Genomic DNA, 57219 nt, shown 5'->3' with positions numbered 1-57219 from the left:
CCTCCGCCGTGGTGGTGCTGGTGGTGATCACCCCGACAGTGATGCAGCAGCGCTTCGGCATGAGTGCCGGGCACACTTTTGCCTTGAGCAGCGTGGGTATCGTCTTTCTCAACATCGGCTGCGTGCTGGCAGGGCTGTTGGTCGACCGCGTAGGCGCCTGGCGGGCGCTGATGCTCTACAGCCTGTTGCTGCCGGTGGGCATCGGTGCGTTGTATGCCAGCCTGGTGGGGCAGTGGGGCATGACCTGGCTGGCCTATGCGCTGGCGGGGTTGAGCTGCGGTGTGGTGGGGGTGGTGCCGTCAGTGATGGTCGGGTTGTTCCCGGCCGAGATTCGCGTGTCGGGCATTTCCTTCACCTACAACGTGGCCTACGCACTTTGGGCCAGCACCACACCGCTGGCGCTGATTGCGCTGATGCCGTGGAGCCCTTGGGTGTGTGTCGGCTTTTGTCTGGTCATGGGCACCGTGGGGCTGCTTACCGCCTGGTATTTCGGGCGTGGTGAATCGCTCGCAATGACTGAGCCAGACCTCCAGCTCACGCGGTCCTTGTAGGAGCGGCCTTGTGTCGCGATAGGGCTGCGCAGCAGCCCCGGCAGTTTGTGCTGGTGCAGAGATCCTGGGGCCGCTGCGCGCCCCATCGCGACACAAGGCCGCTCCTACACGGGCCAATACAGCCAGAACAGGTAAAACAAAAAGCCCCCGGCTCGTGAGAACCGGGGGCTTTTTATTACAAGGGCAGGGCCTTACATGTTCGGGTAGTTCGGCCCGCCAGCGCCTTCAGGGGTGACCCAGGTGATGTTCTGGGCCGGGTCCTTGATGTCGCAGGTCTTGCAGTGCACGCAGTTCTGCGCGTTGATCTGGAAGCGCTTGTTGCCGTCTTCCTGGGTGACCACTTCGTACACGCCCGCCGGGCAGTAGCGCTGGGCCGGCTCGTCGTACAGCGGCAGGTTGCTGGCGATCGGCACGTTCGGGTCGGCAAGCTTCAGGTGGCAGGGTTGTTCCTCTTCGTGGTTGGTGCTGGAGAGGAATACCGAGCTGAGCTTGTCGAAGCTGAGCTTGCCGTCCGGTTTCGGGTAATCGATCTTCTGCGACTCGGCCGCCAGCTTGAGGCAGGCGTAGTCCGGCTTGGTGTCGTGCAGGGTGAACGGCAGCTTGCCGCCGAACCAGTTCTGGTCCACATAGTTGAACGCTGCGCCCAGCAGTGGGCCGAACTTGTGCATGGCCGGGCCGAAGTTGCGGCTGGCGAACAGTTCTTCGTACAGCCAGCTGGCCTTGAAGGCGCTGACGTAGCCGTTCAGCTGGTCGCCGCCTTCGCTGCCGGCGAGCAGAGCGTCGGCCACCGCTTCGGCGGCCAGCATGCCGGACTTCATCGCGGTGTGGCTGCCCTTGATCTTGGCGAAGTTAAGGGTGCCCAGGTCACAGCCGATCAGCGCGCCGCCGTTGAAGACCATCTTCGGCAGCGAGTTGAAGCCGCCCTTGCAGATGGCACGGGCACCATAGCTGATGCGCTTGCCACCTTCGAGGTATTGCGCCATCACCGGGTGGTGCTTCAGGCGCTGGAACTCGTCGAACGGCGACAGGTACGGGTTGGCGTAGGACAGGTCGACGATCAGGCCGACCACCACCTGGTTGTTTTCCAGGTGATAGAGGAACGAACCACCGGTGTTGTCCTTGGCCATCACATCCAGCGGCCAGCCGGCGGTGTGCACCACCAGGCCCTGCTCGTGCTTGGCCGGGTCGATTTCCCAGATTTCCTTCAGGCCGATGCCGTAGTGCTGGACGTCGGATTCGCTATCCAGGTTGAAGCGCTTGATCAGCTGCTTGCCGATGTGGCCACGGCAACCTTCGGCAAACAGGGTGTACTTGCCACGCAGCTCCATGCCAGGGGTGTACATGCCATCTTTCGGGTTGCCTTCACGGTCGACGCCCATGTCACCGGTGACAATGCCGCGCACCACGCCGTTTTCATCGAACAGCGCTTCCTGGGCGGCGAAGCCCGGGTAGACTTCCACGCCCAGGTTCTCGGCCTGCTGGGCCAGCCAGCGGCACAGGTTGCCCAGCGAGATGATGTAGTTGCCCTGGTTGTGCATGGTCTTGGGCACGAACAGGTCAGGCACCTTGGTCGAACTGCCGGCATCCTTGAGCACGTAGATGTCGTCACGCTTCACTTCAGTGTTCAGCGGCGCGCCGAGCTCTTTCCAGTCTGGGAACAGCTCGTTCAGGGCGCGAGGTTCGAACACTGCGCCGGAGAGGATGTGGGCGCCGACTTCAGAGCCTTTTTCCACCACGCAGACGCTGATTTCGCTACCGGCTTCGGCGGCCTTCTGCTTCAGGCGGCAGGCGGCGGACAGGCCCGCCGGGCCTGCGCCGACGATGACCACGTCGAATTCCATGTATTCGCGTTCCACTGGTTCTCTCCTACTCATCAAGGCTCGTGCTGTTGCTTTGTCTTATGGGTGCGCGGGGCATTCGCAGCGGTTCTACGCAACGGCGGAACTGTAGCTGGGCAAATGACGGACTACACCGTTTTGTCTTGGCCGCGCATTATATCTACACCACTTGGCGGGTCCAATACAAACGTTTGTTTGAATTTGCCGCAGGCCAGTAAAATCACAGGAACGCGGCTGGAGGGTGACCGATTTGCCGTATTGACCGGATTGGGTGTTACGGTCAAGATACGAGCGGTTTTACGTTCGCCGTAGGCTTGCAGCCGGGCGCAGGTACACCTCTAAAGACCAGGTGTGGAGCAGGGTTTTGCGGCCTTGGGCCGGTTTGTAGTGGAGTTTACACGCCACGACAGGAAATGACCCGTAAGTATTCGTCGCAAGAGTCCGGACAAGACTGTTCGGTCACTGTGAAGTTACCGCCTCCCGGTACGTTTTTAGAGGTGCCCTTGTACCCACGCGCATCGCCGGGCCTGGCCCCAGGCGACTATCTATTCACCGGAGAGTAACGAGGAATCCATGAAGGTTCTTGTAGCTGTCAAACGAGTGGTCGACTACAACGTCAAGGTTCGCGTCAAGGCGGACAACTCCGGCGTCGACCTTGCTAACGTCAAGATGTCCATGAACCCCTTCTGCGAAATCGCCGTGGAAGAAGCCGTACGCCTGAAGGAAAAGGGCGTCGCCACCGAGATCGTCGTTGTTTCCGTCGGCCCGACCACTGCCCAGGAGCAGCTGCGTACCGCCCTGGCCCTGGGTGCCGACCGTGCCATCCTGGTCGAAGCCGCTGACGAACTGAATTCCCTGGCCGTGGCCAAGGCGCTGAAAGCCGTTGTCGACAAAGAGCAGCCGCAGCTGGTCATCCTCGGCAAGCAGGCCATCGACAGCGACAACAACCAGACCGGCCAGATGCTGGCTGCGCTGACCGGCTTCGCCCAGGGCACCTTCGCCTCCAAGGTCGAAGTGGCTGGCGACAAGCTGAACGTCACCCGTGAAATCGACGGCGGCCTGCAGACCGTTGCACTGAACCTGCCGGCCATCGTCACCACCGACTTGCGCCTGAACGAGCCACGCTACGCGTCGCTGCCGAACATCATGAAGGCCAAGAAGAAGCCGCTGGAGACCGTCACTCCAGACGCGCTGGGTGTTTCCCTCGCCTCCACCAACAAGACCCTGAAGGTTGAAGCCCCGGCTGCCCGCAGCGCTGGCATCAAGGTCAAATCGGTGGCCGAACTGGTCGAGAAGCTGAAGAACGAAGCGAAGGTAATCTAAATGACTATCCTGGTTGTCGCTGAATACGAAAACGGTGCCGTAGCCCCGGCCACCCTGAACACTGTTGCTGCTGCCGCCAAGATCGGTGGTGATGTGCACGTGCTGGTTGCTGGCCAGAACGTGGGCGGCGTTGCCGAATCCGCAGCCAAGATCGCTGGCGTGGCCAAGGTACTGGTTGCCGATAACGCCGCCTACGCTCACGCCCTGCCAGAAAACGTCGCGCCGCTGATCGTCGAGCTGGCCAAGGGTTACAGCCACGTGCTGGCCCCGGCCACCACCAACGGCAAGAACATCCTGCCGCGCGTTGCCGCGCTGCTGGACGTGGACCAGATCTCCGAGATCATCTCGGTCGAGTCCGCCGACACCTTCAAGCGCCCGATCTATGCCGGTAACGCCATTGCCACCGTGCAATCGAGCGCCGCCATCAAGGTCATCACCGTGCGTACCACCGGCTTCGACGCCGTGGCCGCCGAAGGTGGTTCGGCTGCCATCGAAGCCGTCGGCGCCGCGCACAACGCCGGCATCTCGGCCTTCGTTGGTGAAGAGCTGGCCAAGTCCGACCGCCCAGAGCTGACTGCTGCCAAGATCGTCGTTTCCGGCGGCCGTGGCATGGGCAACGGTGACAACTTCAAGCACCTGTACAGCCTGGCCGACAAGCTCGGCGCTGCCGTCGGTGCTTCGCGCGCCGCGGTCGACGCAGGCTTCGTGCCGAACGACATGCAGGTCGGCCAGACCGGCAAGATCGTAGCGCCACAGCTGTACATCGCCGTCGGTATCTCCGGCGCGATCCAGCACCTGGCCGGCATGAAGGACTCCAAGGTGATCGTGGCGATCAACAAGGACGAAGAAGCGCCGATCTTCCAGGTAGCCGACTACGGCCTGGTCGCTGACCTGTTCGAAGCGGTTCCGGAGCTGGAAAAGCTGGTCTGATCCGCCTGCTTCACTTATAAAGAACCCGGCCCTTGTACAGGGGGCCGGGTTTTTTTATGACCTGTCCTGGCCCCTGTAGGAGCAGCCTTGTGCTGCGAAGAGGCAGTCACAGCCATAGATATTTGTTGTTCATGCAGGCCCTTTCGCAGCACAAGGCTGCTCCTACAGGGGCGGCGTGTGCCGCTAGGGTGCGAAGCAATACAAGGAGTGAGGGATGACGTTGCGCGGAACGGGCTGGGCGCTGGCATGTGTGGCGCTGTTGATGTCGCCACTGGCCATGGCCGCAGGTAAATGCGAACGCCTGGTAGCAACCGGCAGCCCTGATGCGCCGCCCTATTCATGGCAGGACCCGAACGACCCGAAACACCTGATCGGCGCCAACGTCGACCTGCTGCGCCAGGTGGCTGGCGAGCTGGGCGTGAAAGTGGAGGTGCTGAGCGCCGGCCGTCGTGACCAGGCGCTGGAAGAGGTACGCAGCGGGCGCATGGACCTGCTGCTCGACACCCCCATGCAGGTGGAGCAACTGACTGCGCTGGACTATATCCACCCACCCTTGCAGCTCAACGAATACCTGGTGTGGACGCGCCACGACGCCACACTGGCCTTCGAAGGCCCGGCGGACCTGGCGCAGTACCAGGGCAGTTTGTCCGAGCGCGCGCGGCTGACCCCGGCCTTTACCGCTTTCGCCAAGGCCCAGCTGAAGCTGGTGCCGGCACAGAACCTGACCCAGGCGTTCCAGAAGCTGGTGCTCGGCCAGGTAGATTATGTGCTCGCTGGCCGCTATTCGGGCATGGCCATGGCCCAGAGCCTGGGCATGAGCAATGACCTGATCGCCCGCGGCCTGCCGGTGGATCGGCCGGGTCTGTACTTGGCCCTGTCCCACAATTCGGCTTGCAATGACAGCTGGTTGCGTGGGCAACTGGCGAAAAAACTGACAGAATTGCCGATCTCCGGTGCGTCCGAAGCCGTGCTGCAACGTAATGTCGAGCGCTGGAAAGCGCAGCTGCAGGTGCCGTCGGACGCCCCCAAACATTAGGAAGATTGCGTGAGAACCCAACCATTAATCCTTGCCCTGGCCGTGCTTGGCCTGGCTGGCTGCGCCAACGATCCGGCCCCTGACGAGCAGATGCGCATCTCCGAACAGGCACTGGCGCAGGCCAGGGCCGTCGGTGCCACCGAGCAGGTCGATGCGCTCAAGCTGGCTGAAGACAAGCTGGCCCGGGCCAAGACCAACATGCTCACCGAAGACTACCGCGATGCGCGCATGCGTGCCGAGCAGGCCGAACTGGATGCACGCCTGGCCGAGGCCCAGGTGTTGAACCAGAAGAGCGAAGAGCAGCTGCAATTGCTGCAGTCGCGGGTGCAGCGCCTGCGCAAGCAGTTGGAGGTGCAGCCATGATCCGTCGTGTGCCATTGGCCGCGCTGGCCGTGCTGGCGCTGGCCGCAGGTTTGCAAGGTTGCGCCAGCCAGCGCAGCAGCGCAGCACTGGATGACGCTGCCGCGGCCTTCCAGAAGGTCAAGGATGATTCCAATGTGCTGCGCAGTGCGCCGCGTGACGTGATTCGCGCCGGCGAGTCGCTGGCCCGCGCCGAGCGCCTGTCCAGCTACATCGGCACCGGTGCCGACGTGCGCCATTACGCCTACCTGAGCCAGCGCTACAGCGAAATTGCCAGCGAGCATGCCAAGCTGGCGCTGAACCAGGAGCGCCAGGCCAAGCTCGACCTGGAGCGCCAGCGCCTGCAGCTGGCCCTGCGTGAGGCCAAACTGGCCAGTGTTCAGCAGCAGGGCAAGTGGGTCGAGTCGCAGATCGCTGCGCTGGCCTCCGAGCAGGCCGACCGTGGTCTGGTAATGACCCTGGGGGACGTGCTGTTCGACACCGGCCGCGCCGACCTGAAGAACTCGGCAAGCCGTACCGTGCTCAAGCTGGTGCAGTTCCTTCAGCTCAATCCGCGCCGGGTGGTGCGGATCGAGGGCTACACCGACAGTACCGGGCCGGCCGAAGAAAACCTGAAGCTGTCCCGCGACCGGGCGCAGGCCGTGGCCGACATGCTGGTGGACCTGGGCATTGACGAGAAGCGTCTGCAGGTCGAGGGGTACGGCGACCAGTACCCGATCGAGGCCAATGCCTCGGAGCGGGGCAGGGCGCAGAACCGCCGCGTGGAGATCGTGTTCTCCGATGACAAGGGCAAGCTGGCGCCAGCGCGCTGACCGCTTGGCGGTGCGGTGGATGGCACCGGCTTTGCCGGTGTTCGCGGCTAAAGCCGCTCCCACAGGTACAGTGTTAACTTCAAGGTATGCACGGTTCCTGTAGGAGCGGCCTCGTGTCGCGAAAGGGGCGCAAAGCGCTCCCGGCTTTTCGTCGGCATACCCAGACTTGATCGTTTCCATCGCTGTCACGCAACTGTATTGTTGACTATCCTGCCATCTGTCCCAGTACACTTTGCAACTGTTACGGTATCCTCTACCGTCAGTGAGCGACACAAGAACAACGAGCCCGTCCGCGCGTCGAGAGCCAGCCATGACCAACCTGCTGCTGTACCAGCGTATCGCCCAGCAACTGGCCGATGACATCCGTCGCGGTGTCTACCAGCCAGGCGAGCGGGTACCCTCCGTGCGCAAGATGAGCGCCCAGCTCAACGTCAGCCATGCCACGGTGCTGCAGGCCTATGCCAATCTCGAGGACCAGGGGCTGATCCGTGCGCGGCCGCAGTCCGGCTACTATGTGCACCAGACCCCGGCCCTGACTGCGCAGACGCCGGACATCGCTCGGGTAGAGCGCCCCGGCCTGGTCACCCGCGCCAGTATCATCCAGCAGGTACTGACCGAGGCTCGCCGTGATGGCGTGTTCCCGTTCGGCGCCGCGGTGCCGCACGTCGACTATCTGCCGGTCCGTGCCTTGCACCAGCAGATTGCCAAGGTGACGCGCTTCCACAGTCCGCGTGCCTTCAGCTACATGTTCAGCCCCGGTTTCGAGCCGCTGCGCCGGCAGATCGCCATTCGCATGCGTGATGCCGGTGTGCTGGTCGACCCGCGTGAAGTGATCGTGACCCATGGCTGTGTCGATGCGCTGCAGATGTCGCTGCGCGTGCTGACTCGTCCGGGCGACCTGATTGCCGCCGAATCGCCTACCTATTACGGGCTGTTGCAACTGGCTGACCTGCTGGGCCTGAAGGTGATCGAGATCCCCAGCGACCCCTCCACCGGCATCAGCCTCGAGGCCCTGCAGCTGGCGGCCAACCAATGGTCTATCAAGGCCCTGGTCCTGACCGCGCGCCTTAGCAACCCGCTGGGTGGCACTGTCCCGGAAGAGCGGCAGAAGCAGTTGCTGCGCCTGGCGTCGGACTTCGATATCCAGATTGTCGAGGATGACATCTATGGCGAATTGATGTTCGAGCAGGGCAAGACCAAGGCGCTGAAGGCGTTCGACCGGCTGGACCGAGTGATCTACTGCTCGAGTTTTTCCAAGACCCTGTCCCCCGGGGTGCGGGTCGGCTGGATGGTCGCCGGTCGCTATCAGGATGAAATCCAGCGCCTGCAAACCTTCACCACCCACTCGGCCTGCAGCGTGACGCAGATGGGTGTGGCGGCCTACCTGGAAAATGGCGGCTACGACCGGCACCTGCGTTACATTCGCCAGGAGTACCGCAAGAACCTCAGTGCCTACCAGCTGGCGGTGCAGCAGCACTTCCCCGAGGGTACCCAGATGACCCGGCCGACGGGCGGTTTCATTCTGTGGGTGAGCCTGCCGGGGCGGGTCAATACCCAGGAGCTGCATGTGCGCGCGCTGGAGCAGGGCATCAGTATTGCGCCGGGGCTGATCTTCAGTAATACCGAGCAGTTCAACCACTGCATACGCCTTAATTGCGGCATACCCTGGAACAAAGAGGCCGAGCGCGCGGTGATCACGCTCGGTTTGCTGGCCCAGCAATTGTGCCGGGAGCCAGCGGCAGCCCTTTTGTAGGCTTGCCACGCGCCCGTGGAACAGGGAGCATACGCACTTTTCCTGCCAGCCTGTCCATTTGCCATGAATGCTTTGCGCCGTTTTGCCCTGATTCTGTGTCTTGTACCGCTGTGCAGCCTGGCTGGTGTTGCCCAGGCTGCGCAGCCGGCAGGCCAGGCGCAGGCGGCCAAGCCGGTGCAGAAAGCCAAGCCGGCGCAGAAGGCTGCAGCCAGGCCTGCGCACAAGCAGGCGGCAAAAAAAACCGGTAGCAGCAAGGCCAGGGCGGCACGCAAGCCGGTGAGCAAGGAGATTGCCCAGCCGCTACCCAAGGCGAAGCTTGACCTCAGCCTGCCGGCCGACATGGTCGATAACCTTGAGCCGAATGTGGGCAGCCCTTCGCCGATACAGCGACGCAAACCTTTGCTGCCGCCCATGTTCACTGAAAAGCCGGAGACCAGTGACAGCCCGTTCCAGCTCAATGGCCGGTTGATCAGCAACGAAATGCAGCTGCAGCTGCGCAATGACAGCCGTCGCGACGTGGAAGGGGCGGCCATCGATTTCGAGTACCGCCAGTAGCCGGTGAACTGACTGCCGGGTCACGGCAGATTTCATCATGCCAGCAATTTCAAACGCCTGTTTGAGCGGTTACTATCCAGGGACGTTCGTCCCGTTTTGTTCCAGGGAGTCCTGATTTGGTGAATAGCCATGAATTGCCGTGAGGGTTGTGGTGCCTGCTGCATCGCCCCGTCCATCACCTCTGCGATGCCGCGCATGCCCAATGGCAAGCCGGCTGGCGAGCGCTGCCTGCACCTGACCGTCGACAACCTCTGCGACCTGTTCGGCAAGCCCGAGCGGCCGGCAGTGTGTGGCGGTTTCAAGGCGGATGTCGAGGTGTGCGGCAGTGACCGTGACGAGGCCATCAGGATTCTCGGTTGGTGGGAGCAGATGACGGCGGCGTGACAGCTGGATCTTCGACAACAAGGATAAACATGATGAGATCGTTCAAGCGTATTGCACTGCTGTGTGGCATGGGTGTTCTGCTGTCGCCTGCGGCCTGGGCCGAAAACTGGCAGGTGGCCAAGGACGAGGAGGGGATCAAGGTTTCCCTCAGCGAAGTGGCCGGTTCCAAGTACAAGGCCTATCAAGGCGTCACCTTGATCAAGGCGCCGCTGGCCAAGGTGCAGGCGTTGCAGGAGGACGTGGCCGGGGCTTGTGCCTGGATTCACGAATGCAAGTCGCAGAAGCTGCTCAAGCACGAAGGTGATCAGAGCTGGACCTACACCCAGTTCAATACGCCATGGCCGGTGACGCCGCGGGACTCGGTGTTGCATGTGACCACGGTCAAGGGGGCTGATGGCAGCCTGGTGCGCAACCTGAAGGAAGAGCCGACCTATATCCCGGAAGAGAAGGGCTTTGTGCGGGTCGCGAAGGTCGAAGGCTTCTGGAAACTGGTGCCCAAGGGTGACAGCACGGAAGTGACCTATCAGGTACACACCGAGCCGGGCGGTAGCGTGCCGGCGATGGTGGCCAACAAGTTCGTGGTGGATGCGCCGTTCAATACCCTGAAAGGGTTGCGGGAGCGGGCTGAGAAAAACTGAGGCATTGTACTGTCTGTACTGGCCTCTTCGCGGGTAAACCCGCTCCCACAGGATCTCCACAGATCTGCGGGCCTGTGGGGGCCCTGTGGGAGCGGGTTTACCCGCGAAGAGGCCGGCACAGGAAAGCAGAAATAAGAAAGGCTGCCCGAGGGCAGCCTTCTTGCGTTCGGCGATCAACGCTTACTTGCGATCCTGCAGTGCAACGATGTCGCGCTTCTGCTCGCCGGTGTACAGCTGGCGCGGGCGGCCGATCTTGTACGGGCTGGAGAGCATTTCTTTCCAGTGCGAGATCCAGCCCACGGTACGTGCCAGGGCGAAGATAACGGTGAACATGCTGGTCGGAATGCCGATCGCCTTGAGGATGATCCCCGAGTAGAAGTCGACGTTCGGGTACAGCGAGCGCTCGATGAAGTACGGATCGGTCAGGGCGATCTCTTCCAGGCGCATGGCCAGTTCCAGCTGCGGGTCGTTCTTGATGCCCAGTTCGCGCAGGACTTCGTCGCAGGTCTGCTTCATCACGGTGGCGCGCGGGTCGCGGTTCTTGTACACGCGATGACCGAAGCCCATGAGCTTGAACGGGTCGTTCTTGTCCTTGGCCTTGGCGATGAACTTGTCGATGTTGGAGACATCGCCGATTTCATCGAGCATGGTCAGTACCGCTTCGTTCGCACCGCCGTGGGCCGGGCCCCACAGTGCGGCGATGCCGGCGGCGATACAGGCGAACGGGTTGGCACCCGACGAACCGGCCAGACGAACGGTAGAAGTGGAGGCGTTCTGCTCGTGGTCGGCGTGGAGGATGAAGATCCGGTCCATCGCCTTGGCCAGCACCGGGCTGATCGGTTTGATCTCGCACGGGGTGTTGAACATCATGTGCAGGAAGTTTTCCGCGTACGACAGGTCGTTGCGCGGGTACATCATCGGCTGGCCCATGGAGTACTTGTAAACCATCGCGGCCAGGGTCGGCATCTTGGCGACCAGGCGCACCGCGGAAATTTCGCGGTGTTGCGGGTTATTGATGTCCAGGGAGTCGTGATAGAACGCCGACAGGGCGCCGACCACGCCGCACATCACCGCCATCGGGTGGGCGTCGCGGCGGAAGCCGTTGAAGAAGGACTTCAGCTGCTCGTGAACCATCGTGTGGTTCTTCACGGTGCTGACGAACTGGGCCTTCTGCTCGGCATTCGGCAGTTCGCCGTTGAGCAGCAGGTAGCAGGTTTCGAGGTAGTCGGACTGTTCGGCGAGTTGCTCGATCGGGTAGCCGCGGTGCAGCAGGATACCTTTGTCGCCGTCAATGTAGGTGATCTTCGACTCGCACGAGGCAGTCGCCATGAAACCAGGGTCGAAGGTGAAGTGACCAGTGGCCCCCAACCCGCGGACGTCGATTACATCAGGACCAACGGTGCCGGTTAAAATGGGCAGCTCGACGGGGGCAGCGCCCTCGATGACCAACTGCGCTTTTTTGTCAGCCATGTGGCCTCCTATTAATGCTTGAAATCATCAGACAGACCCCCCACGCAGGGCCCGCACCACTATAGAGGGATAAATTCAGATGTCAATTTGCCTAAAGGCTTGTTGAAACAGGCATTGAGGCCTGATTTTTCGCGAAATTCTCGCCCATTTACGCCTTTTGCAAGCTAAAGGCAATGCGCTATTTGGGCTACCCCGTCACGTTGTCATAAGCAGCCTAACTGTCTATACTCGCAACCCGACCGCCAGGGGCTTGCAAGCCCGAACTGCTGGGGGTCGCCGTTCCCTGGGTGGTGGGTACCTGACCAGTACACTTACCAACAACTTTGCCCTGATTCGCTAGGGGCTCTTCAGTGTGAAAAAAGCCGTGAAAAGCCAACGACCTGTAAACCTAGACCTAAGGACCATCAAGCTCCCCGTCACTGCGTACACGTCCATCCTGCATCGTATCTCCGGCGTCATCCTGTTCCTCGGCCTTGCCATCATGCTTTATGCACTGGGCAAGTCGCTGGGTTCCGAGGAAGGCTTCGGTGAGGTGAAGGCGTGTCTGACCAGCCCGCTGGCCAAATTCGTGACCTGGGGCCTGCTGTCCGCCCTGCTTTATCACCTCGTGGCAGGTGTACGTCACCTGATCATGGACATGGGCATCGGTGAGACGCTGGAAGGCGGCAAGCTGGGCTCGAAAATCGTGATCGTCATCTCCGTGGTGCTGATCGTTCTGGTGGGAGTTTGGGTATGGTAACCAATGTCACGAACCTGTCGCGTTCGGGCCTCTATGACTGGATGGCGCAGCGCGTTTCTGCGGTCGTTCTCGCGGCTTACTTCCTCTTCCTGATCGGCTACGTGGTCGCCCACCCAGGCATCGACTACACCCAGTGGCATGGTCTGTTCTCCAACAACGCGATGCGGATCTTCAGTCTGCTGGCCCTCGTTGCCCTGGGCGCTCACGCCTGGGTCGGCATGTGGACCATTGCGACCGACTACCTGACGCCAATGTCGTTCGGCAAGTCGGCAACTGCGATTCGTTTCCTGTTCCAGGCGGTATGCGGCGTTGCGATGTTCGCTTACTTCGTCTGGGGTGTGCAGATTCTCTGGGGTATCTGATCCATGGCTAGCATTCCAACCATTTCCTTCGACGCCATCATCATCGGTGGCGGCGGCGCCGGCATGCGCGCTGCGCTGCAGCTGGCTCAAGGCGGCCACAAGACTGCCGTGGTCACCAAGGTCTTCCCGACCCGTTCGCACACTGTATCCGCCCAGGGCGGCATCACCTGCGCCATCGCTTCGGCCGACCCGAACGACGACTGGCGCTGGCACATGTACGATACCGTCAAGGGCTCCGACTACATCGGTGACCAGGACGCTATCGAATACATGTGTCAGGAAGGCCCGGCTGCGGTCTTCGAGCTGGACCACATGGGCCTGCCGTTCTCGCGTACCGAAACCGGTCGTATCTACCAGCGTCCGTTCGGTGGTCAGTCCAAGGACTTCGGCAAGGGTGGCCAGGCTGCCCGTACCTGCGCCGCTTCCGACCGTACCGGTCACGCGCTGCTGCACACCCTGTACCAGGGCAACCTGAAAGCCGGCACCACTTTCCTCAACGAGTACTACGCAGTTGACCTGGTGAAGAACCAGGACGGCGCATTCGTTGGCGTGATCGCGATCTGCATCGAAACCGGCGAGACCCTGTACATCAAGTCCAAGGCCACCGTGCTGGCCACTGGCGGTGCCGGCCGTATCTACGCCTCCACCACCAACGCCCTGATCAACACCGGTGACGGCGTGGGCATGGCCCTGCGTGCCGGCGTGCCGGTGCAGGACATCGAAATGTGGCAGTTCCACCCGACCGGCATCGCCGGCGCCGGTGTACTGGTCACCGAAGGTTGCCGCGGTGAGGGTGGCTACCTGATCAACGCCCACGGCGAGCGCTTCATGGAGCGTTATGCGCCGAACGCGAAAGACCTGGCCGGCCGCGACGTGGTCGCCCGTTCCATGGTCAAGGAAATCATCGCCGGCAACGGCGTGGGCCCGAACAAGGACCACGTACTGCTGAAGCTGGACCACCTGGGCGAGGAAGTGCTGCACAGCCGCCTGCCAGGTATCTGCGAACTGTCCAAGACCTTCGCCCACGTCGACCCTGTGGTCGCGCCGGTGCCGGTCATCCCGACCTGCCACTACATGATGGGCGGCGTTGCCACCAACATTCATGGCCAGGCCATCACCATGGACGCCGAAGGCAACGATCACATCATCCCGGGCCTGTTCGCCGTAGGTGAAGTGGCGTGCGTATCGGTACACGGTGCCAACCGCCTGGGCGGCAACTCGCTGCTCGACCTGGTGGTGTTCGGCCGTGCCGCCGGCCTGCACCTGGAGAAGGCGCTGACCGAAGGCGTGGAATACCGCGATGCCAGCGACACCGACGTCGATGTTGCCCTGAACCGCCTGAACAAGCTGAACGAGCGCACCACCGGTGAAGACGTTGCCAGCCTGAAGCGCGAGCTGCAGAGCTGCATGCAGAACTACTTCGGTGTATTCCGTACTGGCGAATACATGCAGAAGGGTATCGAGCAACTGGCCGGTCTGCGTGACCGTATCGCCAACGTCAAGATCAACGACAAGTCCCAGGCCTTCAACACCGCGCGTATCGAAGCGCTGGAGCTGCAGAACCTGCTGGAAGTCGCCGAAGCTACCGCCATTGCGGCCGAAGCCCGTAAAGAGTCCCGCGGCGCTCACGCCCGTGAAGACTTCGAAGACCGTGACGACGAAAACTGGCTGTGCCACACCCTGTACTACCCGGGTGAGAAGCGCGTCGCCAAGCGTGGCGTCAACTTTGCGCCGAAGACTGTTCCAGCCTTCGAACCAAAAGTCCGGACTTACTGAGGATGGCCGCTATGTTGCAAGTCGAAGTTTATCGTTACAACCCGGACACCGATTCGGCGCCAAAGATGCAGACCTTCCAGGTCGATACCGGCGGCAAGGACCTGATGGTGCTGGACGTGCTGGCACTGATCAAAGAGCAGGACGAAGGTTTCTCCTACCGTCGCTCGTGCCGTGAAGGCGTTTGCGGTTCCGATGGCATGAACATCAACGGCAAGAACGGCCTGGCCTGCATCACCCCGCTGTCGGCGGTGGTGAAGGGCAACAAGCTGGTTCTGCGCCCGCTGCCGGGCCTGCCGGTCATTCGTGACCTGGTCGTCGACATGAGCATCTTCTACAAGCAGTACGAGAAGGTGAAGCCGTTCCTGCAGAACGATACTCCGGCGCCGGCCATCGAGCGCCTGCAGTCGCCGGAAGATCGCGACAAGCTGGACGGCCTGTACGAGTGCATCCTGTGCGCTTGCTGCTCGACCTCCTGCCCGTCGTTCTGGTGGAACCCGGACAAGTTCCTGGGCCCCGCCGCGCTGCTGCAGGCCTACCGCTTCCTGGCCGACAGCCGTGACACCAAGACCCAGGAGCGCCTGGCGTCGCTGGATGACCCGTTCAGCGTATTCCGCTGCCGCGGGATCATGAACTGCGTCAACGTTTGCCCGAAAGGTCTGAACCCGACCAAGGCAATCGGCCACGTACGTAACATGCTGCTGCAAAGCGGCACCTGATACAAAGTGTTGTACCTGCAGTAAGCCGAGGTGCGGGTGGTGAGCCCGCACTGAGGTAAAACCCGAACAAGGGCCCACAAAGCCTGCGTTCATACCTATGAAGATATGAGACCAGCAGGGGCTTTCCGGGCTGGTACCCGGAAAATCAGCAGGATCCAGGTGGCGTGGTTCAGTCGCTGTTTTCGGACTTTTCCAGGTTTGCTGTGGCTCTCGCCGATCAGTCCCCTAACCGAGGGTGACCAAGCATGCAAGAAAGCGTGATGCAGCGCATGTGGGAAAGCGCCCACCTTTCAGGTGGTAACGCTGCATATGTGGAAGAGCTTTATGAGCTCTACCTGCACGACCCTAACGCTGTGCCAGAAGAGTGGCGCACCTACTTCCAGAAGTTGCCCGCCGACGGCAGCACCGCTACCGATGTATCGCACTCGACAATCCGCGACCATTTCGTACTGCTGGCAAAGAACCAGCGCCGCGCCCAACCGGTATCCGCCGGGAGCGTGAGCAGTGAACACGAGAAGAAGCAGGTTGAAGTTCTGCGACTGATCCAGGCCTATCGTATGCGCGGCCATCAGGCTGCCAAGCTCGACCCGTTGGGGTTGTGGCAGCGTCCTGCGCCCGTAGACCTGTCGATCAATCACTACGGCTTGACCAATGCCGATCTTGATACGACCTTCCGTGCCGGCGACCTGTTCATCGGCAAAGAGGAAGCGAGCCTACGCGAGATCTTCGAGGCGCTCCAGAAGACATATTGTCGCACCATTGGCGCCGAGTTCACCCACATCGTCGATTCCGAGCAGCGCAGCTGGTTCCAGCAGCGCCTGGAAAGCGTGCGCGGCCGTCCGGAGTTTTCCGCTGACGTGCAGGCCCACCTGCTCGAGCGCGTGACCGCCGGTGAAGGCCTTGAGAAGTACCTGGGCACCAAGTACCCGGGCACCAAGCGTTTCGGCCTCGAGGGCGGCGAAAGCCTGATCCCGATGCTGGACGAGATGATCCAGCGTTCCGGTTCCTACGGCACCAAGGAAGTCGTCATCGGCATGGCCCACCGTGGCCGCCTGAACGTGCTGGTCAACACCTTCGGCAAGAACCCGCGCGAGCTGTTCGACGAGTTCGAAGGCAAGAAGATGAACGAGCTGGGCTCCGGTGACGTGAAGTATCACCAGGGCTTCTCCTCGAACGTGATGACCCCGGGTGGCGAAGTGCACCTGGCCATGGCGTTCAACCCGTCCCACCTGGAAATCGTCTCCCCAGTGGTCGAGGGTTCGGTGCGCGCCCGTCAGGACCGCCGCAACGACACCGTTGGCGACAAGGTGCTGCCGATCTCGATCCACGGCGACGCAGCGTTCGCCGGCCAGGGCGTGGTCATGGAAACCTTCCAGATGTCGCAGACCCGCGGTTTCAAGACCGGCGGCACCGTGCACATCGTGATCAACAACCAGGTTGGTTTCACCATCAGCAACCCGCTGGACGCGCGCTCCACCGAGTACGCCACCGACGTTGCCAAGATGATCCAGGCGCCGATCCTGCACGTGAACGGCGACGACCCGGAAGCCGTACTGTTCGTGACCCAGCTGGCCATCGACTACCGCATGCAGTTCAAGCGTGACGTGGTCATCGACCTGGTCTGCTACCGCCGTCGCGGCCACAACGAGGCCGACGAGCCGAACGGCACCCAGCCGTTGATGTACCAGCAGATCAGCAAGCAGCGCACGACTCGTGAACTGTATGCCGAGGCACTGATCCAGGCCGGCCGCATCGATGCCGAGCGCGCCCAGGCCAAGATCGACGAGTACCGCAACGCGCTGGACAACGGCCTGCATGTGGTGAAGAGCCTGGTCAAGGAGCCGAACCGCGAGCTGTTCGTCGACTGGCGTCCGTACCTGGGCCATGCCTGGACCGCGCGTCACGACACCCGCTTCGACCTCAAGACCCTGCAGGAACTGTCGGCCAAGCTGCTGGAGATCCCGGAAGGTTTCGTCGTCCAGCGCCAGGTCGCCAAGATCTACGAAGACCGCCAGAAGATGCAGGCCGGTGGCTTGCCGATCAACTGGGGTTATGCAGAGACCATGGCCTACGCCACCCTGCAGTTCGAAGGTCACCCGATCCGCATGACCGGCCAGGACATCGGCCGTGGCACCTTCTCGCACCGTCACGCGGTGCTGCACAACCAGAAGGACGCCAGCACCTACGTACCGCTGAAGAACCTGTTCCCGGGCCAGCCACAGTTCGAACTGTACGACTCCTTCCTGTCGGAAGAAGCGGTACTGGCCTTCGAATACGGCTACTCGACCACCACGCCGAACGCGCTGGTGATCTGGGAAGCCCAGTTCGGTGACTTCGCCAACGGTGCGCAAGTGGTGATCGACCAGTTCATCACCAGCGGCGAGCACAAGTGGGGCCGTCTGTGTGGCCTGACCATGCTGCTGCCCCACGGTTATGAAGGGCAGGGCCCGGAGCACTCCTCCGCGCGCCTGGAGCGTTACCTGCAGCTGTGCGCCGAGCACAACATCCAGGTCTGCGTACCGACCACCCCGGCCCAGATCTACCACCTGCTGCGTCGCCAGGTCATCCGGCCGCTGCGCAAGCCGCTGATCGTGCTGACGCCGAAGTCGCTGCTGCGCCACAAGCTGGCCATCTCGACCCTGGAAGAGCTGGCAGAAGGCTCGTTCCAGACCGTGATCCCGGAAATCGACAGCCTCGATCCGGCCAAGGTCGAACGCCTGGTCCTGTGCGGCGGCAAGGTTTACTACGACCTGCTGGAAAAACGCCGTGCCGAAGGCCGCGAAGACATCGCCATCGTGCGTATCGAGCAGCTGTATCCGTTCCCTGAGGACGACCTGGTCGAAATCCTGGCGCCTTACACCAACCTCAAGCATGCAGTCTGGTGTCAGGAAGAGCCGATGAACCAGGGCGCCTGGTACAGCAGCCAGCACCACATGCGCCGTATCCTGGGCCGCCACAACAAGGCACTGGTCCTGGAATACGCCGGCCGCGACGCTTCCGCCGCGCCAGCCTGTGGTTACGCATCGAAGCACGCCGAACAGCAGGAAAAACTGCTGCAAGACGCCTTCACTGTTTAATGCCTTCGCGCACCTGAAACCGAATTTAAGGAAACACAGATAATGGCTATCGAGATCAAAGCCCCAACCTTCCCGGAATCGGTTGCCGATGGCACCGTTGCCACCTGGCACAAGCAGCCGGGCGATGCAGTCAAGCGTGACGAGCTGATCGTCGACATCGAGACCGACAAGGTCGTCCTGGAAGTACTGGCCACCGCCGACGGCGTGCTGGGTGCCATCGTCAAGGGCGAGGGCGACACCGTCCTGTCCGACGAAGTGCTGGGTTCGATCGTTGAAGGCGGTGCTGCTGCCGCTGCACCTGCTGCCGCCCCGGCCGCTGCTGCCCCGGCTGGCGCTGCTGCCGACGCTGGCGAAGAAGACCCGGTTGCCGCCCCGGCCGCGCGCAAGCTGGCTGAAGAAAACGGCATCGACCTGGCTTCCGTTGCCGGCACCGGCAAAGGTGGTCGCATCACCAAGGAAGACGTCGTCGCTGCCGTCGCCAACAAGAAGTCGGCGCCTGCTGCAGCTGCCAAGCCTGCCGCCGCTGCCGCTGCTGCCCCGGTTGTGGTTGCCGCTGGCGACCGCACCGAGAAGCGTGTGCCGATGACCCGCCTGCGCGCCAAGATCGCCGAGCGTCTGGTCGAAGCCCAGTCGAACATGGCCATGCTGACCACCTTCAACGAAGTCGACATGACCGAAGTCATGGCCCTGCGTTCGAAGTACAAGGACCTGTTCGAGAAGACCCACAATGGCGTACGCCTGGGCTTCATGTCGTTCTTCGTCAAGGCTGCCACCGAAGCCCTGAAGCGCTTCCCGGCTGTCAACGCCTCGATCGACGGCAACGACATCGTCTACCACGGCTACGCCGACGTCGGCGTTGCCGTGTCCAGCGACCGTGGCCTGGTGGTACCGGTACTGCGTAACGCCGAGTCGATGAGCCTGGCGGAAATCGAGAACGGCATCGCCACCTTCGGCAAGAAGGCCCGTGACGGCAAGCTGGCCATCGAAGAGATGACCGGCGGCACCTTCACCATCACCAACGGTGGTACCTTCGGTTCGATGATGTCGACCCCGATCGTCAACCCGCCGCAGGCCGCCATTCTCGGCATGCACAACATCATCCAGCGCCCGATGGCCATCAATGGCCAGGTGGTGATTCGCCCGATGATGTACCTGGCGCTGTCGTACGATCACCGCCTGATCGACGGCAAGGAAGCGGTAACCTTCCTGGTCACCATCAAGAACCTGCTGGAAGATCCGTCTCGCCTGCTGCTGGACATCTAACCCTCTGGCTGCGTACCGTGCCGGCCCTGGCTTCGCAGGAAGCCATGCCGCGCGGTTCGCGGCTTGTAGCTTGTAGCTGATAAGGAATCTTTTATGACCCAGAAATTCGACGTAGTGGTGATTGGTGCAGGTCCTGGCGGCTATGTGGCTGCCATCAAGGCCGCACAACTTGGTCTGAAGACTGCCTGTATCGAGAAATACACCGACGCCGAGGGCAAGCTGGCCCTGGGCGGCACCTGCCTGAACGTAGGTTGCATTCCTTCCAAGGCGCTGCTGGACAGCTCCTGGAAATACAAGGAAGCCAAAGAGAGCTTCAACGTCCACGGTATCTCCACTGGCGAAGTGAAGATGGACGTCGCTGCGATGGTTGGCCGCAAGGCCGGCATCGTCAAGAACCTGACCGGTGGCGTTGCCACCCTGTTCAAGGCCAACGGCGTTACTTCGATCCAGGGCCACGGCAAGCTGCTGGCCGGCAAGAAAGTCGAAGTCACCAAGGCTGACGGCACTACCGAAGTCATCGAAGCCGAGAACGTGATCCTGGCTTCCGGCTCGCGCCCGATCGACATTCCACCGGCTCCGGTCGACCAGAACGTCATCGTCGATTCCACCGGCGCCCTGGAATTCCAGGCCGTGCCGAAGCGTCTGGGTGTTATCGGTGCTGGCGTTATCGGCCTGGAACTGGGCTCGGTATGGGCTCGCCTGGGTGCTGAAGTCACCGTGCTTGAAGCCCTGGACACCTTCCTGATGGCTGCCGACACCGCCGTGTCGAAAGAAGCCCAGAAGACCCTGACCAAGCAAGGTCTGGATATCAAGCTGGGCGCGCGCGTCACCGGCTCGAAAGTCAACGGCAACGAAGTCGAAGTGACCTACACCAACGCCGAGGGCGAGCAGAAGATCACCTTCGACAAGCTGATCGTCGCGGTCGGCCGTCGCCCTGTGACCACCGATCTGCTGGCTGCCGACAGCGGCGTGACCATCGACGAGCGTGGCTACATCTTCGTCGACGACTACTGCGCTACCAGCGTTCCTGGCGTTTATGCCATCGGTGACGTGGTCCGCGGCATGATGCTGGCCCACAAGGCCTCGGAAGAGGGCATCATGGTGGTCGAGCGCATCAAGGGCCACAAGGCCCAGATGAACTACGACCTGATCCCGTCGGTCATCTACACCCACCCGGAAATCGCGTGGGTCGGCAAGACCGAACAGGCCTTGAAGGCCGAAGGCGTTGAGGTTAACGTGGGCACCTTCCCGTTCGCGGCCAGCGGCCGTGCGATGGCTGCCAACGACACCGGTGGTTTCGTCAAGGTCATCGCCGATGCCAAGACCGACCGCGTCCTGGGTGTACACGTGATTGGCCCATCGGCTGCCGAACTGGTGCAGCAGGGCGCAATCGCAATGGAATTCGGCACCAGTGCCGAGGACCTGGGCATGATGGTCTTCAGCCATCCGACCCTGTCCGAAGCGTTGCATGAAGCAGCGCTGGCGGTGAATGGCGGCGCCATTCACGTGGCCAACCGTAAGAAGCGTTAATTATAAGAAACCACGGCGGGCTGCCCGTCGTGAGTCTTGCGTGCATGACTCACCGCGGAAAGTCCGCCGGACCGGATCACACGGGAAAACCCGGGGTCAACGGTCACAGGTGGTGCGGCGCCAGTGATGGCGCAGCGCCGAAGCGCAGTACCTAACGAAGACGGTAAAAAGCATGAATCTTCACGAGTATCAGGGTAAGCAGCTGTTCGCTGAATACGGCCTGCCAGTTTCCAAGGGTTTCGCTGTCGATACCCCTGAGCAAGCTGCAGAAGCCTGCGACAAGATCGGCGGGAACGAGTGGGTGGTAAAAGCCCAGGTTCACGCGGGTGGTCGCGGCAAGGCGGGCGGCGTCAAGCTGGTTCGCAGCAAAGAAGACGCCAAGGCGTTCGCTGCACAGTGGTTGGGCAAGAATCTGGTTACCTACCAGACCGATGCCAACGGTCAACCCGTCTCCAAGATTCTGGTCGAATCCTGCACTGACATCGCCAAAGAGCTGTACCTGGGCGCTGTAGTCGATCGTTCGAGCCGCCGTATCGTGTTCATGGCTTCCACCGAAGGTGGCGTGGACATCGAGAAAGTCGCTCACGAAACGCCTGAGAAAATCCTCAAGGCCACCATCGACCCGCTGGTCGGCGCTCAGCCGTTCCAGGGTCGCGAGCTGGCATTCCAGCTGGGCCTGGAAGGCAAGCAAGTTCAACAGTTCGCCAAGATCTTCGTGGGTCTGGCCAAGCTGTTCAAGGATCACGACCTGGCCCTGCTGGAAGTGAACCCGCTGGTGATCAAGGCCGACGGCGACCTGCACTGCCTCGATGCCAAGATCAACATCGACGCCAACGCCATGTACCGTCAGCCCAAGCTGAAAACCTTCCACGACCCGTCGCAGGACGACGCTCGTGAAGCCCACGCTGCCAAGTTCGAACTGAACTACGTTGCCCTCGAAGGCAACATCGGCTGCATGGTCAACGGTGCCGGCCTGGCCATGGGTACCATGGACATCGTCAACCTGCACGGCGGCAAGCCGGCCAACTTCCTCGACGTTGGTGGTGGTGCTACCAAAGAGCGCGTTACCGAAGCGTTCAAGATCATTCTGTCCGACAGCAATGTCGCGGCCGTCCTGGTCAACATCTTCGGCGGCATCGTTCGCTGCGACATGATTGCCGAAGGCATCATCGGTGCAGTGAAAGAAGTCGGCGTCAAAGTGCCGGTCGTCGTTCGCCTTGAAGGCAACAACGCCGAACTGGGCGCTAAAGTACTGGCAGAAAGCGGTTTGAACATCATTGCGGCAACCAGCCTGACCGACGCTGCTCAACAAGTTGTCAAAGCTGCGGAGGGCAAGTAATGAGCGTCCTGATCAATAAAGACACCAAAGTCATCTGCCAGGGCTTCACCGGCTCGCAGGGTACTTTCCACTCCGAACAGGCCATCGCCTACGGCACCAAGATGGTCGGCGGCGTAACCCCAGGCAAGGGTGGCACCACCCACCTGGGCCTGCCAGTGTTCAACACCGTGAAAGAAGCTGTGGAAGCTACCGGCGCTGACGCTTCGGTCATCTACGTTCCGGCTCCTTTCTGCAAGGACTCGATCCTGGAAGCTGCCTTCGGCGGCATCAAGCTGATCGTGTGCATCACCGAAGGCATTCCTACCCTGGACATGCTGGATGCCAAGGTCAAGTGCGACGAACTGGGCGTGACCCTGATCGGCCCTAACTGCCCAGGTGTCATCACCCCGGGCGAGTGCAAGATCGGCATCATGCCAGGCCACATCCACTTGCCAGGCAAGGTCGGTATCGTTTCGCGTTCCGGCACCCTGACCTACGAAGCTGTGAAGCAGACCACCGACGCCGGCTTTGGCCAGTCGACCTGCGTCGGCATCGGCGGTGACCCGATCCCGGGCTCCAACTTCATCGACATCCTGAAGCTGTTCCAGGAAGACCCGAAGACCGAAGCGATCGTCATGATCGGTGAGATCGGCGGTTCGGCTGAAGAAGAAGCTGCGGCCTACATCAAGGCCAACGTCACCAAGCCTGTCGTTTCCTACATCGCCGGTGTTACCGCACCTGCGGGCAAGCGCATGGGCCACGCTGGCGCCATCATCTCTGGCGGCAAGGGCACTGCGGACGAGAAGTTCGCCGCTCTGCAGGACGCTGGTGTGAAGACCGTGCGTTCCCTGGCTGACATCGGCAAGGCCCTGGCCGAGCTGACTGGCTGGGAAGTCAAGAAGTAATACTGCTACACCCCCCACGCGCACAGAGGCCACCTTCGGGTGGCCTTTGTCGTTTCTGGGGCTGGGTATTCCTGTGGCGGCCTCTTCGCGGGTAAACCCGCTCCCACAGGAAATCAATAACCTTGAGAATTGCGAAGCACCTGTGGGAGCGGGTTTACCCGCGAAGAGGCCAGTACAGGCAACATGGATTTTTCGATGAGTTTGATAGGAATTTTCACGCAGACGAACTTCCCAATACTGGGATAATTCTCGCTGTCCTCGGTCGCACAGACGACAAACATGTACGCACATCGGACAAGCAGCACTGTGCCAGTGCGTTTGACTGACAAAACAGTTACATTACGCGTTCACTCTGTGCCCGTGCCCCAAAAGGGAACGACACGCTAAACGGGTCTGGCCTATCAAGCCGGGCAGCATTTCCCCTCATCCAAAGGGAAATCCCCTCTCGAATCCCGATTTCAGCAGTGTGGTACTACCTTAAATGAAAGTTCTCAAAGGCCAGGATATCCTGGCGCTTGGCTTTATGACGTTTGCGCTTTTCGTGGGCGCTGGCAACATCATCTTCCCGCCTATCGTTGGTCTGCAGTCTGGTCCGCACGTATGGATGGCGGCTCTCGGCTTCCTGGTTACCGCCGTGGGCCTGCCGGTCATCACCGTGGTCGCCCTGGCCAAGGTCGGTGGCGGCATGGACGCCCTGAGCAGCCCGATCGGCAAGTTCTTCGGTGGCCTGCTGGCGGCCGTGTGCTACCTCTCGGTCGGCCCGCTGTTCGCCACCCCGCGCACCGCGACCGTATCGTTCGAAGTGGGCGTTGCGCCGCTGACCGGTGAAAGCCCGCTGGCGCTGTTCATCTACAGCCTGGTTTACTTCCTCGTGGTACTGGCCGTGTCCATGTACCCGGGCAAGCTGCTCGACACCGTGGGCCGCTTCCTGGCGCCATTGAAGATCATCGCCCTGGCGGTACTGGGCATCGCCGCATTCGCGCTGCCTGCCGGCACCATCGGTGAAGCGCAGCCGGCCTATGCCGCCGCAGCGTTCTCCAAGGGCTTCTCCGATGGTTACCTGACCATGGACACGCTGGGTGCCTTGGTGTTCGGTATCGTCATCGTCAACGCCATCCGCTCGCGCGGTGTCGAGTCGCCGAAGCTGATTACCCGCTATGCCATCATCGCCGGCCTGATCGCCGGTGTCGGCCTGGCCCTGGTGTACATCAGCCTGTTCCGCCTGGGGGCAACCAGCCACGACATCGCGGCTGACGCTACCAACGGCGCGGCGGTACTGCATGCCTATGTGCAGCACACCTTCGGCTCGCTGGGCAGCGGCTTCCTCGCCGTGCTGATCGCGCTGGCCTGCCTGGTGACAGCGGTTGGCCTGACCTGTGCTTGCGCCGAGTACTTCAGCCAGGTTCTGCCGCTGTCGTACCGCGCACTGGTGGTGATCCTGGCGGGCTTCTCGCTGCTGATCTCCAACCTTGGCCTGACCAAGCTGATCATGTTCTCGATCCCGGTGCTCACCGCGATCTACCCGCCGTGCATCGTGGTGGTCGGGCTGAGCTTCGTGAAGGACTTGTGGAACTCGCCAACCCGCATCCTGGCGCCAGTGATGCTGGTGTCGCTGCTGTTCGGCATGGTCGATGCGATCAAGGGCAGCAGCATTGCCCACGTGTTGCCGGACTTCATGGCCCACCTGCCACTGAGCGACCAAGGCCTGGCCTGGCTGGTGCCTTCGGTGGTGACCCTGGTTGGCGCCGTGGCCTGCGATCGCATGCTTGGCAAGCCGCGCGAAGCGCTGGCCTGATAGTCGAAGCCTGAGGGCAGCGCCGGCCACAAGCCGAAGGGTGCTCGCCAAGGGTGGAAGCTTCAAAGCCCCGTGTCCGAGAGGATGCGGGGCTTTTTGTTTGCCTGTACTGGCCCTATCGCCGGCAAGCCAGCTCCCACAGGTTAAGCGCAAACCTCAGAATTGGCGCTGTACCTGTGGGAGCGGGCGCGCCCGCGAAGAGGCCGGGATGAGCAGTGCAAATATCTGGATGGATGTGTGCCTTTTGCCGCTTGCCAGCGTCGAAATCCGGTCCCTATCCTTCAGGTATCTGGCCCTCCCGGGAATCCTGCATGAATTTCATCCAAAGCAACTTGAACAACCTGTTGGCCATCGCCTGGTTCGCCCTGTGCTGGGGCGGTTATACCCGCTATGCCATCTGGAAGGGCCGCGACACCGCGTGCCTGGCCAGCGTGCTGCACCTGTACCGCGAAGACTGGATGCGCCGCATGCTGTTGCGCGACAACCGCATTGCCGACGCCAGCGTGATCGGCAATCTCGAGCGCAACGCCTCGTTCTTCGCCTCCAGCACGCTGATCATTCTCGCCGGTATCCTCACCGTGCTCGGGGCCTCCGACCGGGCGTTGTCACTGCTGGCCGACCTGCCGCTGGTGCAGCAGACCTCCCAGGGCATGTCCGAGATCAAGCTACTGTGCCTGGCCATGGTATTCGTCTACGCCTTTTTCACCTTCAGCTGGTGCATGCGCCAATACAACTTCGCTGCAGTACTGGTGGGGTCGGCGCCAATGATCGGTGAGCGGCTGGTCAATGAACTGGAGCGCAAGGCATTCGCCTCGCGGGCGGCGCGGGTGTTGTCGCTTGCTGCCAACCAGTTCAACTTGGGTCTGCGTTCCTATTACTTTGGCATGGCCATGTTGAGCTGGTTCATCAGCCCGTGGTTGTTCATGGGCATGAGTGTCGGGGTAGTGCTGATTCTTTATCGCCGCGAGTTCCATTCGGACGTGTTGGATGTGATGGTGTTCACACCTACCGAAAGTGTTTCGATCGAACCCGCAAAGGAAACCGCCGCCTCTGGCACCTGAAACGTTTAACCTCCAAGTTTCAGGCACAAAAAAACCCGACAATGTCGGGTTTTCTTGTTTTCGCCGATTACTGCTTGGCAGGTTCGGCTGGAGCAGCTGGGGTGGCTGGAGCGGCTTCCGGAGCCGGAGTAGCCGGAGCGGCTTCTTCGGCGGCCTTCTGCTCGGCTTCGGCCTGATCTTTGGCGGCTTCGGCGTTTTCCTTGGCGGCCTCGTTCATCTTATCCTGAGCTTCGCCCGCTTTTTCCTGGGCTTGCTCGGCGTGTTGCTGTGCGTCTTGGGCTTTGTCTTCGCTCGCTTTATCGCAAGCGGCCAGGCCCATGGCAGCAGCCAGCATCAGAGCAAAAGCAAAAGGTTTACGCATGGGGGTATTTCTCCTTGGTGGAATAAGTGACTTGTTCCTTCGAGTGCAACTACGCGGAATAAGTTCCGCGAAGATTACACTTATATAACGCACCGTTCTATATAGACTTTTTAACGTTTTTATGCCGCTGCGGCAACGTGCAGGAAACAGCCAATGAGCGATTCAACCTTGATGGCGATGGCCGAGCGTTTTCTCTCGGCCCTGAAACATTGTCAGTTGTTGCAAATGCGCGTGGCGCATGCCAATGCCGATGGCATGACCCTGGTGCTGCCCTGGTCACCGGCCATCGTGGGTAACCCGCAGAGCGGCGCCGTACATGGCGGCGCGCTGACCACGCTGATGGATACCACCTGCGGCATGGCCACGCTGTGCGTGTTGCCGCGCTTCGAAGTGTGCCCGACACTGGACTTGCGCATCGACTACATGCACCCGGCCGAGGCCGGCAAGGAAATCTACGGCCATGCCCAGTGCTACCGGGTCACCCGCGACGTGATCTTCACCCGTGGCACGGCCTACCAGGACGACCCTGCCCAGCCGATCTGCCAGGTGGTGGGCACGTTCATGCGCCTGGGCCAGGAGATCAAGGGTGGCATCCGCTTCGGCAACAACCTGAAGGAGGGCGGGGCATGATTCCGCACGAGGTTCGCCAACAGCTCAACGCCGCCCACGCGGTGGGGGACTATCGGCCATTACTGGCGCTGATCCCCTATGCCGGCCTGATCGGCATCGAATGCGAGCGCGAAGGCGATGACCTGCTGTTCCGCCTGCCGGCCAGCCAGGACAACATCGGCAACCCGCTGCTACCGGCCATCCACGGCGGTGTGATCGCGGGCTTCATGGAGCTGTCGGCAGCGCTGTACCTGCTGATCTTCAGCGAGAGCGCAAGCATCCCGAAAATCATCGATTTTTCCATCGATTACCTGCGCGCCGGTCACTTTCGCGATACCTACGCCCAGTGCCAGCTATGGCGCCAGGGCCGGCGGGTGACCAATGTGGCGATCACCGCCTGGCAGGGTGACAGGCAGTCGCCGATTGCCACAGCCCGCGCGCATTTCAAGATCGAGCCGGAAAAGCCCTTGAAATCATCCGGGCAGCCCCCATCTGAGTGACATCCGCCGCTAACGCAGGCCAAGCCGGCCGCCAGGCGCCTACTGCCATCAGATCGGAGTTTTGAAGACCATGAGTGTGGAGACTCAAAAAGAAACGCTGGGCTTCCAGACCGAGGTGAAGCAGCTGCTGCACCTCATGATCCATTCCCTGTATTCGAACAAGGAGATCTTTCTGCGTGAATTGATCTCCAACGCCTCCGACGCCGCCGACAAGCTGCGCTTCGAGGCCCTGGCCAAGCCAGAGCTGTTCGAGGGCGACGCCGACCTGAAGATCCGCCTGAGCTTCGACAAGGACGCCGGTACCGTGACCCTCGAGGACAACGGCATCGGCATGAGCCGCGAAGACGTCATCGCCCACCTGGGTACCATCGCCAAGTCCGGCACTGCCGACTTCATGAAGAACCTCACCGGTGACCAGAAGAAGGACTCGCACCTGATCGGCCAGTTCGGTGTGGGCTTCTATTCCGCGTTCATCGTCGCCGACAAGGTTGACGTGTACAGCCGCCGTGCCGGCCAGCCGGCCGCCGAAGGCGTGCACTGGTCGTCGAAAGGCGAGGGCGAGTTCGAAGTCGCCACCATCGACAAGCCACAGCGTGGCACCCGCATTGTCCTGCACCTGAAGAAGGACGAGCAGGAGTTCGCCGATGGCTGGCGCCTGCGCAACGTGGTCAAGAAGTACTCCGACCACATCGCCATGCCGATCCAGCTGCCGAAAGAGCAAGCTGCCGCCGAAGGCGAAGAACAGCCGGCCGAAGAGTGGGAAACCGTCAACCGTGCCAGCGCCCTGTGGACCCGTCCGCGTACCGAAATCAAGGACGAGGAGTACCAGGAGTTCTACAAGCACATCGGCCATGACTTCGAGAACCCGCTGGCGTGGAGCCACAACAAGGTCGAAGGCAAGCTCGAATACAACTCGCTGTTGTACGTGCCGGCCCGCGCGCCTTTCGACCTGTACCAGCGCGAAGCACCACGCGGCCTGAAGCTGTACGTGCAGCGCGTGTTCATCATGGACCAGGCCGAGTCGTTCCTGCCGCTGTACCTGCGCTTCATCAAGGGTGTGGTCGATTCCAACGACCTGTCGCTGAACGTGTCGCGTGAAATCCTGCAGAAAGACCCGATCATCGACTCGATGAAGACCGCGCTGACCAAGCGCGTACTGGACATGCTGGAGAAGCTGGCGAAGAACGAGCCCGAGAAGTACAAGGGCTTCTGGAAGAACTTCGGCCAGGTGCTGAAGGAAGGCCCGGCCGAAGACTTCGCCAACAAGGAAAAGATCGCCGGCCTGCTGCGCTTCGCGTCCACCCAGGACGACAGCGGCGAGCAGAGCGTCGCCCTGGCCGACTACCTGGCCCGCGCCAAGGAAGGCCAGGACAAGATCTACTACCTCACCGGCGAGTCGTATGCGCAGGTCAAGAACAGCCCGCACCTGGAAGTCTTCCGCAAGAAAGGCATCGAAGTGCTGCTGCTGACCGACCGTATCGACGAGTGGCTGATGAGCTACCTCAACGAGTTCGACGGCAAGGCCTTCGTCGACGTCGCCCGTGGCGACCTGGACCTGGGCAAGCTGGATTCGGAAGAAGACAAGAAGGCCCAGGAGGAAGTCGCCAAGGACAAGGAAGGCCTGGTCGAGCGCCTGAAGGGCGCGCTGGGTGACAGCGTGGCCGAAGTGCGCGTGTCGCACCGACTGACCGACTCGCCGGCGATCCTGGCCATAGGCGAACAGGACCTGGGCCTGCAGATGCGCCAGATCCTCGAAGCCAGCGGGCAGAAGGTGCCGGAGTCCAAGCCGATCTTCGAGTTCAACCCGACTCACCCGCTGATCGAGAAGCTGGACAACGAGCAGAGCGAAGACCGCTTCGCCGAGCTGTCGCACATCCTGTTCGATCAGGCGGCCCTGGCGGCCGGTGACAGCTTGAAGGACCCGGCGGCCTACGTTCGTCGCCTGAACAAGCTACTGGTCGAGCTGTCTGCTTGAGTTGATGCAGAGGAAAGCCCGCTTCGGCGGGCTTTTTTCATGGCGAGCATATTGATGACGAGTGCCAAAGGAGTGCTTGATGAGCAAAGTAATCGTCGAATCGCTGGTTTATCACCTGTCCGGCAAGACCTACGAAAGCCGCCTGGTCTATGAGCCGGGTGCGCTGGGCCGCCCTGGTTTGGTGATGGCGCCGAACTGGATGGGTATTGGCGAAGGGGCCGAGCGCATCGCCAAGGAAGTGGCCGAGAAGGGCTATGTGGTACTGATTGCCGACCTGTACGGGCAATCGCTGCGCCCGTCGAACGCCGACGAGGCCGGCGCGGCGATGATGCCGTTGAAGAATGACCGTGGCGAGCTGCGCAGGCGCATGCAGGAAGCCCTGGCGCAGTTGCTGGGGCAGTCGAAGGCGTTGCTGGAGCCGGGCAAGGTAGCCACGTTCGGTTTCTGCTTTGGTGGCTGCTGTGCCCTGGAGCTGGCCCGTAGCGGTGCTGATCTGCGCGCGGCGGTGTCGTTCCATGGCACGCTGGACACGCCGAACCCTGAAGATGCCAAGCGCATCAAGGGCTCGGTGCTGGTGCTGCACGGCGCTGCTGATCCGCTGGTGCCGAAGGAGCAATTGCCGGCGTTCGAAGAAGAGATGAACGCGGCCAAGGTGGATTGGCAGTTGCTGAGCTATGGCGGGGCGGTGCACTCGTTTACCGACCCGAATGCCAATGTGCCGGGCAAGATGCAATATGACCGGCGCACCTCGGAGCGGGCGTTCCGCTCGATGCATAACCTGCTGACCGAAGTGTTCCAGCGCTGAGATTGCAGGGGGCCGCTGTGCGGCCCATCGCCGGCAAGCCAGCTCCCACAGTGAAGACAGCGCCGTACCTGTGGGAGCTGGCTTGCCGGCGATGGCTGCAAAGCAGCCCCAAAATTACCTGGGCAGCTCGATCCTCGAAGTTTCCCCCGGCACCACCGGCCAGTCCCCCGCAGCCCACTTGGCCCTGGCCTGTTCGATCAGCTCCACATCACTGGCGACAAAATTCCAGTTCATCCGCCGTGGCCCGTCCAGTGGTGCGCCGCCAATCAGCACCAGCTGGCACTCACCTTGCGCATACAGCGTCAGCTCTTCACCCTCCGGCAGGACCACCAGGCTGCACGGTTCCACATCCTCGTCATTCATCACCAGCTCACCATCGAGCAGGTACAGCGCCCGCTGCGCATGCTCGTTGGGCACCAGTAGCGTGGTCGCCGGCTGCATCTGTACGTGCGCGTAAAGGGTAGGGGACAGCACTGGCACCGGCGATTCCAGGCAGAACCCGCTGCCGGCAATCATGCAGATGCGCACCCCCAGGCTGTCACTGACCGGCAGGCTGGCCGCCGGGTGGTGGCTGTAGCTCGCCGAGCCCTGTTCATGCTCGCGCGGTGATGCCAGCCATACCTGCAACCCATGCAGGCGTGAGCCGTGGGCCAGGGCATCTTCAGGCGTGCGCTCGACATGGGCCACGCCGCTGCCTGCGGTCATCCAGCTGACGTCGCCCGGCAGCACCCGCTGCGCGGAGCCGAGGCTGTCCTTGTGCAGGATTGCCCCTTCGAACAGGTAGGTAAGGGTCGACAGGCCGATATGTGGGTGCTGGCGGATGTCCATGCCATGCCCCGGGGCATAGTCGGTTTCGAGCATGTGGTCGAAAAACACGAACGGGCCGACGCTGCGGCACTGGGCCGACGGCAGCGGGCGCAGGATCGGCTGGCCCTCGACCGATTCGGCACGTGGGCGGATGACCAGTGGGCTGCTCATGGGAAAGCTCCAGGCAAGGTGGAAATGCCCAAAGCATAGCGGTTTGCCCGCCCCGGCTGAACCGTCTCGTTTGTCGGCCGGTCTATTGGGTTCGTAGCCGAAGAAGGACCTGCCCCATGATCGCCAGAGCGCTTGCCTGCGTGCTGTTATCCGCCTCGCTGTGCCAGGCGGCGCAGGCGCGCGACTACCGCTACAGTGATGCCCACCTGCACTACGTCGACTTCTTTCAGGAAAGCGAAGGCATGCCCGCGCTGATCCAGGCCATGGACGCCGCCGGTATCGAGCAGTCGATGATTTCCGGCGTGCCGGTGGCCAAGAAGTGGCATGAAGACGAGCCCAAGCGCCCCCGCTATTACGCCGGCGATGACGCCGATGCCTACTGGTACAGCGCCACCGATACCTATGTGGCTGCGGCGCTGCAGCAGTTGCCGGAGGCGCAGCGTAAACGCTTTCATCCATTCCTGACCGGCTTCAACCCGGTCGACAAGAATGCCGTCAGCCATATCGAGCGCATGCTCGATCTGTACCCGGGCCTGTGGCAGGGCATTGGCGAGGTGTTCACCCGCCACGATGACCTGACCGCGCTGACCACGGGCGAAACGCCGCGCGCCAACAACGAAGCCATGACGCGTATCTACCACCTGGCGGCCGAGCGCGACTTGCCGGTGTTGCTGCATTCCAACATTACCTCCAAGCGCGAGCGCAACCCGCTGTACCTTGCCGAGATCGAAGAGCCGCTGCGCAATCACCCGCACACGCGGTTCATCTGGGCGCATGCCGGCAGCAGCATGGAGATTCACCGGCACCAGACACAGATGGACTTTCTGCTGCCGGTGCTGACGCGGTTGCTGGAAGATTATCCGAATCTTTATATCGATTTGTCGTGGAGCGTACTGGAGCCCTATCTGCTGGATGACCGGGGCGTGCCGCGCAAGGAGTGGCTGGCATTGGTCGAGAACTTCCCGGAGCGGTTCATGCTGGGTTCGGATGTGGTAGGGCGGTTTGGAAGCCTTGGGGAGCAGATGCACGGGTTCAGGCCGTTTCTGGATGCATTGCCGGAACAAGTTGCCAACAAGGTGGCCAGGGATAACTTTCTGGATGTGTTGCCCAAGCAATAGCATTTCGCTTGTGCTGGCCCTTTCGCGGGTAAACCCGCTCCCACAGGGATCGCGCTGTTCTTGAAACCGGTGCTGTACCTGTGGGAGCGGGTTTACCCGCGAAAGGGCCGGTACAGGCGAAACAAATGAAAACGCCCCGAACCAGTCGGGGCGTTTTCGTTTACCGCTGCAGCGTCTTACTTGCCTTCCCAGCGCTTGAGCACCAGGGTGGCGTTGGTGCCGCCGAAGCCGAAGCTGTTGCTCATGACCGTATCGACCTTGGCGTTTTCTTCGGTCTTGCGCAGGATCGGCAGGTCGGCGACCTCCGGGTCCAGCTCGTCGATGTTGGCGGAGCCGGCGATGAAGTTGTTTTCCATCATCAGCAGGCAGTAGATTGCCTCGTGCACGCCCGCAGCACCCAGCGAGTGACCCGACAGGCTCTTGGTCGAGCTGATCTTCGGTGCATTGGCGCCGAACACTTCGCGAACACCCTTGATCTCGGCAACGTCACCGACCGGGGTGGAAGTACCGTGGGTGTTCAGGTAGTCGATCGGAGTGTCGACGGTCGACAGCGCCTGCTGCATGCAGCGGATGGCACCTTCGCCGCTCGGGGCAACCATGTCGTAGCCGTCGGAAGTGGCGCCGTAGCCGACGATTTCCGCGTAGATCTTGGCGCCACGGGCCAGGGCGTGTTCCAGTTCCTCGACCACTACCATGCCGCCACCGCCGGCGATGACGAAGCCATCACGGTCGGCGTCGTAGGCGCGCGAGGCCAGTTCCGGGGTTTCGTTGCGCTTGGTCGACAGGGCGCCCATGGCATCGAACAGGAACGACTGGCTCCAGTGCTCTTCTTCACCGCCACCGGCGAAGACGATGTCCTGCTTGCCCCACTGGATCTGCTCCAGGGCGGTGCCGATGCAGTGCGCCGAAGTGGCACAGGCCGACGAGATCGAGTAGTTGATGCCCTTGATCTTGAACGGGGTGGCCAGGCACGCCGAAACGGTGCTGCCCATGGTGCGGGTAACGCGGTACGGGCCGACGCGCTTGACGCCTTTTTCGCGCAGGGTGTCCAGCGCTTCCATCTGGTTCAGGGTCGAGGCGCCGCCGGAGCCAGCCACCAGGCCGGTACGCGGGTTGGAAACCTGCTCTTCGGTCAGGCCAGCGTCCTTGATCGCATCCTGCATCGCCAGGTAGGCGTAGGCAGCAGCGTGGCCGACGAAGCGGTAGACCTTGCGGTCGATCAGTTCTTCGAGGTTGAGGTCGATGGACCCGGAAACCTGGCTACGCAGCCCCATTTCCTTGTATTCCGGGTTGTAACGGATACCCGGACGGCTGTTGCGCAGGTTTTCGGTGACGGTAGCTTTGTCATTGCCCAGGCACGATACGATGCCCAGACCAGTGATAACGACGCGGCGCATGCGAATAACCCTTAGAAATTGTCAGTGGAGGTGAACACGCCGACCCGCAGGGCTTCGGCAGTGTAGATCTCGCGGCCGTCGACGCTGACCGAGCCATCGGCGATGGCCATGTTCAGCTTGCCCTTCAGGACGCGCTTGATGTGAATGTTGTAAGTGACTTTCTTGGCTTGCGGCAGTACCTGGCCGAAGAACTTCACCTCGCCCGAACCCAGGGCGCGACCGCGGCCTGGCAGGCCCTGCCAGCCGAGGAAGAAACCTACCAGCTGCCACATGGCGTCGAGGCCCAGGCAGCCTGGCATTACCGGGTCGCCTTCGAAGTGGCAGGCGAAGAACCACAGGTCCGGATTGATATCCAGCTCGGCGACCAATTCACCTTTGCCGTACTTGCCGCCTTCTTCGCTGATATGGGTGATGCGATCGACCATCAGCATGTTCGGCGCGGGCAGTTGCGCATTACCTGGGCCGAACAGCTCACCGCGACTGCAGCGCAGCAGGTCTTCCCGAGTAAAGGCGTGTTGTTTGGTCATGCGAGCTCCTCAATAACCCCCTGCGGCAGGGGATGAATCTTCCCGGCCGGCCCGATACGCATCGCGTCCGGGGCGGCAGCCTACAGGTAGACTATTGCGTTGTGGTGAAAGTCACAGTGCACCCGGTCAAAGAAGTACAGGTGTGCACTGAAAGGTCTATTTTCAGGTCCGATGAAGGTCCTGTCCAGTGTTTAAGACTGCCGCACTTTAGCATTTATCGCCAGTCGCGGTTGTCTGACCGGGTAGCCAGCGCTGCAGCACGCGTTGCAGTTCGGTGCGGCGCAAGGGTTTGCTCAGGTAATCGTCCATGCCGGCCGCCATGCAACGCTCGCGGTCGCCCTGCAAGGCGTTGGCAGTCAGGGCGATGATCGGTAGCCTGGCGCCGTTGGGCAGCTGGCGGATGCGCCGGGTGGCTTCATAGCCGTCCAGGTGCGGCAGGCGGCAGTCCATCAGCACCGCGGCAAAACGCTGCCGGCTGACCCGTTCGACCGCCTCCAGGCCGTCCTCGGCCGTGCATACTGCCAGCCCCAGGCTACGCAGCATGGCTTCGATGACGCTTTGATTGACCGGATTGTCCTCTACCAGCAGCACCTGATCATTGTCGGCCACCGCCGGTGGCGCAACGCGTGGCGGCGTCAGCGAGACCGGGGCAGGGCTGGCAAGGGCGAGAGGCATCTCCAGGGTAAAGGTCGAGCCCAGGCCTTCACGGCTTTCGCCGCGCAGCTTGCCGCCCATGCGTTCGGCCAGGGTGCGGGCAATCGACAGGCCCAGCCCGGTGCCGCCATAGCGGCGGGAAATCGAGCTGTCGGCCTGCTGGAAGGCGACGAACATCATTTCCAGGCGCTCGCTATCGATGCCGATACCGGTATCGCGCACGCTGCAGGTCAGCCAGATCAGCTGGCGGTCGAGCACCTGCCAGCGCGCCTCGACCTGCACCTGGCCGCGTTCGGTGAATTTCAGCGCGTTGCCGACCAGGTTCAGCAGGATCTGGCGGATGCGCGTGGGGTCGCCGTTCACCTGCAACTGCTCGATGCCCGCCGGCAGTTGCAGGTGCAGGGCAAGGCCGCGCTGCTGGGCGCTGTGCTGGAACGACTGGACGCTGCTGGTGATCAGCTCGCCCAGGTTGAAGTCGATGTGTTCCAGTTGCAGCGCGGCGCGTTCGATGCGCGAGAAGTCGAGGATGTCGTTGATGACCTTGAGCAGGTGCCCGGTGGACTCGCTGGCTACTGCGGTGTACTCGGCCTGTTCGCTGTTCAGCTGCGTGGTTTCCAGCAACTGCAGCATGCCCAGCACGCCATTCATCGGCGTGCGCAGTTCGTGGCTCATCATCGCCAGGAAGTCCGATTTGGCGCGGTTGGCCTGTTCGGCCTCCTCGCGGGCCTGGATCAGCTCGGCAATGGCCTGCTTCTGTTCGTTGCTGGCCTGCTCCAGGGCGTGGGCCAGGTTATTGATGTGGCGCGCCAGGTGGCCCAGTTCGCTGTCATCGACCACCGGCAACAGGGTGTGGTACTCGCCCTGCTGGATGGCCTTGACCGCATGGCCCATGTCGCTGATCGGCTTGGCCAGGCTCAGGGCCAGGCGGCGTGCCAGCAGGAAGGTAAACAGCAGGGCGAACAGCGCGAGGATACCGGCCTTGATCACGATTTCCTGCTGGCGCTGGCTGAAGGCGTCATCGGACATGCCGACGATCACCCGGCCCAGGTAATCGTCGCCGATGGCCGGGGTGGTGGCCTTGCCCTGTTGCAGGAAGTCGCTGTCCAGGCGGATCTGCTGCAGGCGGATGGGCGCCTGGAACACTTCGACGCGTTGCGCGCGGTTGGCGCTTTCGTCGGACTGCTCCACGTACACCAGGATGTGGTTGCGGCTGTCCTGCACCTCGAGGAAGCGCACGTGGGGGATGCTGAGCGTGGCGCGCATCAGGCCCTCGAGCACTTCGTTGTTGCCCGAGATCACCCCGTATTCCGAGGCAGGCGCCAGCTGGTTGGCGATCAGTTGACCGGTGTGGTTCAGTTCCTGGCGCAGGTCCTGGATACGCACGAAAGTGAAAAAGCTGATCAGCAGCAAGGTCAGCAGCAGGGCAGGGCCGAGGCTGATTATCTGGGTGCGGGTGTGGATGTCCCAGCTCAGGCGCTTGCTCATGGGGAGGGTTCTCCTTCGGCCAGGGCCTTGGCGGCGGCGTTCGGATCGATCGGTTCAAGGCCCAGGGCGCGCGCCACCTGCTGGTTGCCGCTGACGCCGAAGCGTACCGGGTACAGGCTGCGGGGCCAGCGCGCCGGTGGCTGGTCGAGCAACTGGTCGAGCACCGCCAGCCAATCGTCCTGGTCACTGAAGGTACTGGCCAGGGCGCCGGCGCGGACGAACCCGGCGTTCGGGCCGATCAGCGCCATCTGCCGGCCATAGCTGCTCAACAGCAGGTTCTTCGCAGTCTTGGAGTTGAACAGGTCGCCGTCGTCCAGGCCCAGCAGCACGTCACTGTTGGCCAACAAATGTTGCAGAGGGCGGCTGTCGCGCGGGTCGGGCCAGTCCTGGGCAATGATCTCCAGGCCCAGCGCGCGGGCGGCATGACGCAGCTCTTCGAGCAGGAAGCTGCTGTGCTCACCGTACAACACCCCAATGCGCTGGGCCTGCGGCAGCAGGTAGCGCGCCAGGCGCAGCTGCCGGGCCAGGGGCGGGTCGCTCCACAGCAGCGTGAGGAACGCGGGCCGCGACTTTCCCAGGCGCTGTTCAGCCTGTACCCGGCTGACCCTCATGGCCAGAGCCGGCGGGCCGGCGGTTTCCCCAAGACGCCATTCCAGTGCGGCGTTGTCCAGCAAAATCAGGCGCTGGTCGGCCTTGAGCTTGCTCGGGCGTGGCAGGTCGGCGGTGGTCTGGAAGTGCACATGATCGTGCGGCCGACGGCTTTCCAGCGCAGCGACGAAACCGCGAATACCGGGCTGGTCTTCCGCGCCTACCAACACGATTTCGCTGGCGGACAGCGGCCCCATCGGCCACAGGCACAACAGCAACAGGCGCAGCAGCAGGGCCATCAGAACTCCAGCTCCGCGCTCACGCTCAGCCGGTGACGGCTGTCGTAGCGGTTCTGGATTGCCGTGGTCGGCTCATCGTCCAGGCGCTGTTGCCACAGCGCGGCCAGCTCCAGGTTGCTGCCATGCACCCGGAAACGCTTGGCCAGGCGCAGGTCCAGGCGCTCGTAGCGGTACTGGTTGAGTGCATCGTCACCGTAATAGAACAGTGCGCTGGACCAGCCATCACCCCACTCGCGCATCCACCCGGCCGAGCCACTGTTGCGGGCGCTGAGCCGGCGGTCGGCGGGGTTGCTGGCCCAGGCATCCACGTAGGCGTAGGTCAGACGCAGGCGGTCGCGCAGGGTCGGGCGCCAGTCCAGTTGCGCCTCGCTGCCGCTGAAACGGGCCTTGTTGGCATTGCTGGCGATGTACTGGTTGTTCTTCAGGGGCTCGCTGATCATTCCGGTGATCTCGTCGTAGAACAGCTTCACATCCATGTTCAGGTCGATGTCGCTGAAGTAGCCGTTGTAGCCCAGCTCGCGAGAGCGCATGCGTTCCTGGTCGAGGTCGCCGGGGCCGCGGGTCTTGACGAAGTATTCGCCGTTCTGCAGGCCGAAAGCGTTGGGGGTCAGGTTCTTGACCGTGTAGCTCCAGTTGACGTTGTTCTCGAACATGTCTGGCGAGCGCACTGCCTCGGAGTACACCGCACGCAGGCCATGGCGCGGGGTGATCAGGTAGTTGACCGCCACGCGCGGGGTCAGCGAGCTGCCGGACAGGCGCGAGTCCTCGAACATGGCACCGCCCTGCAGGATCCAGTGCTCGTCGGCGCGCCACTCCAGCTGGCCGAACAGGCGCCAGGTCTGGTCGTCGATGCTGCCGTTGAAGTAGGTCTGCGAGTCGGCACGATCATAGCGGTAGTTCATGCCGCTGAGCAGGCGCAGGCTGTCGGTCAGGCTCAGGGTGTCCTGGATTTCCAGGTCGTAGCGGGTTTCGCGGGTGCTCTGGTCGACGTCACCGCAAACCTGGTTCTTGCCACCGTTCTCCCACTGTTGCTGAACCTTCTGCAGCAGCCCCTTCAGAACCGGATCGTCGGTCGAAAGCGGCGCGCCGGTAGCAATGCCTCGCGCCACTTTTTCGGCGAAGTCAGGGTTGATTTGCCAGAGCTGGGTCAATTCCGGGCTGAACGACTGCAAGGCGTCACAGGCGCGCCACACCTGCTGGCGGTCGAAATGCTGGGCCGAGCCCTGGATATACAGGCTGTGCTCGGAACTGAAATCCTTGGTCCAGCGCAACGAGCCGGCGTAATCCTTGGCGTTGACATCAGCGTTGTTGCCGGCTTCGTACCTGGCGAACACCGGCTGATAGGTATAAGGCCGCTGGTTGCTGCCTTCCTTCGCCGCCAGTTGCCATTCCAGGGTCTGGTCGTGTGCCAGGCTGTGGCTGGCGTTGATATTGAAGCGGGTCAACCGGCGGCTGTCGCGATAGTCCTGGCCGAACTGGTTCTCGTCGAAGCCATCGTCCTGCTGGCCGGACAGCGACAGGCGCATGTCGCCACCATCCCAGCCGAAACCGTGGCTGGCATAGAAGTCGTTGATGCCGTCCTGGCCGCGGGTCATCTTCAGCCGCGTGCCATGGCTGTCGGCAGGGTTGCGGGTAAGGATGTTGACCACGGCCATCAGCGCGTTGGCGCCGTAGCTGACCGTGTTGGGGCCGCGGAACACCTCGATGCGCTCGATATCCTCCAAGGCTACGGGGATGTCGCTCCAGTCCACCGTGGCCAGGCCGGCGCGGTACACCGAACGGCCATCGATCAGCACCTGCATGCGCCGGGCATCGTTGACGTTGCTGCCATGGTAGTTGACCGTGGGTTGGTTGCCGGCGTTGTAACCCACCATCATGCCCGGCACCAGGCGCAGCAGCTCGGGGATGTCCCGCGCACCGCTGGCGCGGATCAGTTCGCTGTCGAGCACGGTCATGCTGCCCGGAACTGCGGCGGGGGATTGTTTCAGGCGCGTGGCGGTCAGAACCTGCGGCAGGTCCGTGTTGTCGATGAACAGGTCATCGGCCACGGCCGGGCCACCGAGCAGGGCAGTCAGTATGAGCAGGCGCGGGTACGGGGGCGTGCCAGGGAACACAAAGCGGCCTTGTATCAGGATTGAAACAGGCATGGTAACTGACCGTGGCTTATTTGCCAGCGATCTGCATTGCCCGTGACGGCCCTTTCGCGGGTAAACCCGCTCCCACAGGGACCGCACCGCTGCTGAAGGCTGCGTGGTACCTGTGGGAGCGGTTTACCCGCGAAGAGGCCAGTACTGACACTGGTCCTGTAGCAGGCGAGTCGTATAATGGCCCGGTCGCCACTTAACTTTTGGCTTTAACGGATTGGATATGACTGAACAGCAACCTGTTGCAGTTCTGGGAGGCGGCAGCTTCGGCACCGCCGTGGCGAACCTGCTGGCAGAAAACGGTGTGCCGGTGCGCCAATGGATGCGCGACCCGGAGCAGGCCGAGGCGATGCGCGTCAATCGCGAGAATCCGCGCTACCTCAAAGGCATCCGCCTGCACGATGGCGTCGAGCCGGTCAGCGACCTGCTGGCCACCTTGCAGGCCAGCGAGCTGATTTTCGTCGCCCTGCCATCGAGCGCCTTGCGCAGCGTGCTGGCCCCGCATGCCGAGCTGCTGCGCGGCAAGGGCCTGGTCAGCCTGACCAAGGGCATCGAAGCGCAAAGCTTCAAGCTGATGAGCCAGATCCTTGAGGAAATCGCCCCCGAGGCGCGCATCGGCGTGTTGTCCGGCCCCAACCTGGCCCGTGAAATCGCCGAGCATGCGCTGACCGCCACGGTGGTCGCCAGCGAAGACGAAAAGCTGTGCCAGCAGGTGCAGGCGGTGCTGCATGGGCGTACCTTCCGCGTCTACGCCAGTGCCGACCGCTTTGGTGTCGAGCTGGGCGGGGCGCTGAAGAACGTCTACGCCATCATCGCCGGCATGGCGGTGGCCCTGGGCATGGGCGAGAACACCAAGAGCATGCTGATCACTCGCGCCCTGGCCGAGATGACCCGCTTCGCCGTCAGCCAGGGCGCCAACCCCATGACTTTCCTCGGCCTGGCCGGTGTCGGTGACTTGATCGTGACCTGCTCCTCGCCCAAGAGCCGCAACTACCAGGTCGGCCACGCGCTGGGCCAGGGCCTGAGCCTGGAGCAGGCGGTCAATCGCCTGGGCGAAGTGGCCGAAGGCGTCAACACCCTCAAGGTGCTCAAGGCCAAGGCGCAGGAGGTGCAGGTGTACATGCCGCTGGTGGCAGGCCTGCATGCCATCCTGTTCGAAGGCCGCACGCTGAACCAGGTGATCGAGCACCTGATGCGTGCCGAGCCGAAGACCGATGTCGATTTCATTTCCATCAGCGGTTTCAACTGAGCCTTCAGCGGCTCTGACAACAGCAAGGAGCAACACATGAACGATACGCCCGAACGCGCCCAGCGCGAGTCGATCATCCTGCGGGTCCTGTGGATGCTGGTGTTCCTGGTGGTCTGGCAACTGGCCGAGCTGCTGCTCGGTGGCCTGGTGCTGGTACAGCTGATCTACCGCCTGGTGTACGGCGCCCCCAGCGCCAGCCTCATGAACTTCGGCGACAGCCTGAGCCAGTACCTGGCGCAGATCGGCCGCTTCGGCAGCTTCCACAGCGACCAGAAGCCCTGGCCGTTCGCCGACTGGCCGGCACCGCGTGCCCCGGAAGGCGAGGCGCCGCACGCCGTGGCCCCGGCCCCGCACCCGGTGCGTGACGAGGAGCCCAAGCTGTGAAGCTGTGGGTGCTGCGCCACGGCGAAGCGGAGCCGCGGGCCAACAGCGATGCCGAGCGCCGGCTGACCGCCCACGGTCGCGAGCAGGTGCTGCACAGCGCCGCCCGCCTGCTGGGCCAGCCGCTGCAGGCGATCATCGCCAGCCCTTACGTACGCGCCCAGCAAACGGCCGCCCTGGTGCATGACACCCTGGGTTTCGCCGAGCCGGTGTGCACGGTGCCCTGGCTGACGCCCGACAGTGATGTGCAGCAGGTGATCGGCGAAATCGAGCGCCTGGGCCTGGAGCATGTGCTGCTGGTCAGCCACCAGCCGTTGGTGGGTAACCTGGTCGGGGCATTGGAGCATGGTCACCAGCAGCAACCGGCGGGCATGAGCACTGCCAGCCTGGCGGAGCTGCAAGGGGATTGGCCACTGGCTGGGCTGATGACCCTTCGGGCGATCAACTCCCCGGCTTGAGCCCCGCGGTCAGCTGTAGGAGCGGCCTTGTGTCGCGATGGACTGCGAAGCAGCCCCGGCAATTTGTGCATCTGCGCTGAAACCCTGGGGCTGCTTCGCAGCCCATCGCGACACAAGGCCGCTCCTACAGGAGTCCGCGCAGGTCAGGAGATTGATGCAATACATTTGCGCCCACCAGCCTGACCTGATAGCCCTCGGCGATGACCTTTACGGACATTGCCGAACCGCCCCGCGATGCCGACAATGGGCCATCATTCCCCCATCCGGACCCGGCGCCATGTCGCAGCAGATTTTCTTCGCCCATGCCAACGGTTTCCCCTCGGCCACCTACGGCAAGCTGTTTGCTGCCCTGGCGCCGGACTACCAGGTGCAGTACCTGGCCCAGCACGGGCACGATCCGCGATTTCCGGTGGACGACAACTGGCAGAGCCTGGTCGACGAACTGCTGCACCACCTGGCCCGGCAGGGCCAGCCGGTATGGGGTGTCGGCCATTCGTTGGGCGGGGTGTTGCACCTGCACGCCGCCTTGCGCTGCCCCGAGTATTACCGTGGCGTGGTGATGCTCGACTCGCCGGTGCTTACCCGCGCCGACCAATGGCTGCTGCGCACCGCCAAGCGCTTGGGCTTCATCGACCGCATCACCCCGGCTGGTCGCACCCTGGGGCGCCGCGAAACCTTCAATGACCGCGACAGTGCCCGCGACTATTTCGCCGGCAAGTCACTGTTCCGCCATTTCGACCCCGACTGCCTCGATGCCTATGTAGAGCACGGCCTGCAGGCGATGGAGCAGGGGCTGCAGTTGCGCTTCGATCCGGCCACGGAAATCAGCATCTACCGCAGCATTCCGCATACCAGCCCTGCGCCCGCGCGGCAGTTGCAGGTGCCACTGGCCATGGTCCGCGGCGAGCGCAGCAATGTCATTCGCCGCCACCACACATTGGCCGTGCGCGGCATGCCCAAGGGTGAATACCACAGCGTGCCAGGCGGACACATGTTTCCGCTGGAGCGGCCAACCGATACCGCCAGCCTGATCAAGGGCCTGTTCGACCGCTGGAGCCAGGCATGAGTGCACAGGTCGAGGAGATCCGCCTGAGCCTGGGCCATATCGAACTGGCGGCGCACCTGTTTGGCCCCGAGCACGGTTTGCCGGTGATCGCCCTGCATGGCTGGCTGGACAACGCCAACAGCTTCGCCCGCCTGGCGCCGCAGCTGAAAGGCCTGCGCATCGTCGCCCTGGACCTGGCCGGGCATGGTTACTCCGAGCACCGGCCGCTCGGCGCCGGCTACGCCCTGGCCGACTACGCCCATGATGTGTTGCGGGTGGCCGAACAGCTGGGTTGGCAACGTTTCGCCCTGCTGGGCCATTCGCTGGGGGCAATCATTTCGGTACAACTGGCTGGCGCGTTGCCGGAGCGGGTCAGCCATCTGGCCCTGATTGACGGGGTCATCCCGCCGACTGGCGCCGAGCAGGATGCCGGTGAGCGGCTGGGCATGGCGCTGCAGGCCCAGTTGCGCCTGGATGGCAAGCGCAAGTCGGTGTACACGACCCTGGAGCAGGGCGTGCAGGCACGCATGAAAGGCATGGTCGCGGTCAGCCGCGAGGCGGCCGAGCTGTTGGCCCAGCGTGGCCTGATGCCGGTGCCCGGTGGCTACAGCTGGCGCAGCGACAGCCGCCTGACCCTGCCTTCGCCAGTGCGCCTGAGCGAGGCCCAGGCCATGGCCTATGTGCACAGGGTGAGTTGCCCCGCGCGCCTGGTGGTCGCCGCGGACGGAATGCTGGTGCGCCACACCGGGTTGCTGGAGCAGCTACCCTTTGAGCAGGTGACGCTGCCCGGTGGCCATCACCTGCACCTGAACGATGAGCAGGGCGCGGCCCTTGTCGCAGACTGTTTCAATCGCTTCTTTGGCTTTGCTTGACTTGCACCGGACAAGTGTCGAGGCTTGGCGGGTTGAACAGGGAGACAACCATGCAACTGCCAGACATCCTGGAGCTTTATCTCGGCGCTGAGCGCCGCCTGGGTCGCCAATGAGCGCGCCTGTTGCCATCCGTATTGCCTTCGCTGCCTGCCTGGTGTTCTCCAGCCCCGTGTCGTGGGCCGGCAGCCTGCCGGTGCCGGTGGACGCCAAGGTGGTTGACCAGCGCCCGGCCGTGGAGCAGGAACGTGTCTACCCCATGGGCCCGCTGCGCAAGATCAGCGGCCGCCTGCGGGTCGAGGACAAGGTCGAAAGCCGTGGCCAGGTCAGCTCGGTAACCTATGAACTGCCGGTCGAGCGTACCGCCCGCGAAGCCTTCACCAGCGCTCGTGAAGCACTGCAGCGCGACGGTGGCTACCCGCTGTTCTGGTGCCAGGGCCGCGATTGCGGCGAGGCCAGCCTGTGGGCCAATGATGTGTTCGGCAATGCCCGCCTCAACGGCGGCGACGAGCAGCAGGCGTTCATCCTGCTGCGCCGCTCGGCGGAGCAGGCCGATACCCTGGTTGCGCTGTACAGCGTCACCCGCGGCAACCGCCGCGCCTACCTGCACGTGGAAGAGTTCGTCGCCGGCAGCCCCCTGGGCGAACTGTTGCCGACCGCCGCCACGGTGCTGCGCGAAATGCGCGACACCGGCAAGCTCGACTACCCTGACCTGGCCGCACCGCAAGACGCCTGGGCGAACCTGCTGGCCCGCAGCCTGAACCTCGACAGCACCCTGCGTGCCAGCCTCAGTGGCGCCCAGGCTGAAGCCTGGCGCGAGGCGCTGGTCAAGGCGGGGGTGCGCAGTGGCCGCCTCGAAGTCGGTAGCGCGCCTACCGACGGCCTGCACCTTGAACTGATCCGTTGAACGAGCACCACCATGGCTAACAACGACCGCTTGCTGGTCCAGATTCTGCTGCTGGCGTTGCTGGGTGCCGGCCTGTGGGTAATGGCACCTTTCATTTCCGCGCTATTGTGGGGGGCCATCCTGGCCTTTGCCAGCTGGCCGTTGATGCGCTTGCTGACGCGTGCGCTGGGCGGGCGCGAAACCTTGGCGGCAAGCCTGCTGACCACTGCCTGGATCCTGATCGTGGCGCTGCCGCTGGTGTGGCTGGGGTTCAACCTGGCCGATCACATTCGCGATGCGACGGCGTTCGTGCGTGACGTGCAGGTGGACGGCCTGCCCGATGCGCCGGCCTGGCTGGGTGGCATCCCGTTGGTTGGCGAGCGCCTGGTCAGCTGGTGGCAATCGCTGGACCAGCAGGGCGCGGCCTTGCTGGCCTCGGTCAAGCCGCACCTGGGGCAGGTGGGCAACTGGTTGCTGGCGCGCAGCGCGCAGATCGGCAGCGGTGTGCTGGAGCTGACCCTCAGCCTGGTGTTCGTGTTCTTCTTCTACCGCGATGGCCCGCGCTTGTCGGCGTTCGTCCTGCGCTTGCTGCACCGCTTGATGGGCGACCGCGCCGAGTATTACCTGGAGCTGGTGGCCGGTACGGTGCAGCGGGTGGTCAACGGGGTGATCGGTACGGCCGCCGCGCAGGGTGTACTGGCGTTGATCGGCTTCCTGATTGCCGGTGTGCCCGGTGCCATCGTGCTGGGCCTGGTGACCTTCATGCTCAGCCTGATCCCCATGGGCCCGCCGCTGGCCTGGATTCCGGCCACTGCCTGGCTGGTATGGAAGGGCGAATACGGCATGGCGGTGTTCCTGGGGGTTTGGGGCACCTTCGTCATCAGTGGTGTGGACAACGTGCTCAAGCCGTACCTGATCAGCCGTGGCGGCAACCTGCCGTTGGTGATCGTGCTTCTGGGCGTGTTCGGCGGCTTGATCGCCTTTGGTTTCATTGGCCTGTTCATCGGGCCGACCTTGCTGGCGGTCGGTTACAGCCTGCTGCTGGACTGGAGCCGCAACGCCGCCCCGCAGCCGCCTCAGCAGTAAACCTGTACCGGCCTCTTCGCGGGTGAACCCGCTCCCACAGGGACCGCACTGTTCTCACGGGCAGTGGAGGTCCTTGTGGGAGCGGGTTCACCCGCGAAGAGGCCAGTGCAGACAACCCAAACCGCTGATCTTTACACCTTCTTTATTACCATCCCCATCCTCCTATCTCGCCCCTTTACGCCTCTCCCTCGGACAATTTCCCCAAAGCGGCCCAAGCCGCACCACGGGGAGAACCACACATGAACATGCTCGACGGGCTGTCACTGCTGCTGGCAGTGGCATTGGCGTTTTATCTGCTGGTGGCGCTGCTGCGCGCCGATCGCAGCTAGGGAGCGGCCATGCACAGTTACGACTTCGCCTTGCTGCTGGCATTTTTCGCCATCGTGCTGCTACCGGCACCCTGGCTCGGGCGGTTCTACTTCAAGGTCATGGAAGGCCAGCGCACCTGGCTGTCGCCCATGCTGGGCCCGGTCGAGCAGGCCTGCTACCGGCTGGCGGGCGTGCGCGCCAGCCAGGAACAGAACTGGCAGCAGTACACCCTGGCCCTGCTGGCCTTCAACCTGGCCGGGTTCCTGCTGCTGTTCGCCGTGCTGCTGTTGCAGGGCTACCTGCCATTGAACCCGCAGCATCTGCCCGGCCAGGAATGGTCGCTGGCGTTCAACACCGCCGTCAGTTTCGTCACCAACACCAACTGGCAGGCCTACAGCGGTGAGGCGTCGGTCAGCTACCTGAGCCAGATGCTCGGCCTGACCGTGCAGAACTTCGTCAGCGCCGCCACCGGCCTGGCCGTGCTGGTCGCCCTGTGCCGTGGCATCGCCCGGCGCAGCGCCACGACGCTGGGCAACTTCTGGGTCGACATTACCCGCGCCACCCTCTACGGCTTGCTGCCGCTATGCCTGCTGCTGGCGTTGCTGCTGGTATGGCAGGGCGTACCGCAAACCTTGGCCGACTACGCCCACGCGGTCACCCTGCAAGGCACCGAGCAGACCATTCCGCTGGGCCCGGCCGCCAGCCAGATCGCCATCAAGCAGCTGGGTACCAACGGCGGAGGCTTCTTCGGCGTCAACTCGGCGCACCCGTTCGAAAACCCCACGGCCTGGAGCAACCTGTTCGAGGTGGCTTCGATCATTCTCATCCCGGTGGCGCTGGTGTTCACCTTTGGCCACTACGTGAAGGACCTGCGCCAGAGCCGCGCCATCCTTGCCTGCATGCTTGCCTTGTTTCTGATCGGCGGCAGCACGGCGTTGTGGTCCGAGTACCAGCCCAACCCGGCCCTCGAGAGCGCGCAGGTACAGCAAAGCGCGCCCATGGAGGGCAAGGAAAGCCGCTTCGGCACCACCGGTTCGGTGCTGTGGACAGTGACTACCACCTCTGCCTCCAACGGTTCGGTCAATGCCATGCATGACAGCCTCAACCCGCTGACCGGCATGGTGGCGATGGTCAACATGATGGTTGGTGAGGTGATCTTCGGCGGCGTCGGTGCAGGGCTTTACGGCATGTTGCTGTTCGTGCTGATCGCGGTGTTCCTGGCCGGGCTGATGATCGGCCGCACCCCGGAATACCTGGGCAAGAAGCTGCAGGCGCGCGAGGTGCAGTTGCTGGTGGCGACCCTGCTGGTGATGCCGGTCGGCGTGCTGGTGCTCGGGGCCATCGCCGCCAGCCTGCCAGGCCCGGCAGGTGCAGTAAGCAACCCGGGTGCGCATGGCTTCAGCCAACTGCTGTATGCCTACACCTCGGGCACGGCCAACAACGGCTCGGCCTTTGCCGGCTTCGGTGCCAATACGGTGTTCCACAACCTGATGATCGGCCTGGCCATGCTTGTCGGTCGCTTCGGCTACATCCTGCCGGTGCTGGCGCTGGCCGGCTGCCTGGCGGCGAAGAAAAGCGCACCCCAGGGGCAGAACAGCTTCCCCACCCATGGCCCGCTGTTCACCGGCCTGCTGCTGGTCACCATCCTGCTGGTCGGTGGCCTGACCTTCCTGCCGACCCTGGCCCTTGGGCCGATCGCCGAACACTTGAGCCTGGGTTTTTGAGGACCGACCATGAACATGCCCATTCCTGAAGTACAAGCCCGGCACAATGCCAAGGACCAGACCCGCTTCGCCGCGCTGTGGCGCCCGGCGCTGGTGCAGGCATTCGTCAAGCTCGACCCGCGCCAGCTCAAGCGCTCGCCGGTGATGCTGGTGGTCGCCCTGACTGCTGTGCTGACCACCGTCCTGTGTTTCGCCCCCGGCAGCGGCGTAAGCACCGGCGTAGCCGTGCAAATCGCCCTGTGGCTGTGGTTCACCGTGCTGTTCGCCAACTTCGCCGAGGCCCTGGCCGAAGGCCGTGGCAAGGCCCGCGCCGATAGCCTCAAGGCCGGTAGCCAGGGGCTTGTCGCTCAGCGTCGCAAGCGCGATGGCAGCTACGAGACCGTCGCGGCCAGCGCGCTGCGCAAAGACGATGTGGTGCGCGTGGTGGCCGGCGAAATGATCCCCGGTGACGGCGAGGTGCTTGAAGGTATCGCTGCGGTCAACGAGGCCGCCATTACCGGCGAGTCCGCGCCGGTGATCCGCGAGTCCGGCGGGGACCGCTCGGCGGTGACCGGCAATACCCGGCTGGTCTCCGACTGGTTGTTGATCCGCATCACCAGCAACCCGGGTGATTCGACCCTCGACCGCATGATTGCCCTGGTCGAAGGCGCCAAGCGGCAGAAGACCCCGAACGAAATCGCTCTCGACATCCTGTTGATCGGCCTGACCCTGATCTTCCTTGTCGTCGTGGTGACGCTACAGCCGTTCGCCCACTTCGTGGGTGGCAGCCTGCCGCTGATCTTTCTCGCCGCATTGCTGGTGACGCTGATCCCCACCACCATCGGTGGCCTGCTGTCAGCCATCGGTATCGCCGGCATGGACCGGCTGGTGCGGCTGAACGTCATCGCCCGCTCTGGCCGTGCGGTGGAAGCTGCCGGTGACGTGCATACGCTGATGCTCGACAAGACCGGCACCATTACCTTCGGCAACCGCCGCTGCAGTGCGCTGCACGCGGCACCGGGCATTACCGCTCGCGAGCTGGGGGAGGGCGCCTTGCTGGCCTCGCTGGCGGACGACACCGCCGAAGGCAAGTCGATCGTCGAGTATCTGCGTCAGCTGCACGACTTCGTCGAACCAGCCGCCGGGCAGTTCGAGGCCGTGGCTTTCAGCGCCGAGACGCGCCTGTCGGGCATCGACTTGCAGCAGCGCCGCTACCGCAAGGGCGCCGTCGATGCCGTGCTGGCGTTCGTCGGCATGCAACGCCTGGAAATGCCCCAGGCACTGGCCCGTGAAGTGGAGCGCATCGCCCAGAGCGGCGGTACACCCTTGCTGGTGTGCATCGACAAGCGCCTGCTCGGCGTGATCCACCTCAAGGACGTGGTCAAGCCCGGCATCCGCGAGCGCTTTGCCGAGCTGCGCAAACTGGGCATCCGCACGGTGATGGTGACCGGCGACAACCCGCTGACTGCTGCCGCCATCGCTGCCGAGGCCGGCGTGGATGACGTGCTGGCCGAGGCCACGCCCGAGAAGAAACTGGCGCGGATCCGCCAGGAGCAGAACGACGGCCGTCTGGTGGCCATGTGCGGTGACGGTGCCAACGACGCCCCGGCGCTGGCCCAGGCTGATGTGGGCATGGCCATGAACGACGGCACCCAGGCTGCGCGCGAGGCGGCCAACATGGTCGACCTGGACAGCGACCCGACCAAGTTGCTGGATGTGGTGCAGGTCGGCAAGGAACTGCTGGTGACCCGCGGCGCGCTGACCACCTTTTCCATCGCCAACGATGTGGCCAAGTACTTCGCCATCCTGCCGGCGCTGTTCGCCGCCATCTACCCCCAGCTGGGCGTGCTCAACCTGATGCACCTGGCCAGCCCGCAGAGTGCGATTCTGTCGGCCATCGTGTTCAACGCGCTGATCATCATCGTGCTGATCCCGCTGGCGCTGCGTGGTGTGCGGGTGCAGGCGGCCAGTGCGGCGCACCTGCTGCGGCGCAACCTGCTGATCTACGGGCTGGGCGGCATTGTCGTGCCGTTTGCCGGTATCAAGCTGATCGATCTGCTGCTCAATGCCCTGCACCTGGTCTGAGGAGGCCATCATGAATGCTTATGTACGCCCGGCATTGAGCCTGGCCCTGTTGATGACCCTGGTGACTGGCGCGCTGTATCCGCTGGCGGTGACTGGTATTGCCCAGGTGGCTTTCCCCAACCAGGCCAATGGCAGCCTGGTGCGCGATGACCAGGGACGGGTGCGCGGTTCGGCGCTGATCGCCCAGGATTTCCAGGGTGATGGCTGGTTCCACGCGCGGCCGTCGGCGGGCGCCTACGCTACCGTGGCCAGCGGCGCCAGCAACCTGTCGCCGAGCAACCCGGCGCTGGCCGAGCGGGTCAAGGGTGATGCGGCTGCGTTGTACCGGGCGCAGCAGGGGCCAGTACCCCAGGCGTTGCTGACCACTTCGGGCAGCGGCCTCGACCCGCATTTGCCACCGGAGGCCGTGGCCTACCAGATCCCTCGGGTGGCGGCGGCGCGACAGTTGCCGGTGGAGCGCTTGCAAGGCTTGCTGGAAGAGGCCACCCTCCACCCATTGATCGGCCCGCCGGTGGTCAATGTGCTGGCCTTGAACCAGGCCTTGGAAAACCTCAGCCATTGATAGATGACTTGAGGGGCTGGCAGGGACCCTGTGGGAGCGGGTTTACCCGCGAATGCGTCGGTGGCGCTATTACTGCATTCGCGGGTGAACCCGCTCCCACAGGTACGGTGTTTGTCCCTGGATTTGCTGCTTGCTGGAAATAGCAAAGGATGAAAGATGAGTGACTCCACCCGCGCAGACGCGCTGTTGGCTACCCTCCCGCGAAGCGGCCGGGGCCGGCTGAAGGTGTTCCTTGGCGCCGCCCCCGGCGTCGGCAAGACTTTCGCCATGCTCCAGGCCGCCCACGCCCAGCAACGCCAGGGCGTTCAGGTGCTGGCCGGAGTGGTCGAAACCCATGGCCGTGCCGAAACCGAGGTACTGCTCGCTGGCCTTCAGCAGCAGCCCCTGCTGCGCAGCCAATACCGCGGCGTCACCCTCGAGGAAATGGACCTCGACGGCCTGCTCAAGGCCGCGCCGGCCCTGGTGCTGGTCGACGAACTGGCCCACACCAATGCCCCTGGCAGCCGCCACGCCAAACGTTGGCAAGACGTACAGGAACTGCTGGCTGCCGGCATCGACGTGTACACCACGGTCAACGTCCAGCACCTGGAAAGCCTCAACGACAAGGTCCGCGACATTACCGGCGTGCAAGTGCGCGAAACCCTGCCGGACTGGGTACTGCAGGAAGCCTTCGAGCTGGTGCTGATCGACCTGCCACCCCGTGAGCTGCTCGAACGCCTGCGCGAAGGCAAGGTGTACGTGCCCGAGCAGGCGCGGGCCGCCATCGATGCGTTCTTCTCGCAAACCAACCTTACCGCCCTGCGCGAGCTGGCCATGCAAACCGCTGCTGCCCAGGTGGATGCCGACCTGGCCCACGGCTATCGCCAGCGCGGCCAGGAAGCCCCAGCCCTGCGTGGGCGCTTGCTGGTAGGCGTGGATGGCGACGACCAGGCCGAACGCCTGGTGCGTCATGCCAGCCGCGTGGCGCAACGCCGTCACCTGCCCTGGAGCCTGGTACACGTGGACAACGGCCGCCTGCGCGACGAAACCGCACGGCTGCGCCTGCAAGCTGCCCAGCAACTGGCCGAACGCCTGGGCGGGGAAGTGGTACTGCTGCGTGCCGGCGAAGTGGTGCGCACGCTGATCCAGCATGCCGCCGAACGGCGGGCCAGCCTGGTGCTGGTCGGGCAGTCCCGTGACCGCCTGCGCCGGCGCTTGTTCGGTGCCGGTGTGGCCGCGCGGCTGTTGCGCGAAAGCCACGGCCTGGAAATCAACGTGCTGGACCGCGACGCGCAGCCGCAAGCGCCACGATCGGCGGTGCGGCGGGTGTGGGTCTGGCGCCATTACCTGCTGGCGCTGCTGGCCACGGTCATGGCCGCGGGCCTGGCCTGGGCGGTGTCGAGTGTGCTGGCCCTGCCCAATATCTCGCTGGTGTTCCTGGCCGCGGTGTTGCTGGTGGCGGTGCGCAGCAGCCTGGGGCCTGCGCTGGCCTGCGCGGTGCTGTCGTTCCTGGCCTACGACTTCCTGTTCATCCCGCCCAACCTGTCGTTCAGGATCCAACGCGAAGAAGACGTGCTGACCTTGGTGTTCTTCCTGTTGATGGCCGCGCTCACCGGCAACCTGGCCGCCCGCCAGCGTCGCCAGTTGCAGGCGCTGCGCGAGACCCAGGCGCAGACCAGCCAGCTGCTCGACCTGTCGCGCCGGTTGACCGTGGCCACCGACCGCCAAGCGGTGCTCAACGCCGCCGGCCAGCACCTGGACGGTTGGCAGGACATGCAGGTGTGCCTGCTGGAGCGCAATGTCGAAGGCCGGTTGCAGGTGGCCAGCGGCGAAGCCCATACCTTCAGCGATAATGAACGCGCCGCCGCAGAATGGGCCTGGCAGCACGGCCAGGCCGCCGGTCATGGCAGCGACACCTTGCCCAATGGCCGTTGGTGGTGGTGGCCGTTGGCGGTGGATGAGCAGCCCCTGGCACTGCTCGGTGTGCGCCCGCGTTCGGGCCAACCGCTTAGCGATCCGCGCCGACGCCTGCTCACCGCCCTTGGTCAGCCACTGGCCCAGGCCCTGGCGCGCGCCCGTCTGGCCGAACAGCTGGAGGCCGCACGCCTGCACGGCGAAACCGAGCAGCTGCGCAGCGCCTTGCTTGCGTCCGTTTCCCATGACTTGCGTACCCCACTGACCGCCATGCGCGGCAGCATCGACAGCTTGCTGGCGCTGGGCGAGGCGATCCCCACCGCCGACCGCCGAGAACTGCTGGAGGGCACCCGCAACGAGGCCGAACGCCTCGACCGCTACATCCAGAACCTGCTCGACATGACCCGCCTGGGCCACGGTGGCCTGAAGCTGGCCCGCGACTGGGTTGCCCCGGCCGACATCGTTGGCAGCGCGCTCAACCGCCTGCGCGCTGTGCTGGCGCCGCTGCGGGTGCACACCGACGTGCCGGCCGAGCTGCCGTTGCTGTTCGTCCACGCGGCATTGATCGAGCAGGCGCTGGTCAACGTGCTGGAAAATGCCGCGCGCTTCTCGCCAGCCAATGGCCGGCTGGAGCTGCAGGTGGCGGTGCAGGACGCCCGGCTGTGTTTCGCCGTCAGCGACCAGGGCCCTGGCATTCCCGTGGCCGACCGCGAGAAGATCTTCGACATGTTCTATACCGCCGCTCGTGGCGACCGAGGCGGGCAGGGCACCGGCCTGGGCCTGGCGATCTGCCAGGGCATGATCGGCGCCCATGGCGGGCAGATTTTGGTGGGTGAAGGCATCGATGGCCAGGGCACCAGCATCACTTTATGCTTGCCGCTGCCTCCTCAACCTGAAACCGAAAGCGAAACCCCATGAGTCAGTCCGCCACCCTTCTGGTCATCGACGATGAACCGCAGATCCGCAAGTTCCTGCGTATCAGCCTGGCCTCGCAAGGCTACAAGGTGCTCGAGGCCGCCACCGGCACGGAAGGGCTGGCCCAGGCGGCCTTGGGCAAGCCGGACCTGGTGGTGCTTGACCTGGGCCTTCCGGACATGGACGGCCAGCAGGTACTGCGTGACCTGCGCGAATGGAGCGCGGTGCCGGTGCTGGTGTTGTCGGTGCGCGCCAGTGAAGTGCAGAAGGTCGATGCGCTGGATGGCGGCGCCAATGACTATGTGACCAAACCGTTCGGCATTCAGGAGTTTCTGGCGCGGGTGCGCGCCTTGCTGCGTCAGGTGCCGCAGGCCGGTGGCTCGGAAGTGGCGGCCAGCTTTGGGCCGCTGATGGTGGACTTTGCCTTTCGCCGGGTGACCCTGGATGGCGTGGAAGTGGCGCTGACCCGCAAGGAGTATGCGCTGCTGGCGCAACTGGCCGGGCACCCGGGGCGGGTGATTACCCAGCAGCAACTGCTCAAGGATATCTGGGGGCCTACCCATGTAGATGACACCCATTACCTGCGGATTGTGGTTGGGCATTTGCGGCAGAAGCTGGGTGATGACCCTACGGCGCCGCGGTTCATCATCACCGAGCCAGGGGTGGGATACAGGTTGGTGGCGCCGACCATGTAACCCCCGTGGAGCGGGCGTGCCCGCGAAGAATCCAGCGCGATGCATGGCACCGGCTGCGCCGGTGTTCGCGGCTGAAGCCGCTCCCACAGAGTCCCCGCTAATTCAATGAGTTATGTGCAGTTCCATGAGAGCTGGCATGTTGGCGATGGGGCCAGCGCAAGCAGCGCTAGACGGTAAGCTCAGGGGGCGGTTCTCGACTCCAGATCCATTTCCGCTGGCCACTCTACTCGGGGTGCCAGGCGCAGCGCGAACTCACACCAGAGCACATCGTTGTGATCCTTGGGCTCCCCGGGCGGTGGCAGGGCTGAGGGACCTTCCTGCATGTAGGTACAGATGTAGGCCCAGGCATGCTGGTCGGCACCCATGGTGCTCAGGTGAAAACGGTCGATGACGTTGTTCGTGCCCGGCGCGACGATGGACAGCATGACACCCCATTTGAAAATGAGCCCGCCGTTTGGCAGGGCGCCGGTTTGTGACCAGCGCTCGGCGCGGACTTGGGACCAGTCGTAACTGACCGGCACGACCTTGCCTTTGTCGAAGGGGTTCCACCATTGGCGTTTGAAGTTGTAAGCGTAGATTTTCTGGCGCGTACGGTTGAACCTGATGGGTTCGTCGCGAGGTGGAGAAATATCCATGCGAAGTCCTATAGTAACCAGCCAGGTAACCAGGAAGATTTCAGATATTGAGAGCAGCAGCGATTCAAAATTTCGGGGGTCGAGCGTAAGTGTCATCATGTAAAGGCTAAAGGCGAAAAATATGCACAAGAGGAAGGCAAAGGCTGAAATCATCCCTCGTGATGATACGCTTTGTCGCGGAATTTCTAAGTAAGTCATGCACTGATGGTTAGGTATTTGATTGCCCATATATTTTTCTATTGAGTTGACTGTGTAAGGGGCGGGGAGGTCTTCCTTCCAGCCCGGGCAGGCAGGATTTAATATGGGTCGGGCCATTTTGTCAGGGGCTCCAAGCTGTGCATGTAGTTTTCTGTTATTGTTACATGGGCATGCCCAAGTTCGTCCTGCTTGTCTGGCCAGTAATGCAGGCTAAATTCAATGGCGTTGATGTGATGATCTACCAGCAAAGGCAGAGCTCCCTGTATGGTCAACGTACTGCTCTTGTTGTTGAAGCGCACCAAAGGCTTTGGGTTGTCAATGTGGCCGAAGACTCCTTTCCCCTTTGGTAGGCTGATCTGCAATTGGTTAGTGGGAGTGCTGTCACCCGATACGGTAATGATTTCTCTTTGAGCACCAGTACGGTGAATGCTTAAATGCCACTCATGGCGAGATGTGCCCTCGGCGTAATTAGGCAATAGGAAGTAATAGTTAAGCGTGTATTCTGCGGGTATTGCAGGGTCGTTGCCGATGATCATCCCTTTTGGTTCGGAAGTCTGCATGTTCGTATGGCTGGTGAATTGAGTTATTATAGAAATCTCAGCCTGAACGCCAATTGCTGCCGCATTCAAAGCACCAATTGCAATGTCAAGATGCTTCGCTTTGGTCCAGAGACGGTTGTCTTCAGATAATCCCCATCTGCTTTGACGAGCCCAAAGCTCTGTTGGAGAGGATTCGTTTTGTTTTGCCTCGGAAGCTATTGCATAGGCGGCCAATCCTAGAATGATTGCTATACCGATTGGGCCAAATAATGTGGCGGGGCCAAAAGCCCCAAGTACACCTGCAATGGCGGAAGCGCCAGCCATTATGCCCGCAGTCCTGTATCTATCTGCTGACGTTAAATCTCCGCTTTTATGAGTGCGCAGGCTGGCGAACAGGTACTGTGCCCCATCCATCATTCCAGCAATTGCCGCAATGCCGGCGCCGTATCGAGCCATACCGGTTCCCAAAGAAGTCGTTGTCACTGCTCGGGGCCACGGTATCTTCGGTCGTACAAGTGTGACAGCAAGCCCTGCCGCTTCGACACTCACCCCCAACAACCCAAGCGAAGAAGACCAGATCGCCGCAAGCGCCTCCGGATTATTCTGATGCGTCTCTTGCAACGCCCGATAGTTCTTGCCCAGACTATCCTGCTGGAACCATATACCCCCCAAGGCAAGCAGCAGCTTTACGCTTCCGCTACTCGCCGCCGCATCCCGCAGGCTGCGCATCGCATCGCTTGCCACGCTTTGCGCTGCTGTAGAACTGATCTTCAAACCACCCGTAACCTGCGCACGCAGCGTACCCGCACCAATCGCAACATTGCGTACCAGCGCCCCGACGCCGCCGGCTGCACCCTCACGCAACTGCACCAACCGCGCCTGCAAACTCTCGGCGCTTTCCAACGTCCAGAGCATCACCTCGATCATCTGGCTGCGGTTACCCGCTGCCGCAATATTGATCGCGCCACTCAGCACCATGGCCCGCACCTTGCGGCCCAGGGGATCACGGAACTGCTTGTCTACCTGCTGCAGAAACGCATCGGTCCGCGCCTCCAGGGCTTCATTGAGCAAACTCATGTACTCGGCCACTGTCAGCGACACCCGCAGCGGCGTTACTTGCTGCCCGGCGAACAGGGCAAACGCCGAGCGATGCACATGGCCGATCAGGGTCTTGGTCCGTTCACTCAGGTGCTGGCTGAGCGCATTCCCTGCGCTGTTGGTCGCGGCCAGCAACTGGCCAACGGCATCCTGTATCGGCTTGATCATCAGCAACTGGCCATCGGCGGTGCCGGCGATGCCCTTGATGATGTCGTACACCTTGCCGAAGTCGTCCCCGGCCAGCGCGCTGGTCACCTGCTGCATCAGCTTCTGGTTCTTGGCCAGCAGCGCCTGGTAAAGCAGGCTGCGGTCGTCTTCCAGCAACTGCTGCCAGATATGCTGGGTGATCCCGAGCGGCTGACCCTCCTGAGGCAGGGGTTCAGTGGGCCCGCCGGCCAGGCAGGCGGCCATCATCTGGATGAAGTACTCGACCGAAACAGGGGAGCTCGCGTCATAGTCGTGGTAACCGATTTGCTGAAACGCCCGTTTGGCATAGTGGCGCGCATACAGATCGCCAACCTGGTCGATCATCGACTGCCAGTTTGTCAGTTCGCGGTCGTAATCGGCCTGGAACGCGGCGCGGGCGCTTTCGTCGTAACGCTCTTCCAGCCGCTCGCGCGCTTCTTGCTGTTTGCGCGCGATGTTGCGTGCGGTCTGCGCGTCGATGTCCACCGGCGGCAGATACGCCTTGGCCGCGATCGGGCTGTCGTTCCACTGCTTGACCTGCCGGGCTTCCCGCTGCGCGTCCTCGGCACCCTGCGCGGCCGCCGTGGCCGCGTGCAGTTCGCGGATGCCCAGTAGTGCTTGCGAGGTGAAGTATTCGAAGTGCCGCTGCGGCTGCGCCCGCCATTCCTGCAGGGCTTGCACCCAGCCAGTGCGTTGCGCGTTGAGCTCCATGACCATGCCGACCGGGTCGGGCAGCGTCAGCGCCAGCAGGCCATTGGGCAGTTGTTCCTGCTGGATGACATTGCGTACATGGGT

General features: G+C 62.9%; 50 protein-coding genes (1 of these 50 only partly in view). 39 read left to right on the top strand and 11 right to left on the bottom strand.

All coding sequences use genetic code 11. The annotated features are described in order from the left end of the window. A protein-coding gene (locus J5M58_RS15245; protein WP_207878620.1) for an MFS transporter crosses the window boundary here: on the top strand, nt 1-551 show its 3' portion. Its footprint begins 772 nt before the window's first position; 551 of the gene's 1323 nt are visible here — the last part of the coding sequence; the start codon falls outside the window, past its left edge; its stop codon occupies nt 549-551. 191 nt (nt 552-742) lie between these two features. Here the strand turns inward: J5M58_RS15245 and J5M58_RS15240 are convergent, their stop codons facing one another. Further along, on the bottom strand, nt 743-2425 hold the full coding sequence (locus J5M58_RS15240; protein ID WP_112252993.1) for an electron transfer flavoprotein-ubiquinone oxidoreductase: 1683 nt from the start codon (nt 2423-2425) through the stop codon (nt 743-745). Between the two features lie 537 nt (nt 2426-2962). Here J5M58_RS15240 and J5M58_RS15235 point away from each other — a divergent pair. The 9 genes from J5M58_RS15235 (at nt 2963) to J5M58_RS15195 (ending at nt 10180) form a co-directional block, all read left to right on the top strand. Beyond that, nucleotides 2963-3712, top strand: coding sequence for an electron transfer flavoprotein subunit beta/FixA family protein (locus J5M58_RS15235; RefSeq protein WP_014590265.1), 750 nt, complete (start codon nt 2963-2965; stop codon nt 3710-3712). Then, nucleotides 3713-4642, top strand: a complete 930-nt coding sequence (locus J5M58_RS15230; protein WP_085691592.1) for an electron transfer flavoprotein subunit alpha/FixB family protein — start codon at nt 3713-3715, stop codon at nt 4640-4642. It abuts the gene before it with no gap. Between the two features lie 214 nt (nt 4643-4856). Next, nucleotides 4857-5678 carry an ABC transporter substrate-binding protein gene (locus J5M58_RS15225; protein ID WP_112252992.1) on the top strand — a complete coding sequence of 274 codons (822 nt, stop codon included), beginning with the start codon at nt 4857-4859 and terminating at the stop codon, nt 5676-5678. Between the two features lie 9 nt (nt 5679-5687). Beyond that, a complete protein-coding gene (locus tag J5M58_RS15220) occupies nt 5688-6041 on the top strand; it encodes a DUF4398 domain-containing protein (RefSeq protein ID WP_112252991.1) in 354 nt (117 codons plus the stop codon). After that, nucleotides 6038-6850, top strand: a complete 813-nt coding sequence (locus J5M58_RS15215) for an OmpA family protein (protein WP_112252990.1) — start codon at nt 6038-6040, stop codon at nt 6848-6850. Before J5M58_RS15220 ends, J5M58_RS15215 begins: the two co-directional genes overlap by 4 nt. A gap of 310 nt (nt 6851-7160) precedes the next feature. Beyond that, nucleotides 7161-8603 carry a PLP-dependent aminotransferase family protein gene (locus tag J5M58_RS15210; RefSeq protein ID WP_112252989.1) on the top strand — a complete coding sequence of 481 codons (1443 nt, stop codon included), beginning with the start codon at nt 7161-7163 and terminating at the stop codon, nt 8601-8603. 63 nt (nt 8604-8666) lie between these two features. Then, nucleotides 8667-9158 carry a hypothetical protein gene (locus J5M58_RS15205; protein ID WP_112252988.1) on the top strand — a complete coding sequence of 164 codons (492 nt, stop codon included), beginning with the start codon at nt 8667-8669 and terminating at the stop codon, nt 9156-9158. A gap of 129 nt (nt 9159-9287) precedes the next feature. Then, the gene (locus J5M58_RS15200) at nt 9288-9542 is read left to right on the top strand and encodes a YkgJ family cysteine cluster protein (RefSeq protein WP_025339973.1); all 255 of its coding nucleotides are present in this window, start codon (nt 9288-9290) and stop codon (nt 9540-9542) included. 32 nt (nt 9543-9574) lie between these two features. After that, complete coding sequence (locus J5M58_RS15195; RefSeq protein ID WP_112252987.1) at nt 9575-10180, top strand: START domain-containing protein; 606 nt, start codon at nt 9575-9577, stop codon at nt 10178-10180. A gap of 180 nt (nt 10181-10360) precedes the next feature. Here J5M58_RS15195 and gltA read toward each other — a convergent pair whose 3' ends face one another. Then, complete coding sequence (gene gltA, locus J5M58_RS15190) at nt 10361-11650, bottom strand: citrate synthase (RefSeq protein WP_016711651.1); 1290 nt, start codon at nt 11648-11650, stop codon at nt 10361-10363. Between the two features lie 352 nt (nt 11651-12002). Between gltA and sdhC the strand changes: the two genes are divergently transcribed. The 11 genes from sdhC to J5M58_RS15135 all read left to right on the top strand — a co-directional run bounded on the left by sdhC (nt 12003) and on the right by J5M58_RS15135 (nt 26192). Next, on the top strand, nt 12003-12389 hold the full coding sequence (gene sdhC, locus J5M58_RS15185) for a succinate dehydrogenase, cytochrome b556 subunit (RefSeq protein WP_012315350.1): 387 nt from the start codon (nt 12003-12005) through the stop codon (nt 12387-12389). Then, nucleotides 12383-12751 carry a succinate dehydrogenase, hydrophobic membrane anchor protein gene (sdhD, locus tag J5M58_RS15180; RefSeq protein ID WP_003254214.1) on the top strand — a complete coding sequence of 123 codons (369 nt, stop codon included), beginning with the start codon at nt 12383-12385 and terminating at the stop codon, nt 12749-12751. The genes sdhC and sdhD overlap by 7 nt, the downstream gene beginning before the upstream one ends. Nucleotides 12752-12754: 3 nt before the next feature. Continuing rightward, a complete protein-coding gene (sdhA, locus tag J5M58_RS15175) occupies nt 12755-14527 on the top strand; it encodes a succinate dehydrogenase flavoprotein subunit (protein ID WP_112252986.1) in 1773 nt (590 codons plus the stop codon). Nucleotides 14528-14538: 11 nt separating this feature from the next. Continuing rightward, nucleotides 14539-15243: a succinate dehydrogenase iron-sulfur subunit gene (locus J5M58_RS15170; RefSeq protein WP_028690457.1), complete on the top strand. Its 705-nt coding sequence runs from the start codon at nt 14539-14541 to the stop codon at nt 15241-15243. A gap of 245 nt (nt 15244-15488) precedes the next feature. Then, nucleotides 15489-18320: a 2-oxoglutarate dehydrogenase E1 component gene (locus tag J5M58_RS15165; protein WP_112252985.1), complete on the top strand. Its 2832-nt coding sequence runs from the start codon at nt 15489-15491 to the stop codon at nt 18318-18320. A 42-nt stretch (nt 18321-18362) separates the two neighbouring features. Further along, nucleotides 18363-19583, top strand: a complete 1221-nt coding sequence (gene odhB / locus J5M58_RS15160) for a 2-oxoglutarate dehydrogenase complex dihydrolipoyllysine-residue succinyltransferase (protein WP_207878618.1) — start codon at nt 18363-18365, stop codon at nt 19581-19583. Nucleotides 19584-19676: 93 nt separating this feature from the next. Continuing rightward, nucleotides 19677-21113 carry a dihydrolipoyl dehydrogenase gene (gene lpdA, locus J5M58_RS15155; protein WP_003254207.1) on the top strand — a complete coding sequence of 479 codons (1437 nt, stop codon included), beginning with the start codon at nt 19677-19679 and terminating at the stop codon, nt 21111-21113. Nucleotides 21114-21285: 172 nt separating this feature from the next. Next, entirely contained in the window at nt 21286-22452 is a 1167-nt protein-coding gene (sucC, locus tag J5M58_RS15150) for an ADP-forming succinate--CoA ligase subunit beta (protein WP_003254205.1), read from the top strand. After that, a complete protein-coding gene (gene sucD / locus J5M58_RS15145; RefSeq protein ID WP_004376004.1) occupies nt 22452-23336 on the top strand; it encodes a succinate--CoA ligase subunit alpha in 885 nt (294 codons plus the stop codon). The genes sucC and sucD overlap by 1 nt, the downstream gene beginning before the upstream one ends. Before the next feature lie 481 nt (nt 23337-23817). Further along, a complete protein-coding gene (gene brnQ / locus J5M58_RS15140; RefSeq protein WP_112252983.1) occupies nt 23818-25131 on the top strand; it encodes a branched-chain amino acid transport system II carrier protein in 1314 nt (437 codons plus the stop codon). Nucleotides 25132-25442: 311 nt separating this feature from the next. Then, on the top strand, nt 25443-26192 hold the full coding sequence (locus J5M58_RS15135) for a DUF599 domain-containing protein (RefSeq protein ID WP_112252982.1): 750 nt from the start codon (nt 25443-25445) through the stop codon (nt 26190-26192). Nucleotides 26193-26259: 67 nt separating this feature from the next. Here J5M58_RS15135 and J5M58_RS15130 read toward each other — a convergent pair whose 3' ends face one another. Then, nucleotides 26260-26553 carry a hypothetical protein gene (locus tag J5M58_RS15130; RefSeq protein ID WP_015271093.1) on the bottom strand — a complete coding sequence of 98 codons (294 nt, stop codon included), beginning with the start codon at nt 26551-26553 and terminating at the stop codon, nt 26260-26262. Nucleotides 26554-26706: 153 nt separating this feature from the next. Here J5M58_RS15130 and J5M58_RS15125 point away from each other — a divergent pair, with 153 nt between their 5' ends. The 4 genes from J5M58_RS15125 to J5M58_RS15110 all read left to right on the top strand — a co-directional run bounded on the left by J5M58_RS15125 (nt 26707) and on the right by J5M58_RS15110 (nt 30442). Next, nucleotides 26707-27183: a PaaI family thioesterase gene (locus J5M58_RS15125; RefSeq protein ID WP_112252981.1), complete on the top strand. Its 477-nt coding sequence runs from the start codon at nt 26707-26709 to the stop codon at nt 27181-27183. Continuing rightward, nucleotides 27180-27662 carry a PaaI family thioesterase gene (locus tag J5M58_RS15120; protein WP_112252980.1) on the top strand — a complete coding sequence of 161 codons (483 nt, stop codon included), beginning with the start codon at nt 27180-27182 and terminating at the stop codon, nt 27660-27662. The genes J5M58_RS15125 and J5M58_RS15120 overlap by 4 nt, the downstream gene beginning before the upstream one ends. A 70-nt stretch (nt 27663-27732) precedes the next feature. Beyond that, entirely contained in the window at nt 27733-29637 is a 1905-nt protein-coding gene (gene htpG, locus J5M58_RS15115) for a molecular chaperone HtpG (protein WP_112252979.1), read from the top strand. 79 nt (nt 29638-29716) lie between these two features. Beyond that, a complete protein-coding gene (locus tag J5M58_RS15110; RefSeq protein WP_112252978.1) occupies nt 29717-30442 on the top strand; it encodes a dienelactone hydrolase family protein in 726 nt (241 codons plus the stop codon). Nucleotides 30443-30556: 114 nt separating this feature from the next. Here the strand turns inward: J5M58_RS15110 and J5M58_RS15105 are convergent, their stop codons facing one another. Further along, nucleotides 30557-31420 carry a pirin family protein gene (locus J5M58_RS15105; protein WP_207878616.1) on the bottom strand — a complete coding sequence of 288 codons (864 nt, stop codon included), beginning with the start codon at nt 31418-31420 and terminating at the stop codon, nt 30557-30559. Nucleotides 31421-31536: 116 nt separating this feature from the next. Between J5M58_RS15105 and J5M58_RS15100 the strand changes: the two genes are divergently transcribed. After that, nucleotides 31537-32538: an amidohydrolase family protein gene (locus tag J5M58_RS15100; RefSeq protein ID WP_112252976.1), complete on the top strand. Its 1002-nt coding sequence runs from the start codon at nt 31537-31539 to the stop codon at nt 32536-32538. A gap of 176 nt (nt 32539-32714) precedes the next feature. Here J5M58_RS15100 and fabB read toward each other — a convergent pair whose 3' ends face one another. The 5 genes from fabB to J5M58_RS15075 form a co-directional block, all read right to left on the bottom strand. Then, nucleotides 32715-33935: a beta-ketoacyl-ACP synthase I gene (gene fabB, locus J5M58_RS15095; RefSeq protein WP_207878615.1), complete on the bottom strand. Its 1221-nt coding sequence runs from the start codon at nt 33933-33935 to the stop codon at nt 32715-32717. Between the two features lie 11 nt (nt 33936-33946). Beyond that, nucleotides 33947-34462 (bottom strand): 3-hydroxyacyl-[acyl-carrier-protein] dehydratase FabA, encoded by a 516-nt coding sequence (fabA, locus tag J5M58_RS15090; protein WP_112252975.1) that lies wholly within the window; start codon nt 34460-34462, stop codon nt 33947-33949. Between the two features lie 207 nt (nt 34463-34669). Next, the gene (locus J5M58_RS15085; RefSeq protein ID WP_112252974.1) at nt 34670-36601 is read right to left on the bottom strand and encodes an ATP-binding protein; all 1932 of its coding nucleotides are present in this window, start codon (nt 36599-36601) and stop codon (nt 34670-34672) included. Then, a complete protein-coding gene (locus J5M58_RS15080; RefSeq protein ID WP_112252973.1) occupies nt 36598-37488 on the bottom strand; it encodes an ABC transporter substrate-binding protein in 891 nt (296 codons plus the stop codon). Before J5M58_RS15080 ends, J5M58_RS15085 begins: the two co-directional genes overlap by 4 nt. Further along, nucleotides 37488-39635, bottom strand: coding sequence for a TonB-dependent siderophore receptor (locus tag J5M58_RS15075; protein WP_207878614.1), 2148 nt, complete (start codon nt 39633-39635; stop codon nt 37488-37490). Before J5M58_RS15075 ends, J5M58_RS15080 begins: the two co-directional genes overlap by 1 nt. 220 nt (nt 39636-39855) lie before the next feature. Here J5M58_RS15075 and J5M58_RS15070 point away from each other — a divergent pair, with 220 nt between their 5' ends. The 13 genes from J5M58_RS15070 to J5M58_RS15010 all read left to right on the top strand — a co-directional run bounded on the left by J5M58_RS15070 (nt 39856) and on the right by J5M58_RS15010 (nt 53768). Next, nucleotides 39856-40881, top strand: coding sequence for an NAD(P)H-dependent glycerol-3-phosphate dehydrogenase (locus J5M58_RS15070; RefSeq protein ID WP_025339958.1), 1026 nt, complete (start codon nt 39856-39858; stop codon nt 40879-40881). Nucleotides 40882-40917: 36 nt separating this feature from the next. After that, nucleotides 40918-41265: a DUF4389 domain-containing protein gene (locus J5M58_RS15065; protein ID WP_027592856.1), complete on the top strand. Its 348-nt coding sequence runs from the start codon at nt 40918-40920 to the stop codon at nt 41263-41265. Further along, entirely contained in the window at nt 41262-41720 is a 459-nt protein-coding gene (sixA, locus tag J5M58_RS15060; protein ID WP_112252971.1) for a phosphohistidine phosphatase SixA, read from the top strand. The genes J5M58_RS15065 and sixA overlap by 4 nt, the downstream gene beginning before the upstream one ends. 277 nt (nt 41721-41997) lie before the next feature. Continuing rightward, a complete protein-coding gene (locus tag J5M58_RS15055; protein ID WP_207878613.1) occupies nt 41998-42786 on the top strand; it encodes an alpha/beta fold hydrolase in 789 nt (262 codons plus the stop codon). Further along, nucleotides 42783-43637: an alpha/beta hydrolase gene (locus J5M58_RS15050; protein WP_112252969.1), complete on the top strand. Its 855-nt coding sequence runs from the start codon at nt 42783-42785 to the stop codon at nt 43635-43637. Before J5M58_RS15055 ends, J5M58_RS15050 begins: the two co-directional genes overlap by 4 nt. 109 nt (nt 43638-43746) lie before the next feature. Beyond that, nucleotides 43747-44541 carry a DUF4892 domain-containing protein gene (locus J5M58_RS15045; RefSeq protein ID WP_207878612.1) on the top strand — a complete coding sequence of 265 codons (795 nt, stop codon included), beginning with the start codon at nt 43747-43749 and terminating at the stop codon, nt 44539-44541. A gap of 12 nt (nt 44542-44553) precedes the next feature. Beyond that, nucleotides 44554-45606 carry an AI-2E family transporter gene (locus J5M58_RS15040; protein WP_112252967.1) on the top strand — a complete coding sequence of 351 codons (1053 nt, stop codon included), beginning with the start codon at nt 44554-44556 and terminating at the stop codon, nt 45604-45606. 239 nt (nt 45607-45845) lie between these two features. Beyond that, a complete protein-coding gene (kdpF, locus tag J5M58_RS15035; protein WP_003251485.1) occupies nt 45846-45935 on the top strand; it encodes a K(+)-transporting ATPase subunit F in 90 nt (29 codons plus the stop codon). A 9-nt stretch (nt 45936-45944) separates the two neighbouring features. Further along, nucleotides 45945-47639, top strand: coding sequence for a potassium-transporting ATPase subunit KdpA (gene kdpA / locus J5M58_RS15030; protein WP_207878611.1), 1695 nt, complete (start codon nt 45945-45947; stop codon nt 47637-47639). A 9-nt stretch (nt 47640-47648) separates the two neighbouring features. Beyond that, nucleotides 47649-49703, top strand: a complete 2055-nt coding sequence (gene kdpB, locus J5M58_RS15025; protein ID WP_207878609.1) for a potassium-transporting ATPase subunit KdpB — start codon at nt 47649-47651, stop codon at nt 49701-49703. A gap of 10 nt (nt 49704-49713) precedes the next feature. Further along, nucleotides 49714-50265, top strand: a complete 552-nt coding sequence (gene kdpC / locus J5M58_RS15020; RefSeq protein WP_112252964.1) for a potassium-transporting ATPase subunit KdpC — start codon at nt 49714-49716, stop codon at nt 50263-50265. A gap of 156 nt (nt 50266-50421) precedes the next feature. Then, nucleotides 50422-53076: a sensor histidine kinase KdpD gene (locus J5M58_RS15015; RefSeq protein ID WP_112252963.1), complete on the top strand. Its 2655-nt coding sequence runs from the start codon at nt 50422-50424 to the stop codon at nt 53074-53076. Continuing rightward, nucleotides 53073-53768, top strand: a complete 696-nt coding sequence (locus tag J5M58_RS15010) for a response regulator (protein WP_025339949.1) — start codon at nt 53073-53075, stop codon at nt 53766-53768. Before J5M58_RS15015 ends, J5M58_RS15010 begins: the two co-directional genes overlap by 4 nt. Before the next feature lie 179 nt (nt 53769-53947). On the opposite strand, the gene J5M58_RS15005 is transcribed toward J5M58_RS15010, so the two are convergent. Continuing rightward, nucleotides 53948-54601, bottom strand: coding sequence for a DUF6708 domain-containing protein (locus J5M58_RS15005; protein WP_235874628.1), 654 nt, complete (start codon nt 54599-54601; stop codon nt 53948-53950). A 98-nt stretch (nt 54602-54699) separates the two neighbouring features. Next, on the bottom strand, nt 54700-57219 hold a 2520-nt coding region (locus J5M58_RS15000; protein ID WP_207878607.1), incomplete at its 5' end, for a T6SS effector BTH_I2691 family protein.

The sequence above is a fragment of the Pseudomonas sp. 32_A genome (genome assembly GCF_017490905.1).
GTDB lineage: Bacteria > Pseudomonadota > Gammaproteobacteria > Pseudomonadales > Pseudomonadaceae > Aquipseudomonas > Aquipseudomonas inefficax.
Note: the sequence above shows the minus strand (reverse complement) of the source record. Positions and strands in the feature narration are given on the sequence as shown.

Excerpts from the sequence above, each read along its gene's own strand:
- J5M58_RS15240 (WP_112252993.1), bottom strand. The coding sequence starts at position 2,425 with ATGAGTAGGAGAGAACCAGTGGAACGCGAATACATGGAATTCGACGTG.
- J5M58_RS15235 (WP_014590265.1), top strand. The coding sequence starts at position 2,963 with ATGAAGGTTCTTGTAGCTGTCAAACGAGTGGTCGACTACAACGTCAAG.
- J5M58_RS15230 (WP_085691592.1), top strand. The coding sequence starts at position 3,713 with ATGACTATCCTGGTTGTCGCTGAATACGAAAACGGTGCCGTAGCCCCG.
- J5M58_RS15225 (WP_112252992.1), top strand. The coding sequence starts at position 4,857 with ATGACGTTGCGCGGAACGGGCTGGGCGCTGGCATGTGTGGCGCTGTTG.
- J5M58_RS15215 (WP_112252990.1), top strand. The coding sequence starts at position 6,038 with ATGATCCGTCGTGTGCCATTGGCCGCGCTGGCCGTGCTGGCGCTGGCC.
- J5M58_RS15210 (WP_112252989.1), top strand. The coding sequence starts at position 7,161 with ATGACCAACCTGCTGCTGTACCAGCGTATCGCCCAGCAACTGGCCGAT.
- J5M58_RS15205 (WP_112252988.1), top strand. The coding sequence starts at position 8,667 with ATGAATGCTTTGCGCCGTTTTGCCCTGATTCTGTGTCTTGTACCGCTG.
- J5M58_RS15200 (WP_025339973.1), top strand. The coding sequence starts at position 9,288 with ATGAATTGCCGTGAGGGTTGTGGTGCCTGCTGCATCGCCCCGTCCATC.
- J5M58_RS15195 (WP_112252987.1), top strand. The coding sequence starts at position 9,575 with ATGAGATCGTTCAAGCGTATTGCACTGCTGTGTGGCATGGGTGTTCTG.
- gltA (WP_016711651.1), bottom strand. The coding sequence starts at position 11,650 with ATGGCTGACAAAAAAGCGCAGTTGGTCATCGAGGGCGCTGCCCCCGTC.
- sdhD (WP_003254214.1), top strand. The coding sequence starts at position 12,383 with ATGGTAACCAATGTCACGAACCTGTCGCGTTCGGGCCTCTATGACTGG.
- sdhA (WP_112252986.1), top strand. The coding sequence starts at position 12,755 with ATGGCTAGCATTCCAACCATTTCCTTCGACGCCATCATCATCGGTGGC.
- J5M58_RS15170 (WP_028690457.1), top strand. The coding sequence starts at position 14,539 with ATGTTGCAAGTCGAAGTTTATCGTTACAACCCGGACACCGATTCGGCG.
- J5M58_RS15165 (WP_112252985.1), top strand. The coding sequence starts at position 15,489 with ATGCAAGAAAGCGTGATGCAGCGCATGTGGGAAAGCGCCCACCTTTCA.
- odhB (WP_207878618.1), top strand. The coding sequence starts at position 18,363 with ATGGCTATCGAGATCAAAGCCCCAACCTTCCCGGAATCGGTTGCCGAT.
- lpdA (WP_003254207.1), top strand. The coding sequence starts at position 19,677 with ATGACCCAGAAATTCGACGTAGTGGTGATTGGTGCAGGTCCTGGCGGC.
- sucC (WP_003254205.1), top strand. The coding sequence starts at position 21,286 with ATGAATCTTCACGAGTATCAGGGTAAGCAGCTGTTCGCTGAATACGGC.
- sucD (WP_004376004.1), top strand. The coding sequence starts at position 22,452 with ATGAGCGTCCTGATCAATAAAGACACCAAAGTCATCTGCCAGGGCTTC.
- brnQ (WP_112252983.1), top strand. The coding sequence starts at position 23,818 with ATGAAAGTTCTCAAAGGCCAGGATATCCTGGCGCTTGGCTTTATGACG.
- J5M58_RS15135 (WP_112252982.1), top strand. The coding sequence starts at position 25,443 with ATGAATTTCATCCAAAGCAACTTGAACAACCTGTTGGCCATCGCCTGG.
- J5M58_RS15130 (WP_015271093.1), bottom strand. The coding sequence starts at position 26,553 with ATGCGTAAACCTTTTGCTTTTGCTCTGATGCTGGCTGCTGCCATGGGC.
- J5M58_RS15125 (WP_112252981.1), top strand. The coding sequence starts at position 26,707 with ATGAGCGATTCAACCTTGATGGCGATGGCCGAGCGTTTTCTCTCGGCC.
- J5M58_RS15120 (WP_112252980.1), top strand. The coding sequence starts at position 27,180 with ATGATTCCGCACGAGGTTCGCCAACAGCTCAACGCCGCCCACGCGGTG.
- htpG (WP_112252979.1), top strand. The coding sequence starts at position 27,733 with ATGAGTGTGGAGACTCAAAAAGAAACGCTGGGCTTCCAGACCGAGGTG.
- J5M58_RS15110 (WP_112252978.1), top strand. The coding sequence starts at position 29,717 with ATGAGCAAAGTAATCGTCGAATCGCTGGTTTATCACCTGTCCGGCAAG.
- J5M58_RS15105 (WP_207878616.1), bottom strand. The coding sequence starts at position 31,420 with ATGAGCAGCCCACTGGTCATCCGCCCACGTGCCGAATCGGTCGAGGGC.
- J5M58_RS15100 (WP_112252976.1), top strand. The coding sequence starts at position 31,537 with ATGATCGCCAGAGCGCTTGCCTGCGTGCTGTTATCCGCCTCGCTGTGC.
- fabB (WP_207878615.1), bottom strand. The coding sequence starts at position 33,935 with ATGCGCCGCGTCGTTATCACTGGTCTGGGCATCGTATCGTGCCTGGGC.
- fabA (WP_112252975.1), bottom strand. The coding sequence starts at position 34,462 with ATGACCAAACAACACGCCTTTACTCGGGAAGACCTGCTGCGCTGCAGT.
- J5M58_RS15085 (WP_112252974.1), bottom strand. The coding sequence starts at position 36,601 with ATGAGCAAGCGCCTGAGCTGGGACATCCACACCCGCACCCAGATAATC.
- J5M58_RS15080 (WP_112252973.1), bottom strand. The coding sequence starts at position 37,488 with ATGGCCCTGCTGCTGCGCCTGTTGCTGTTGTGCCTGTGGCCGATGGGG.
- J5M58_RS15075 (WP_207878614.1), bottom strand. The coding sequence starts at position 39,635 with ATGCCTGTTTCAATCCTGATACAAGGCCGCTTTGTGTTCCCTGGCACG.
- J5M58_RS15070 (WP_025339958.1), top strand. The coding sequence starts at position 39,856 with ATGACTGAACAGCAACCTGTTGCAGTTCTGGGAGGCGGCAGCTTCGGC.
- J5M58_RS15065 (WP_027592856.1), top strand. The coding sequence starts at position 40,918 with ATGAACGATACGCCCGAACGCGCCCAGCGCGAGTCGATCATCCTGCGG.
- J5M58_RS15055 (WP_207878613.1), top strand. The coding sequence starts at position 41,998 with ATGTCGCAGCAGATTTTCTTCGCCCATGCCAACGGTTTCCCCTCGGCC.
- J5M58_RS15050 (WP_112252969.1), top strand. The coding sequence starts at position 42,783 with ATGAGTGCACAGGTCGAGGAGATCCGCCTGAGCCTGGGCCATATCGAA.
- J5M58_RS15045 (WP_207878612.1), top strand. The coding sequence starts at position 43,747 with ATGAGCGCGCCTGTTGCCATCCGTATTGCCTTCGCTGCCTGCCTGGTG.
- J5M58_RS15040 (WP_112252967.1), top strand. The coding sequence starts at position 44,554 with ATGGCTAACAACGACCGCTTGCTGGTCCAGATTCTGCTGCTGGCGTTG.
- kdpF (WP_003251485.1), top strand. The coding sequence starts at position 45,846 with ATGAACATGCTCGACGGGCTGTCACTGCTGCTGGCAGTGGCATTGGCG.
- kdpA (WP_207878611.1), top strand. The coding sequence starts at position 45,945 with ATGCACAGTTACGACTTCGCCTTGCTGCTGGCATTTTTCGCCATCGTG.
- kdpB (WP_207878609.1), top strand. The coding sequence starts at position 47,649 with ATGAACATGCCCATTCCTGAAGTACAAGCCCGGCACAATGCCAAGGAC.
- kdpC (WP_112252964.1), top strand. The coding sequence starts at position 49,714 with ATGAATGCTTATGTACGCCCGGCATTGAGCCTGGCCCTGTTGATGACC.
- J5M58_RS15015 (WP_112252963.1), top strand. The coding sequence starts at position 50,422 with ATGAGTGACTCCACCCGCGCAGACGCGCTGTTGGCTACCCTCCCGCGA.
- J5M58_RS15010 (WP_025339949.1), top strand. The coding sequence starts at position 53,073 with ATGAGTCAGTCCGCCACCCTTCTGGTCATCGACGATGAACCGCAGATC.
- J5M58_RS15005 (WP_235874628.1), bottom strand. The coding sequence starts at position 54,601 with ATGACTTACTTAGAAATTCCGCGACAAAGCGTATCATCACGAGGGATG.